Source organism: Micromonospora sp. L32 (assembly GCF_052068055.1).
Taxonomy (GTDB): Bacteria; Actinomycetota; Actinomycetes; order Mycobacteriales; family Micromonosporaceae; genus Micromonospora; species Micromonospora purpureochromogenes.
The window spans coordinates 1-57,127 of the sequence record NZ_JBQHDD010000006.1; the positions used below are offsets into that span (position 1 = coordinate 1).

Annotated in this window: 51 protein-coding genes and 1 pseudogene (1 of these 52 cut by a window edge); 20 read left to right on the forward strand and 32 right to left on the reverse strand. The window is 72.1% G+C overall.

Annotated elements, in window-relative coordinates:
• Positions 1 to 152 precede the first annotated feature (152 nt).
• Positions 153 to 1,112, forward strand: a complete 960-nt coding sequence (locus ACTMTB_RS17370; RefSeq protein WP_441146848.1) for a hypothetical protein — start codon at positions 153 to 155, stop codon at positions 1,110 to 1,112.
• A gap of 320 nt (positions 1,113 to 1,432) precedes the next feature.
• On the opposite strand, the gene ACTMTB_RS17375 is transcribed toward ACTMTB_RS17370, so the two are convergent.
• The 3 genes and pseudogenes from ACTMTB_RS17375 to ACTMTB_RS17385 form a co-directional block, all read right to left on the reverse strand.
• A complete protein-coding gene (locus tag ACTMTB_RS17375; RefSeq protein WP_441146850.1) occupies positions 1,433 to 3,169 on the reverse strand; it encodes an ATP-dependent nuclease in 1,737 nt (578 codons plus the stop codon).
• Positions 3,166 to 3,426: pseudogene (locus ACTMTB_RS17380) on the reverse strand (helicase); the annotation flags it as partial. The pseudogene ACTMTB_RS17380 and the gene ACTMTB_RS17375, both read right to left, overlap by 4 nt.
• A gap of 578 nt (positions 3,427 to 4,004) precedes the next feature.
• Positions 4,005 to 5,207 (reverse strand): DNA sulfur modification protein DndB, encoded by a 1,203-nt coding sequence (locus ACTMTB_RS17385; protein WP_441146852.1) that lies wholly within the window; start codon positions 5,205 to 5,207, stop codon positions 4,005 to 4,007.
• Positions 5,208 to 5,497: 290 nt separating this feature from the next.
• Here ACTMTB_RS17385 and ACTMTB_RS17390 point away from each other — a divergent pair, with 290 nt between their 5' ends.
• From ACTMTB_RS17390 to ACTMTB_RS17405, 4 genes are all read left to right on the forward strand, one after another.
• A complete protein-coding gene (locus ACTMTB_RS17390) occupies positions 5,498 to 8,572 on the forward strand; it encodes a DUF3427 domain-containing protein (RefSeq protein WP_441146854.1) in 3,075 nt (1,024 codons plus the stop codon).
• Complete coding sequence (locus tag ACTMTB_RS17395; protein WP_441146856.1) at positions 8,569 to 9,468, forward strand: phosphorothioated DNA-binding restriction endonuclease; 900 nt, start codon at positions 8,569 to 8,571, stop codon at positions 9,466 to 9,468. Before ACTMTB_RS17390 ends, ACTMTB_RS17395 begins: the two co-directional genes overlap by 4 nt.
• A 59-nt stretch (positions 9,469 to 9,527) precedes the next feature.
• Positions 9,528 to 10,028 (forward strand): YDG/SRA domain-containing protein, encoded by a 501-nt coding sequence (locus tag ACTMTB_RS17400; protein WP_441146858.1) that lies wholly within the window; start codon positions 9,528 to 9,530, stop codon positions 10,026 to 10,028.
• A 410-nt stretch (positions 10,029 to 10,438) separates the two neighbouring features.
• Positions 10,439 to 10,975, forward strand: coding sequence for a GIY-YIG nuclease family protein (locus ACTMTB_RS17405; RefSeq protein WP_441147611.1), 537 nt, complete (start codon positions 10,439 to 10,441; stop codon positions 10,973 to 10,975).
• Positions 10,976 to 11,038: 63 nt separating this feature from the next.
• Here ACTMTB_RS17405 and ACTMTB_RS17410 read toward each other — a convergent pair whose 3' ends face one another.
• The gene (locus ACTMTB_RS17410; protein ID WP_441146860.1) at positions 11,039 to 11,416 is read right to left on the reverse strand and encodes a hypothetical protein; all 378 of its coding nucleotides are present in this window, start codon (positions 11,414 to 11,416) and stop codon (positions 11,039 to 11,041) included.
• Positions 11,417 to 11,642: 226 nt separating this feature from the next.
• Between ACTMTB_RS17410 and ACTMTB_RS17415 the strand changes: the two genes are divergently transcribed.
• Positions 11,643 to 13,082, forward strand: a complete 1,440-nt coding sequence (locus ACTMTB_RS17415; RefSeq protein WP_441146862.1) for a hypothetical protein — start codon at positions 11,643 to 11,645, stop codon at positions 13,080 to 13,082.
• Positions 13,083 to 13,149: 67 nt separating this feature from the next.
• A complete protein-coding gene (locus ACTMTB_RS17420) occupies positions 13,150 to 14,685 on the forward strand; it encodes a SagB family peptide dehydrogenase (RefSeq protein WP_441146864.1) in 1,536 nt (511 codons plus the stop codon).
• Between the two features lie 122 nt (positions 14,686 to 14,807).
• On the opposite strand, the gene ACTMTB_RS17425 is transcribed toward ACTMTB_RS17420, so the two are convergent.
• Together ACTMTB_RS17425 and ACTMTB_RS17430 are read right to left on the reverse strand one after the other, a co-directional pair.
• Positions 14,808 to 16,967: an MMPL family transporter gene (locus ACTMTB_RS17425; RefSeq protein WP_441146866.1), complete on the reverse strand. Its 2,160-nt coding sequence runs from the start codon at positions 16,965 to 16,967 to the stop codon at positions 14,808 to 14,810.
• A gap of 207 nt (positions 16,968 to 17,174) precedes the next feature.
• Positions 17,175 to 17,942: a sterol desaturase family protein gene (locus tag ACTMTB_RS17430; protein WP_441146868.1), complete on the reverse strand. Its 768-nt coding sequence runs from the start codon at positions 17,940 to 17,942 to the stop codon at positions 17,175 to 17,177.
• Between the two features lie 125 nt (positions 17,943 to 18,067).
• On the opposite strand from ACTMTB_RS17430, the gene ACTMTB_RS17435 reads away from it, so the two are divergent.
• Entirely contained in the window at positions 18,068 to 18,421 is a 354-nt protein-coding gene (locus ACTMTB_RS17435; RefSeq protein WP_210776675.1) for a nitroreductase/quinone reductase family protein, read from the forward strand.
• 9 nt (positions 18,422 to 18,430) lie between these two features.
• Here the strand turns inward: ACTMTB_RS17435 and ACTMTB_RS17440 are convergent, their stop codons facing one another.
• Complete coding sequence (locus ACTMTB_RS17440) at positions 18,431 to 19,297, reverse strand: hypothetical protein (protein ID WP_441146871.1); 867 nt, start codon at positions 19,295 to 19,297, stop codon at positions 18,431 to 18,433.
• 105 nt (positions 19,298 to 19,402) lie between these two features.
• Positions 19,403 to 19,573, reverse strand: coding sequence for a hypothetical protein (locus ACTMTB_RS17445; RefSeq protein ID WP_441146873.1), 171 nt, complete (start codon positions 19,571 to 19,573; stop codon positions 19,403 to 19,405).
• Between the two features lie 75 nt (positions 19,574 to 19,648).
• On the opposite strand from ACTMTB_RS17445, the gene ACTMTB_RS17450 reads away from it, so the two are divergent.
• Together ACTMTB_RS17450 and ACTMTB_RS17455 are read left to right on the forward strand one after the other, a co-directional pair.
• A complete protein-coding gene (locus ACTMTB_RS17450; protein WP_441146875.1) occupies positions 19,649 to 20,332 on the forward strand; it encodes a hypothetical protein in 684 nt (227 codons plus the stop codon).
• Positions 20,333 to 20,755: 423 nt separating this feature from the next.
• A complete protein-coding gene (locus ACTMTB_RS17455) occupies positions 20,756 to 21,715 on the forward strand; it encodes an endonuclease/exonuclease/phosphatase family protein (RefSeq protein ID WP_441146877.1) in 960 nt (319 codons plus the stop codon).
• An 85-nt stretch (positions 21,716 to 21,800) separates the two neighbouring features.
• Here the strand turns inward: ACTMTB_RS17455 and ACTMTB_RS17460 are convergent, their stop codons facing one another.
• The 3 genes from ACTMTB_RS17460 to folE form a co-directional block, all read right to left on the reverse strand.
• Positions 21,801 to 23,141, reverse strand: coding sequence for a nicotinate phosphoribosyltransferase (locus ACTMTB_RS17460; protein WP_441146878.1), 1,341 nt, complete (start codon positions 23,139 to 23,141; stop codon positions 21,801 to 21,803).
• 153 nt (positions 23,142 to 23,294) lie between these two features.
• Positions 23,295 to 24,530, reverse strand: a complete 1,236-nt coding sequence (locus ACTMTB_RS17465; protein WP_441146880.1) for an NAD(P)/FAD-dependent oxidoreductase — start codon at positions 24,528 to 24,530, stop codon at positions 23,295 to 23,297.
• A gap of 21 nt (positions 24,531 to 24,551) precedes the next feature.
• Positions 24,552 to 25,151, reverse strand: coding sequence for a GTP cyclohydrolase I FolE (gene folE / locus ACTMTB_RS17470; protein WP_350797192.1), 600 nt, complete (start codon positions 25,149 to 25,151; stop codon positions 24,552 to 24,554).
• Positions 25,152 to 25,288: 137 nt separating this feature from the next.
• On the opposite strand from folE, the gene ACTMTB_RS17475 reads away from it, so the two are divergent.
• Complete coding sequence (locus ACTMTB_RS17475; RefSeq protein WP_441146883.1) at positions 25,289 to 25,939, forward strand: helix-turn-helix transcriptional regulator; 651 nt, start codon at positions 25,289 to 25,291, stop codon at positions 25,937 to 25,939.
• A 30-nt stretch (positions 25,940 to 25,969) separates the two neighbouring features.
• Here the strand turns inward: ACTMTB_RS17475 and ACTMTB_RS17480 are convergent, their stop codons facing one another.
• The 4 genes from ACTMTB_RS17480 to ACTMTB_RS17495 form a co-directional block, all read right to left on the reverse strand.
• Positions 25,970 to 26,854: an SCO6745 family protein gene (locus ACTMTB_RS17480; RefSeq protein ID WP_441146885.1), complete on the reverse strand. Its 885-nt coding sequence runs from the start codon at positions 26,852 to 26,854 to the stop codon at positions 25,970 to 25,972.
• A 54-nt stretch (positions 26,855 to 26,908) separates the two neighbouring features.
• The gene (locus tag ACTMTB_RS17485; protein ID WP_441146887.1) at positions 26,909 to 28,435 is read right to left on the reverse strand and encodes a long-chain-fatty-acid--CoA ligase; all 1,527 of its coding nucleotides are present in this window, start codon (positions 28,433 to 28,435) and stop codon (positions 26,909 to 26,911) included.
• A 173-nt stretch (positions 28,436 to 28,608) separates the two neighbouring features.
• Complete coding sequence (locus ACTMTB_RS17490) at positions 28,609 to 29,487, reverse strand: LysR family transcriptional regulator (protein WP_441146889.1); 879 nt, start codon at positions 29,485 to 29,487, stop codon at positions 28,609 to 28,611.
• Entirely contained in the window at positions 29,484 to 30,368 is an 885-nt protein-coding gene (locus ACTMTB_RS17495) for a LysR family transcriptional regulator (protein WP_441146891.1), read from the reverse strand. The genes ACTMTB_RS17490 and ACTMTB_RS17495 overlap by 4 nt, the downstream gene beginning before the upstream one ends.
• Positions 30,369 to 30,506: 138 nt before the next feature.
• Between ACTMTB_RS17495 and ACTMTB_RS17500 the strand changes: the two genes are divergently transcribed.
• On the forward strand, positions 30,507 to 30,875 hold the full coding sequence (locus tag ACTMTB_RS17500; protein ID WP_441146893.1) for a VOC family protein: 369 nt from the start codon (positions 30,507 to 30,509) through the stop codon (positions 30,873 to 30,875).
• A 41-nt stretch (positions 30,876 to 30,916) separates the two neighbouring features.
• On the opposite strand, the gene ACTMTB_RS17505 is transcribed toward ACTMTB_RS17500, so the two are convergent.
• The 3 genes from ACTMTB_RS17505 to ACTMTB_RS17515 are packed head-to-tail and all read right to left on the reverse strand — an operon-like array spanning position 30,917 to position 33,334.
• On the reverse strand, positions 30,917 to 32,077 hold the full coding sequence (locus ACTMTB_RS17505; RefSeq protein ID WP_441146895.1) for a phosphotransferase family protein: 1,161 nt from the start codon (positions 32,075 to 32,077) through the stop codon (positions 30,917 to 30,919).
• Positions 32,078 to 32,119: 42 nt separating this feature from the next.
• Positions 32,120 to 32,506 carry a membrane protein insertion efficiency factor YidD gene (gene yidD, locus ACTMTB_RS17510; protein WP_357604936.1) on the reverse strand — a complete coding sequence of 129 codons (387 nt, stop codon included), beginning with the start codon at positions 32,504 to 32,506 and terminating at the stop codon, positions 32,120 to 32,122.
• A gap of 39 nt (positions 32,507 to 32,545) precedes the next feature.
• Positions 32,546 to 33,334, reverse strand: coding sequence for a PPOX class F420-dependent oxidoreductase (locus ACTMTB_RS17515; RefSeq protein WP_441146898.1), 789 nt, complete (start codon positions 33,332 to 33,334; stop codon positions 32,546 to 32,548).
• A 59-nt stretch (positions 33,335 to 33,393) separates the two neighbouring features.
• On the opposite strand from ACTMTB_RS17515, the gene ACTMTB_RS17520 reads away from it, so the two are divergent.
• Positions 33,394 to 33,813, forward strand: a complete 420-nt coding sequence (locus ACTMTB_RS17520) for a VOC family protein (RefSeq protein ID WP_441146900.1) — start codon at positions 33,394 to 33,396, stop codon at positions 33,811 to 33,813.
• On the opposite strand, the gene ACTMTB_RS17525 is transcribed toward ACTMTB_RS17520, so the two are convergent.
• On the reverse strand, positions 33,806 to 34,933 hold the full coding sequence (locus ACTMTB_RS17525) for a hypothetical protein (protein WP_441146902.1): 1,128 nt from the start codon (positions 34,931 to 34,933) through the stop codon (positions 33,806 to 33,808). The two genes, ACTMTB_RS17520 and ACTMTB_RS17525, sit on opposite strands and share 8 nt — an antisense overlap.
• A gap of 288 nt (positions 34,934 to 35,221) precedes the next feature.
• Here ACTMTB_RS17525 and ACTMTB_RS17530 point away from each other — a divergent pair, with 288 nt between their 5' ends.
• Both ACTMTB_RS17530 and ACTMTB_RS17535 read left to right on the forward strand, forming a co-directional pair.
• Entirely contained in the window at positions 35,222 to 36,769 is a 1,548-nt protein-coding gene (locus tag ACTMTB_RS17530) for a gluconokinase (RefSeq protein WP_441146904.1), read from the forward strand.
• 48 nt (positions 36,770 to 36,817) lie between these two features.
• Positions 36,818 to 38,338: a GntP family permease gene (locus ACTMTB_RS17535; RefSeq protein WP_441146906.1), complete on the forward strand. Its 1,521-nt coding sequence runs from the start codon at positions 36,818 to 36,820 to the stop codon at positions 38,336 to 38,338.
• 129 nt (positions 38,339 to 38,467) lie between these two features.
• On the opposite strand, the gene ACTMTB_RS17540 is transcribed toward ACTMTB_RS17535, so the two are convergent.
• The 8 genes from ACTMTB_RS17540 to ACTMTB_RS17575 all read right to left on the reverse strand — a co-directional run bounded on the left by ACTMTB_RS17540 (position 38,468) and on the right by ACTMTB_RS17575 (position 47,259).
• On the reverse strand, positions 38,468 to 38,752 hold the full coding sequence (locus tag ACTMTB_RS17540) for a putative quinol monooxygenase (protein WP_441146908.1): 285 nt from the start codon (positions 38,750 to 38,752) through the stop codon (positions 38,468 to 38,470).
• Positions 38,753 to 38,837: 85 nt separating this feature from the next.
• Complete coding sequence (locus ACTMTB_RS17545) at positions 38,838 to 39,596, reverse strand: MerR family transcriptional regulator (protein ID WP_441146910.1); 759 nt, start codon at positions 39,594 to 39,596, stop codon at positions 38,838 to 38,840.
• A gap of 162 nt (positions 39,597 to 39,758) precedes the next feature.
• Positions 39,759 to 42,038, reverse strand: a complete 2,280-nt coding sequence (locus tag ACTMTB_RS17550; RefSeq protein ID WP_441146912.1) for a putative bifunctional diguanylate cyclase/phosphodiesterase — start codon at positions 42,036 to 42,038, stop codon at positions 39,759 to 39,761.
• 328 nt (positions 42,039 to 42,366) lie between these two features.
• Positions 42,367 to 43,884 (reverse strand): hypothetical protein, encoded by a 1,518-nt coding sequence (locus ACTMTB_RS17555; RefSeq protein WP_441146914.1) that lies wholly within the window; start codon positions 43,882 to 43,884, stop codon positions 42,367 to 42,369.
• 49 nt (positions 43,885 to 43,933) lie between these two features.
• Positions 43,934 to 45,022, reverse strand: coding sequence for a hypothetical protein (locus ACTMTB_RS17560; protein ID WP_441146916.1), 1,089 nt, complete (start codon positions 45,020 to 45,022; stop codon positions 43,934 to 43,936).
• A complete protein-coding gene (locus ACTMTB_RS17565; protein ID WP_441146918.1) occupies positions 45,019 to 46,422 on the reverse strand; it encodes an MFS transporter in 1,404 nt (467 codons plus the stop codon). The genes ACTMTB_RS17560 and ACTMTB_RS17565 overlap by 4 nt, the downstream gene beginning before the upstream one ends.
• A 268-nt stretch (positions 46,423 to 46,690) precedes the next feature.
• Positions 46,691 to 46,924 carry a zinc-ribbon domain-containing protein gene (locus tag ACTMTB_RS17570; RefSeq protein ID WP_280841139.1) on the reverse strand — a complete coding sequence of 78 codons (234 nt, stop codon included), beginning with the start codon at positions 46,922 to 46,924 and terminating at the stop codon, positions 46,691 to 46,693.
• 41 nt (positions 46,925 to 46,965) lie between these two features.
• Entirely contained in the window at positions 46,966 to 47,259 is a 294-nt protein-coding gene (locus tag ACTMTB_RS17575; RefSeq protein ID WP_441146920.1) for a hypothetical protein, read from the reverse strand.
• Between the two features lie 179 nt (positions 47,260 to 47,438).
• Here ACTMTB_RS17575 and ACTMTB_RS17580 point away from each other — a divergent pair, with 179 nt between their 5' ends.
• Complete coding sequence (locus ACTMTB_RS17580; protein ID WP_441146922.1) at positions 47,439 to 48,413, forward strand: RNA polymerase sigma factor; 975 nt, start codon at positions 47,439 to 47,441, stop codon at positions 48,411 to 48,413.
• Between the two features lie 487 nt (positions 48,414 to 48,900).
• On the opposite strand, the gene ACTMTB_RS17585 is transcribed toward ACTMTB_RS17580, so the two are convergent.
• The 4 genes from ACTMTB_RS17585 to ACTMTB_RS17600 all read right to left on the reverse strand — a co-directional run bounded on the left by ACTMTB_RS17585 (position 48,901) and on the right by ACTMTB_RS17600 (position 53,126).
• A complete protein-coding gene (locus tag ACTMTB_RS17585) occupies positions 48,901 to 49,755 on the reverse strand; it encodes an SRPBCC family protein (protein ID WP_280841449.1) in 855 nt (284 codons plus the stop codon).
• Complete coding sequence (locus ACTMTB_RS17590) at positions 49,748 to 50,308, reverse strand: helix-turn-helix domain-containing protein (RefSeq protein ID WP_441146925.1); 561 nt, start codon at positions 50,306 to 50,308, stop codon at positions 49,748 to 49,750. Before ACTMTB_RS17590 ends, ACTMTB_RS17585 begins: the two co-directional genes overlap by 8 nt.
• A 95-nt stretch (positions 50,309 to 50,403) precedes the next feature.
• Entirely contained in the window at positions 50,404 to 51,747 is a 1,344-nt protein-coding gene (locus tag ACTMTB_RS17595; RefSeq protein ID WP_441146927.1) for a class I SAM-dependent methyltransferase, read from the reverse strand.
• The gene (locus tag ACTMTB_RS17600; protein ID WP_441146929.1) at positions 51,744 to 53,126 is read right to left on the reverse strand and encodes an FAD-binding oxidoreductase; all 1,383 of its coding nucleotides are present in this window, start codon (positions 53,124 to 53,126) and stop codon (positions 51,744 to 51,746) included. Before ACTMTB_RS17600 ends, ACTMTB_RS17595 begins: the two co-directional genes overlap by 4 nt.
• Before the next feature lie 36 nt (positions 53,127 to 53,162).
• Between ACTMTB_RS17600 and ACTMTB_RS17605 the strand changes: the two genes are divergently transcribed.
• From ACTMTB_RS17605 to ACTMTB_RS17615, 3 genes are read left to right on the forward strand one after another with little or no spacing between them, the layout of a single operon-like run.
• Positions 53,163 to 53,690, forward strand: coding sequence for an aminoacyl-tRNA deacylase (locus ACTMTB_RS17605; protein ID WP_441146931.1), 528 nt, complete (start codon positions 53,163 to 53,165; stop codon positions 53,688 to 53,690).
• 50 nt (positions 53,691 to 53,740) lie between these two features.
• Entirely contained in the window at positions 53,741 to 54,025 is a 285-nt protein-coding gene (locus ACTMTB_RS17610) for a DUF427 domain-containing protein (RefSeq protein WP_441146933.1), read from the forward strand.
• Between the two features lie 57 nt (positions 54,026 to 54,082).
• Positions 54,083 to 54,799: an RICIN domain-containing protein gene (locus tag ACTMTB_RS17615; protein WP_441146935.1), complete on the forward strand. Its 717-nt coding sequence runs from the start codon at positions 54,083 to 54,085 to the stop codon at positions 54,797 to 54,799.
• Positions 54,800 to 54,803: 4 nt separating this feature from the next.
• Here ACTMTB_RS17615 and ACTMTB_RS17620 read toward each other — a convergent pair whose 3' ends face one another.
• Positions 54,804 to 56,147 carry an MFS transporter gene (locus tag ACTMTB_RS17620; protein ID WP_441146937.1) on the reverse strand — a complete coding sequence of 448 codons (1,344 nt, stop codon included), beginning with the start codon at positions 56,145 to 56,147 and terminating at the stop codon, positions 54,804 to 54,806.
• A gap of 1 nt (position 56,148) precedes the next feature.
• Between ACTMTB_RS17620 and ACTMTB_RS17625 the strand changes: the two genes are divergently transcribed.
• Positions 56,149 to 57,127, forward strand: the 5' portion of a protein-coding gene (locus ACTMTB_RS17625; RefSeq protein WP_441146939.1) for a GlxA family transcriptional regulator. It continues 14 nt past the right edge of the window; only the first 979 of its 993 coding nucleotides appear in the window; the start codon lies at positions 56,149 to 56,151; its stop codon lies off the right edge, out of view.

A 57,127-nucleotide genomic window follows, 5' to 3' on the forward strand; every position in this document is an offset into this window, starting at 1 on the left:
TTTCGGCATGGCAGACATCCTTCCAGCGAGGAACGCATCCTCACAGGTCAGGAGTCAACCGAACTGGGGGCAGTCCCGGTCGGGCAGCTCATGCCATGGGGGCGGGGATGAGGCGACAGAGGCCTTCCCGGGAGACCGGCTGGCGGGTTAACGTGTTCGAGGACCATGTCGAGCTGCATGGTTCGGGCATCATCATCAGCGAAGGCCTGCGCCTGACACTTCCCGTTACGGTTGCGGATCATGTCCTCGCTCTGCTGCAACAGGCGGAGCAGCACCAGCTGGTGAAGAATTGGCAAGCGTGGGGCGGCCGCTTCCTCATCAAGCACCGTGGCTCGGCGATACGCGAGACCAGAGAACGCCTGGCGATCGATCCGTCCGGACGTCTCTGCGTGAGCACCGGAACCGCCGTAAACAGCGTGGTCATACCCCATCAGTACCTGAGGTTCTTCATCAGCGCCCTTGACAGATGGATCGATCTGGCCAACACGGAGGAGGCTGCTCCCACCCGGCCGGTCCTGTTCCCCCACCGCACCAAAAAGGTCCGGCAGCGGTCCGACCGACCGACCTTCGCCTTCCCGGTGAATTCCGCCCACGAAGACTGGCACGTCGACCTCTTCGAGGATCACCTGATTCTCAGGGGAGCTGGCATGATGACGGTGCCGCCGCGGGGAATGGTGTGCCGGGCTGACCAGGCTGCGGCTCTTTGCATCATGCTGGAGCAGGCGTCTCGACACCCTGTAGCGCAGGTATGGTACAAGTTCGACACGTCGATCGAGAGCCGGGGAATCTGGGGCCGCATGCTCGATCGCCAGCGGCTGCACCTGCACCTCGTCAGGCCCACAGAGGACAGGAGCTGCCAGGATCGGGAGTCCTTCCGGGTCCACTATTCGATGCTGAGGTCACTGATCCGATGTGTCCGGGCGGGCAACCGGGAACGAGAGTTGAGCCGTACCGAGGCAGCGCCCCGTGAACTCACCTGCCGCCGTCGCAACTGTCAGGAGACGGAGCTCGACCCCGTCACCTACCTGTGCCGGTCACACCATTCTTCGAGCGGCAACTGGGTGAACGTCGTGAGCGGTGGCGGCGTGGAGCAGAACCGGCGTCGGCATTAACCGGATGAGCGGCTCCACGTGTTCGTGAGGCTGTCGCGGCGGTTCGTGCAGCCCAGTGGTCGGAGACGACTCTCATCGAGATGGCCTCCAGCCAGTTCACATCGTCCGAAGGGCTGATCACTCCGGGCGTTCGGGTCGACCGTGGACACACGGTACTGGGCACGAGTCACGTAGCTGGCAGCTTGAATCTCGACATCCTTTAATTTCAATAAGAAGTAGTTGAAGCCGCTGATTCCAGTCAGCCTCCCCTCACTACGCAAGCGCTGCAAGCGCGTGCATATTTGCCTTTGCCTGTCAGCATCGCCGGCTGAAGCGCCCCGCTAGACTATCTCATCCTCTACCTTCATGAGAAAGTCGGTGACCTCGGACGCGACCTCACGCGCGCGAAGGTTAGAGGACAATCCCCGCACCGACACGGACTTTCCTCCTTCTGCAATTATCGCAGCGTTTAGGTAATGCAGGAGTTCCTTCGGAGGAGCCATTGCCATGCGGGTCGCAGGCTGGGCCCACGACTTCTCGAACTCAGGCAGAGCGGCCTTCGTGACACTCATCGCATGATTGTTGGCGCTCGCCAGCAGTATCTGTCGGTGATACAGAAAGTTCGCCTGCACCTGATACCGCTGCGCTTCAGCACCTTCATCCAGGAGTTCTTCAATCCGCGCGACGGGAACACCAGACAAGCGGGAGATTGCCGAAGGAGAGAGGAGGTAGCTCTCTAATTCTTTGCGCTGCCATACATGCGCTAATATCCCCAGCTTTCTCAGGTCCTCAAGGACATCGAATACCTCTTCGTCTGTCCTGTAATCGCGGTCAAGCAAAACGGCAATCTTTACTGCATCCCCCAGAAGCCCCTTGGCCATCCAAGCAAATGGCTGGACGCTCCTCCAGTTGCTGAAACCCCCCAGAGGGATAACCGTTACCCCTCGCTCACGGCCAACCTTGGACGCGCCAACGGTTCGAGCAATATTTCGAAGGACCTTCATGTCAGTTCCCTCGACAAAGAGTGCCAACTTGCTTCGAAGAGCCTTGGCCATACCGAGATTGAAGCCGCTACCCAACTCGACGTTGAGTTTGGCTAGGGACTTGTCGTCTCGAACTCGCCTTGCCCGCTTTTGCACCCTATCAACCCAAATCAAGGAATCACGAGATGCCTCTGTCACCATTTCCGGGGCATGCGTAGCAAGGATGACTTGGGGCTCGAGATCGTCCAACAAGTTCATCAAACGTCGCTGAAGGTCGGGATGGAGAAATGTGTCGGGCTCATCAAGGACCAGAGTGGATACATGACGTTGCCTGAAGATATGGAACATCAGTTGTAGCCAGATTTGCATCCCGTCGCCAGCCCAGTACAGCTCCTTTTCGGTACCTGTGCGCGCCTCTGTGAAGTAAAGATCATGCTCTGCGGGGCTGCTAGCATAGTCCGTATCAAGGCGTAGGGCCGATATTTCCGGAGTGTGCTCTAGGATAAAGTCCCGGAAGTCATCGAACTCTCCGTACTGAGAGTAATAGAACATTTGATTACGAAAATGCCGGCTCGAGAGTCGGAAACCTAGATTCTCCTGCACATACTTTTCAGACAGCAATTCTTCATGCTGCTCAACTGGCGTTAAGCCGGGGATGACCCCGATTCGCCGAGCTGCATTCTTGACTTGATCGGCGCGCAGAGCCAGCATGCCATCTAAGCGATCAACGAAGAAGAACCCGGATTCGCGAACGGGCCACACCATTCGGATGACCTCACCTGCAGTGAACCGCAACTCGACGCTGGCCCGCTCCTCGCGGAACTCGTGGAAGACGTTCTCTTCCACAAAGAATTCAAGATCCTTAGCCGCGATAGACGAAACAGGAAAGCCCTGAACCGACCGCTCATCGTATGATTGAAAGTGACTGGGAGCACGTCGCCCAGCGACACGCAACGCTGCCGCGCAAAGCCTGAGCGCAGATACTATTGTACTCTTGCCTGCATTGTTCGGTCCCACAATTACATTCTTTGAACCGAATCGGATAGTAAACTCGTGAAACCCCTTAAAGCGGTTCAATCGCATCGATTCGATCACTTCTGCGTCTCCAAATAAGCCGCCATCGACTGGTTCGCTTCCCAGCCGTCGGGGAACCTGGCCGGCACGCTGAGCTGGACCGGCTCGGACGATGGGTGCGCGTCGAGCAGCTCCCCGATCCCCGCCCGCGCCACCACGATGCAGGCGTGCCGGTGCCGGGACGTCAGCACGCAGAGCCGCCCCGACTCCACATGGAAGACGGTCGCGTCCCGCCGGCCGGAGAGCGGGTGCAGCACGATCGTCACCTCGTACTCGCGCGCGATGATGATCAGCGGCTCGCCGGCGGCGAGCTCGACGGCGGCGCGGACGACGAGGGTCGATTTGCCGGCTCCAGGCGGTGAGTCGACCACGACGCCGCGGTGATCAGCAGAGTGCAGGTCGGCCAGCACGGCTGTGATCACCCGCTCTGCGTCGACCGCGGGCGGTACCTCCAACCCAGCAAGCATCGACCCCACCTCCCCACAAGGCGTCCCCGGACACTACCGGCAAGAGTCCTGCCAGCGGGACCCCCAAATTCATCCGCGCTGCCTGTCCAGCGATGGCCTTCGGGATCGGCCGGCCGCCCTGGGAGCTTGACGTCGCAATGGCCGCCCGCCCACTGCACGTAAAGTGTTTCCGCAGGTACCACGTGTTGTTGCACCGCAAAGTGCCGCGTTGGCCTCTCGTGTTAAGACCGCCGGCGCGTTCTCGAGTTTTGCATCGATGTAGAACCCGACTGTCAGGGATACGACAGCAGATGCGCTCGATGCGGTCGCCGCTCGTCCCCCTCAAACTGAAGACGACGGAGGGCATCCTCCGACTCGGGAGGACGCCCTCCGTGGCTCGTGCGCCCGTACTACAGGGAGGCGGGGGCCTTCTTGTACCAGCCGGTGATGACGCCCACCAGGTGGACGATGTTCTGCTGACGCATGATCGGCGCGGCTGCCTTCGGCTCGAAATCGACCGCAGCGTCACTCACACGCCAGATACTGGTCTCCGTCACCGGAGCTGCCATATGCCGGTCGAGGCGCTTGAAGAACTCAGTGATGTCGCCGAGCTCGGCTGGGTTGTCACTCTTGCGCAGCTCATGGAACACACCGCCGAGGACACGCAGCATGCCGACCGAACCAAGCAGCGAGGCACGTCGCAGTTCCTGGGCCTTAGTCAGTTCTCCAGGCCGGCGGTCAGCCTCGGGGTCGTCCTCGGTCACAGCGGCGAGACCGATGAAGGCGTTAGAGATGACGTCGAGGAAGTCCTTGACCTGCTCGATCACCTCGCCGTCAGTCAGCGTCTGCTCCGCCTTCTTGCTGATACGTCCGCCGGCCCCGGCGATGACGGCACGGGTGATGTCGGCGACGTGCTTCGCACCCATGAGGTTCGGGTTCTTCTGAGTCATGCGGTCCTGCTCGGCGTCAACCCGCCCCTTGAGAAGGGGGTGATCGATGACGTCAGAGAGCGTGCGGTTGGCGACCTTGTAGCTGTCGAAGCGTGCACGGACAGCGCTGCTGATGCCCTTGGCGTTGTCGGCGACGTCGACAAACATCTGCTGGGCCTTGATGGGGTCCGGCTCCACGTAGATGTCCAAGCCGACGTACTCGTCCTTCAGCCGCTTCATTTGGCTGATGAGCTTCTCGCGTTCCGCATGGAGCCTGGCCTGCTTCTCCGGGCTGACCTTGCGCGCAGTCTCGCGGTCGATCGCGGCGATAGCATCCGTGATGCGCTGCTTCTCGATAGAGACGCCGAGCACCCTGTGCTGTCCATCGATGGTGCGCATGGCGGAGATGCCACCGATCGCCCAGGGGACGGTGAGGTAGCCGACGGCACCGTGCTCGTCAACCTTCTCGAAGACACAGCCCCCGCTGTCGCGGGCCAGCAGGGCGGGAGCGACCCAGTCCTGCTTGCTATCGAGGTACTGGCCGAACTGCTTGGCGTGGAGGCGGTCGACCTTGCGGTTGTCCTTATCCACGTTGTTCGGGTCCGGGACGGGCAGGATCGTCGAGAGGTCAGCCAGGGGTACACGCGTGCTGTAGACGATGCGTCCGCCCTGGATCGTCCTCATGGCGAGGTAGGTGCTGGAGTCCTGAGGCTTGGACAGGCGCAGGGTGTCGACTTGGATGCTGATGATAGTCCCCTATCTGAGCGGGCTACGTCCTGAGGGGCCGCGGCAAGAGCTAGACCGTATCTCGTAGCGTCCAACAAGGACAAGTAAGATTTTAAATCATTCGGCATGATGCTGAGCGCTCCTTCCCACGCCTTCGACGGGCCGTCCCCAATGGTTAGTCTCGTGCGTCGACTCCACATGGTTCCTCGGGGCAGCGCGGGACGCCGCGTGGTGGTTAGCCTCGCCGGGTGACGGATCTTGAGCGGGGAATCTACGAGCACCTGATCACCCAGCAGCTCGCCGACCAGCTCCAGCACCTCGACCCCGCCCTGGTCCAGCACGACAAGCTCGACCCGGCCGACGCGCACGACGTGCTAGCCCGGCACATCGCGACCCTGGCCCGCAGGGCGCTGCTCGCCGTCACCGGCGGCGATGACAAGCTCGTCCGCCAGGTAGAGGTGGCCAACCAGATCGCCGAGATCATCGCGGCGGTCGAGCCGCGCGCGGTCGGCGCCGACGACCAGGTCGTCGACGCCAAACACCTGCTCCATGCCATCGCGACCCCGCCGGCGCCGCCCGCCACCGCCGCCTTTCCGGTGCGCCCGACCACCCCGCTCTCCACCGGCGCGCTGCTGGTCAACGGACGCCACCAGCCGCGGATCGGGCACGAGGTCACCCACGAGATGGCCTCCGCCGACCAGGTAGACCTGCTCTGCGCGTTCATCAAGTGGCACGGTCTACGCATCGTCGAGCCGGCCATCCGCGAGCTGATCGGGCGCGGCGGTCGGCTCCGCGTCATCACCACCACCTACATGGGCGCGACCGACCAGCGCGCCCTTGACCGGCTCGTCGAGTTGGGCGCCGAAATCAAGGTCTCGTACGAGACCAGGACCACCCGGCTGCACGCCAAGGCATGGCTGTTCCACCGCACCAACGGCACCACCACTGCATACGTCGGCTCGTCGAACCTTTCGAAGACCGCGCTGGTCGACGGCGTTGAGTGGAACGTGCGGATCTCGAACCTGGAGCAGCCGCACGTCATCGACACCTTCGAGGCGACGTTCACCGACTACTGGAACGACTCGGCCTTCGAGGCATACGACCCGGCGAAGGACGCCGATCGGCTGAGCATTGCGCTGCGCGGCGAGCGCCCCGAGGAGGCGCCCACCGAAATCGCGAACCTGGATGTCCGCCCGTTCCCGTACCAGCAGGAGATCCTCGACGACCTGGATGCCGAGCGGCTGGTGCACGGCCGCTGGCGGAACCTGGTGGTGATGGCAACCGGCACCGGCAAGACCGTGGTGGCGGCGTTGGACTACCGGCGGCTCCGCAAGGCCGGCCACGTCGACTCGCTGCTCTTCGTCGCCCATCAGGAGCAGATCCTGCGGCAGAGCCGCTCGGTGTTCCGGCAGGTGATGGGGGACGGCAGCTTCGGCGAGACCCTGGTCGGCGGCGAAAGGCCGAAGGACTGGAAGTACGTCTTCGCCTCGATTCAGTCGCTGCAACGGCAGGAGATCGACCCCGAGGCGTACGACATGGTGATCGTCGACGAGTTCCACCACGCCGAGGCGCCGACGTACGCCCGACTGCTGGAACGGCTGCGGCCGCGCGTACTGCTGGGGCTGACCGCGACTCCCGACCGGAGCGATGGCGGCGACGTGCGGCGGTGGTTCGATGGCCGCGCCTCCGTGGAGCTGCATCTGTGGGAGGCGTTGGAGCGGCAACTGCTGGCGCCGTTCCAGTATTTCGGGCTGCACGACGACGTCGACCTGTCGCAGCTGCGCTGGAAGCGCGGGCAGGGGTACGACCCGGCCGAGCTGGACGGCGTCTACACCGGCAACCAGGCCCGGGCCCGGATGATCCTGCGGGCGGTAAGCGACACCGCCGACGTGGGGCGGATGCGGGCGCTCGGCTTCTGCGTGAGCATCGGGCACGCCGAGTTCATGGCAGACTGGTTCACCAAGGCGGGGGTACCGTCGGCGGCGGTGACCTCGCGGGTTGACGCCGCCGGCCGACAGGCGCTGCTGACGGCGTTCCGGAACCGTGAGCTGCGGGTCCTGTTCACCGTCGACCTGTTCAACGAGGGCGTCGACCTGCCGATGGTCGACACGATCCTGATGCTGCGGCCCACCGAGAGCGCCACGATCTTCCTGCAGCAGCTCGGCCGCGGCCTGCGCCTGGACGACGACAAGCCCTGCCTGACCGTGCTCGACTTCATCGGCGGCCAGAACGCCAACTTCCGCTTCGACCTGCGCTGGCGGGCGCTGACTGGGGTCAGCCGTCGGGCCGTCGAGGCGGCCGTCCGGGACGACTTCCCGTCGCTGCCGAGCGGCTGCCACGTCGAGCTGGACCGGGTGGCGAAGGAGGTCGTGCTCGCCAACCTGAAGTCGGCCCTGCCGACATCGAAGAACGGCCTGGTGGCGGAGCTGCGGCAGCTCGGGGAGGTGAGCCTGGCCGAGTTCCTGCGGGAGACCGGTCTGGAGATCGAGGACGTCTACCGGTCGGCGAGCATCGGCGGGTGGGCCGGGCTGCGGCGCCTGGCGGGCATCGACAACTCGACCGCCGGGCCGGACGACCGCGAGCTGGGCCGGGCCATCGGGCGGATGCTGCACATCGACGACGTGGACCGGCTGGACCTGCTGGCCCGGGTCACGAGCGGCGAACACCTGGGCGGCGGACGGCTGCTGGACATGCTGCACTTCAGTCTCTGGGGGCCGTCGGTGCCGCTGACCGAACGTGATGCCCGGCTGAAGCGACTCTGGGCGGAGCCGGCGCGCTGCGCGGAGCTACGCCAGGTCACCGAGGTACTGCGGGACCGCATTCACCGGGTCACGGTGGCGCCGGGGTCGGGGCGGGCGCCGCTGCGGGTGCACGCCCGCTACAGCCGCAACGAGGCGTGCGCGGCCTTCGGGATGACGAACCCGGGGTCGCTGCGCGAGGGAGTGAAGTGGCTTGAGTCGGAGCAGGCGGACCTCTTCTTCGTCACGCTGGTCAAGTCCGAGGAGCACTACTCCCCCACGACGATGTACGCCGACCGAGCCATCACCCACAGCCTGTTCCAATGGGAGTCGCAGAGCACCACGTCGTCGGCGTCGGGGACCGGGCAGCGCTACATCCAGCACGCCGAAAGCGGGTCGACGGTGCACCTGTTCGTCCGGGAGACCAAGCTCGCCGACCGCGACCTGGGCGCGCCGCCGTACCTGTACGCCGGGCCAATGACGTACCAGGAGCACACTGGCGACCGGCCGATGCGGATCCTTTGGCGGCTGCACCACCCGCTCCCGGCCGACATGTACGCCGCCGCTCGGGCGATCGCCGCATGACGTCAATCCGTCAACAGGTGCTGGATCGACTTGCCTCGCTCCGCCTCCATCAACGCCACGGGCGGCGCGCGCCGCACAAGCCACTCCTGGTGCTGCTGGCTCTCGGGCGACTCTCGGACACAGGGTCAAGCGAGCTTCCCTGGTCCGAGGCGGAGGCACGGCTGAGCAAGTTGATTGCCGAGTTCGCCCCCGCCTCGAGGACGGCTCACGTGCAGCGTGCGGCCTATCCGTTTACGCGGCTGCGCAGCGACGGCGTCTGGACGCTCGACCATGACGTGCCGATGGATTCGGTCGGCCCCTTGACAGCACACGACGTGGTGGGCCGGCTTGCTGGTCCCATCGAGGTGGCTTTGCGGCAGGATCCCGACCTGCTGAGGGCGGCCGCTCGCGCCCTGGTGGAGAGCCACTTTCCGCCGACGATCGCTCCGGATGTCCTCACTGCTGCAGGACTGGATCCCAACGAGATCCTGCATGTCCCTGGTGCGGCACCGGCCGCCGGCCGCCGACGGGACGCCACGTGGCGGCTTGCGGTCCTGCAGGCATGGGACCGGCAGTGCGCCTTTTGTGGGTACGACGGCCAGCTCCTTAGCGCCTCGGTGGGAGTGGAGGCAGCGCACGTGCGGTGGTGGGCCTTCGACGGCCCGGACACCCTCGACAACGGTCTTGCGCTGTGCGTACTGCACCACAAGCTGTTCGACTTTGGTGCCCTGGGTCTTGATTCAGATCTGCGGATTCACGTGTCGACCGCCTTCACCGCTCGGACGAACGTCGGGCGCACGGTGTACGACCTGCATGGTCGAATGCTGCGGCCGCGTCCGGGCACGCCTGTCCCGGCAGCCGACCACGTCTCCTGGCACCGGCGAGAGGTGTTCAAGGGCGAGCCGCTGAATGCATAGGAGCGATGCCGCCCTGCCGCCCTATCGATCTTGTTGGCCGTATGGTTTACGGTGCCGGCATGAGTGGGCGAACGTACGGAGAGATCTCGAGCTATCCCGTTGGGTCGACGTTTCCCAACCGAGCACAACTGGCCGCCTCAAAGGTCCACCGACCGCTTCAGGGTGGGATCTGCGGCGGCAAGGATGGCGCCGAGTCCATCGTCGTGTCAGGGGGCTACTTCGACGATGAAGACTACGGCGACGAGATCGTGTACACCGGGCAAGGAGGCAACGATCCCTCCACCAAGCGGCAAGTCGCTCACCAGGAACTCACCCTCGGCAACGCCGGCCTAGCCCGCAACCAGCTTGAGGGCAACCCCGTACGCGTCATCCGCGGCGCCGGCGGGGACCCAGCCTTCTCGCCATCGACAGGCTTCCGCTATGACGGACTCTTCCGGGTAGTCGATCACTGGCACACGGACGGCAAAGACGGCTTCCGCATCTGGAGATTCCGACTCGTCAGCCTCGACGACGTCGACCGGCCACCGGCCAGGGAAAAGCACCCCAGGTCCGGGCGGTGATCCAGCGTCTCGTGCGCAGCACCGTCCTCGCGCTCAAGGTCAAGAAGCTCTGCGACTACCGCTGCCAGCTCTGCGACACAGACTAGAAACCCCAGCCGGCCCCTACGCGGAGGCCGCGCACGTCCGCCCCCACAAACGGTCCCGATTCGTTCGACAACATCCTCCGCCTCTGCCCTGACCACTACGTCCTCTTCGACGCAGGGGGCATCTGGATGGGCGAGCATCTTGAAGTGTTCGATACAGCCACAGGACGGCAGGTAGGCACGGTGCGAATGGCCGCGGAACACGGAATCGCCTGGGACCACCTCGCCTACCGTGCGTCGCTGCACTCCTAGCAGCCCAGACGAGGAGTGCTAGTGGTGCCAGTGGACGCCTTGCTTCGCCCCTCCCGGCTCTACCGGGCTGCGGAAGTGCGCGGACGGGAGTGCCCGATACCTGCGGCTCCCGGTGTCTACGCCTGGTACTTCCCGTCACCGCCACCCCTGGTGCCGGTTGCCGGGTGCCATACGCAGGATGGGGCGGTGCTGCTCTACGTGGGCATCTCACCGAAGGCGCCACCGAACAACGGACGCCCTCCGAGCCGGCAGACGATCCGCAGCCGGATCCGCTATCACTACCGGGGCAACGCGGCCGGGTCGACGCTGCGCCTGACGCTTGGCTCGCTCCTTGCCGGCGAGCTTGGGATTGGCCTACGGCGGGTCGGTAGCGGCAATCGGCTGACATTTGGCCGAGATGGCGAGGAACGACTCACCGCCTGGATGGCCGAACACGCCCAGGTCGTGTGGACCGCAACGGATCAGCCGTGGAAGCTTGAGGAGGAGCTGATCCGTTCGTGCGTGTTGCCGCTCAACCTCGACCAGAACCGCCATAGCTCGTTCCACGGCCAGCTCTCCGCACTCCGCGCCGCGCAACGGGCACACGCCCGATTGCTACCCGTGGAACGATGACCGCAGCTTTATCGGCGACCCAAGATCCCTTCGCCCCGAACGCAGGCACAGAATCTCAGCCATTCAGGTACGCGAGCACCCGCCGGTTGTCGCCATCGGACGGGCATGCCCAGCTTGCTGAAGATGCTGTTGATGTGCCCGCCGGTTGCCGACGAAGAGCTGCGTGCCGTATGGACGCACGGCCGTCATCAGATCACCGAACGTGCCGGCGGTGCGCTGCGCGTACCACTGCTCGTCGACCGCGGCCACATCCGAGTCGGCGGCGTCGAAGGACAGCACGTTCGGCACCTTGTGGTCGCTGGTCAGCACCAGGTTGTAGACGTACGGGCTGTTCGCGATGCCGGTCCACGACAGTGTCACCGGGCCGGCGGCGAGCCGTGGCCCGCAGCGCGTCGCCGGTCTCCGGTCGGGGACGTACTGGCTGTTGCGGCCCTTGATCACGTGACGCCCGAGAGCGCGTGCGCCGCTCGGCTTCGGCTTCCCCGAGCAGATCACGGGGTTACGGACTGATCAAGGTCCGACCGATGGCCGATTCACGGAGAAGACCCAAGATTCGCGGAGAAGACCCAGTAGGTCCCGTTTCCCACTAAAGTGAGGACTGCTCGGACAATCCCACCCGCCTCGCTGGGCGCGGCCTGGCATGACTCGTCGAGCGAGGTGCGCATCCGTGACATCCCGGTCCGGCGCGCGGCCCCTGGTCGCGGTGTGCGTGATCTTCGCCGCCGCATCGCTGGTCGCCGTGCCGGCCAGTCTCGACCTCGGCTGGGACGAGGTCGTCTATGTGAGCCAGCACGGCAACCATGCGCCGCCGGCGTTCATGAGCGCACCGCGCGCCCGGGGCGTGACCCTGCTGGTGTGGCCCGTAGCGTCCTGGCTCGATTCCACCATCGCACTCCGGCTGTTCCTCACCGTCACCGCGGCGACGTCGCTCGGGCTGGCGTTCTGGGTGTGGTCGCGGGTGTCCCGGCGGCCCGGCACCGCCGTGATCGCCGCCGGGCTGTACGCGAGCCTCTGGACCGCCCTGTTCTACGCGAACGCCGCAATGCCCAACCACTACACGGCGATGGCGGCGGTGGCAGCGGTCGGGTGTTTCCTGCTGGCCGTGGCCGAGCCGGCCCGGCCCGGGGCGTACCTCGGGCTCGTCGCCGCGCTCGCCGTGGCCGCCCTGATGCGTCCGGCCGACGCCTTCTGGCTCGGGCTCCCGCTGCTCGCCGCCACCGTCGCGGTGCCCGCGTTCCGGCGGTGGCGGCTGACCGCGACAGTGGTCGCAGGCCTGGTGCTCGGCGGCGCACCGTGGGCGGTCGAGGCCGAGCTGCGCTACGGCGGGCTCCTGGAGCGCATCCGTCAGGCCGGTCACGTGCAGGGCGGCACGACGCTGCAGTTCTCCCTCGGGCACGTGATCAGCACCCTGGACGGGCCGATCCTGTGCCGCCCGTGCGGCAGCCCCGTGCGGTGGCCGGCAGTGCTGTGGTGGCTGGCCCTGGCCCTGCTGATGCCACTGGCTGTCCGGGCGGCCCACCGGGCGAGCGTGGCACGGACGGCATGGCTGCCACTCGTGGTCGCCGGCGCCATGGCCTTCCCCTACCTGTTCCTGATCGGATACTCCGCACCCCGGTTCTTGATGCCGACCTACGCCGTCGCTCTGGTCTGCACCATCCCGGGGCTCGCCGCCTTGTTCTCCACGGCCGTCGGTCAGCGGCGGCGGGTCGTCGCCGCCGTGGTGGCGTTGGGCTTCGCCGGCCACCTCGCCATCCAGGCCGGCATCCTGCACCACGTCGTGGCGGAGCAGGTCCGCAGCCGCGGCGACTGGACCCGCCTCGTCCAGACCCTGCGATCGCACGGGGTGCGACCGCCGTGCGTGATCTCCGGCCACGAGGCCATCCCGATCGCCTACTACGCCGGGTGCCGGGCGCTGGAAGACCGGGGATACAACCGCAACGCGAGCACCGCGCAGCTGCGGCAGGCCGCGGCGACCGGACGCTTCGCCCTGCTGGTCAAGAACTCCGCCCCGCCCGACTGGGCCAGGGGCTGGCACCGGATTCCGGTGCCGAACCTCACCACCTCCGGCTGGGAGGTGTACCTGCCGCCGGCGGCAGCACCGAACTGAGACGGCGCCGCGCCCGGCACCGCGCTCGTTCGGGCATACGGCGGGTGCCGGCGGGTATGTCCGGCGGATGCGCACCGGTGAGGTGACCCGGCTCTACCACCAGCAGACGAACCAGTGCCGCGGCGACCGGCCGCCGGGTGTCCCGGGGTTCGTTCCGATGGACCCGAGCAACCGTCCCCAGCCCTTCAAACGCCACCTCGGGGCGCCGGTGCACCCCCTCCCCCGCGACCTGCCGCCGACCGGGGCGCCGGCCGCGGTGACCCTGTCCGGACGGGTACCGCCGAGCGACCCGACCATCGACGGCGAACTCCTCGCCCGGCTGCTGTTCTTCTCGGCCGGCGTCACCCGAACCGCCGGGGACGACCTCTGGTTCCGGGCCGCCGCCTCCGCCGGCAATCTCCACCCCCTGGAGATGTACGCGGTGGCCGGCGAGGTGGCCGGGCTCGACGCCGGGCTGTACCACTTCGCGCCGGAGGTGTTCGGCCTGGAGGCACTCGCGGCCGGGGACCACCGCCGGGCGCTGGCCGACGCCACCGCCGACCCGGACGTCGCGGCCAGCCCGCTCGCCCTCGTCGTCACCGGCCTCCCGTGGCGCACCGCGTGGAAGTACGCCGAACGGGGCTGGCGGCACGTCTACTGGGACGCCGGGACGATGATGGCGAATCTGCTCGCCGTCGCCGAAGGCCACGGGCTACCCGTGCGGGTACGGCTGGGCTTCGTCGACGCCGCCGTGTCTCGCCTGCTCGGCGTCGACGGCGTGACGGAGTTCCCGGTGGCGGTGATCACCTGCGGCCGGCCCACCGCGACCGCCGCCGCCGAACCGGTCGAGCTACCTGCGCCGCAGTTCCCGCCGACGCCGCTCTCTCCCGCGCCGGTCGACTTCCCGCTGGTCATCCGGGTGCAGCAGGCCGGTGACCTCACCACGGGCGACGACGTGACCGGCTGGCGGACGGCCGCCGTCGCGGGCCTGCCCCGCGCCACCGACACCGTCGATGCACCGGTTGCGGCCGGCAGCGAGCCGATCGAGTCGGTCATCCTGCGCCGCAGCTCCACCCGGCGCATGCGCCGCCAGGTCGCCCCCGTCGAGCTGCTGCACTGGGCGATGGCTGCGGCGACCCGAGCGGTCCCCGCCGACGCGATCCCGACCGGGACCACCCTGCTCTCCCACGAGGTCGCGGTCCACGCGGTGCAGGGCACGGAGCCGGGCCTGTACCAGCAGGTCGGCGGCCCGCCGCAGCTGCGCCGGCCGGCGCCGGAGCCCGAGGTACGAACGTTGAGCCAGGCGCTCTGCCTCGACCAGCCGCTCGGCGGCGACTCGGCGTACACCGACTTCGCCTGCGCCGATCTCGACCAGGTGCTCGACGGGTACGGCGAGCGCGGGTACCGGGTCGCCCAGTTCGAGGCGGGGGTGGCCGCCGGCCGCCTGCAACTGGCCGCCTTCACCCTCGGTCACGGCGGCACCGGCCTGACGTTCTGCGACCAGGACGTCTCGGACGCCTTCGACACCCGTGCGGCCTGCATGCTCGCCATCGCCATCGGGCTACCCGCCTACCGGCCGAAGCCCGGCGGCCCGCCCGGCCGGCCCCGGCGGCTCACCCGCTGACGAGTCCCGCCGGGTGCCGGGTGAGCGGCGGCAGCACGGACGGCCCCGTCGGCGACCACCTCGAATCCGTACGCGCGTCAGGCCGCGGAGGAGGGCGAGATCCTCCGCGATGACAACTCGCGCTACGCCTTCGCCGCGCTCGCCGGCTCCGGCTCCGGCGGCGCGTGCCGCCCCCTGGCCGGCCGCTCGTCGCCGTGCCCCGGCCACCACGCCTTGTGCCCGATCAGCGCGGTCAGCGCCGGAACGAAGAACATCGACATCACGAACGCCGACAGCACGATGCCGATCGCCACCGCGAAGCCCATCTGCTGCAGGAACGAGATCGGCGCGAGCATCAGCACCCCGAACGTGCCGGCGAGGATCAGGCCGGCCGCCGCGACCGTCGGCCCGGCGTGTTCGACGCCGATGGCGGCGGCCTCGTGCGGCTCGTTGCCCTCCCGTGCCTCCTCACGCAGTCGGGCGATCATCAGGATGTTGTAGTCGGTCCCGATCGCCACCACGAAGAGATAGAGGATGATCGGCAGCTGGAAGGTGATCGCGGGCTTGTCCTGCAGCCCTTGGAAGAGGTAGACCGTCGCGCCCAGCGTGGCGGCGAAGTTGAGCAGCACCGCTATCACCAGGTAGATCGGCGCGACCAGGCTGCGCAGCAGCAGCGCGAGGATGAGCGCGATCAGGCCGGCCGCCACCGGCAGGATCACCGACAGGTCTCGGTTGTTCGCCGAGTTGATGTCCGCGAAGATCGCGGTGGGTCCGCCGACCAGCGCCCGGGTGCCCGGCGGGGCCGCCGCGTGCAGGGCGTCGCGCAGGTCGTCGCGGACGAGCGTGATCGCCTCGTTGGAGACCGGGTTCTCGTCGAGCAACAGGTTGACCCGGGCCACACTCGGATCGTTGCTGCGCTCCGGCGGCTGCGCCCGGCCCACTCCCGGGGCGCCGGCCGCGGCCGCCGCGAATTCGCTGACCTGTTGCTCGGTCAGCGGCGACCCGTTGTCGGTGGTCAGGTAGACCTCCGTCGGGGCGAGGGCGCCGGCGGCGAACCCGCGCTGCAGGTCTGCGGCGGCCTTCGCCGACTCGGTGTCCTGCGGGAAGCCGGAGCTGAAGTCGTAGTCGGCCTTATAGGCCAAGGAGCCGGCGGCGAGCGCGACCAGCAGGGCGCCGGATGCCGCAGCGACGAGCGCCGGCCGGCGACCTATGGCGGCCCCGAGGCGACGCGCCATCGTGGCCTTGGGGGTACGCTGCCACGCCTTGGACGGCCAGAAGACGTACCGGCCGAGCAGCGAGACGATCGCCGGGATGAGCGTGAGCGAGGTGACCAGCATGACGCCGACGGCGATCGCGAGCGCCGGGCCGAGGGAGCCGAAGAAGCCCAGGGATGCGAGGAGCAGCACGAGGAACGCGACGATGACCGCTCCCGCGGCCGACGTGATGACCTCGCCGACCCGCTCGACGGAGACCATCATCGCGGTGCGCTTGTCGTCCCCGGCACGCAGCCGCTCGCGATAGCGGAAGAGCAGGAACAGGATGTAGTCGGTGCCGATGCCGAACAGCACGATCAGCAGCACCGTCTGCAGATCCTGACTCACGTTGAGGTCGAACGCCTTACCCGCCGCGGCGACCAGTCCGCTCGTGACGGCCATGACCACGCCGATGACCAGCACGGGCAGCAGCGCGGCGATGGGGCTGCGGAAGATGATCAGGATCAGTCCGATGATCAGGATGATCGTCGCGATGCCGACCACGGCGAAGGCCTGGTTGAAGGTGTCCTCGTTGTCGACGAAGCTCGCCACGTCGCCGGCCACGCCCGCGGTCAGCCCGCTGCCCGCCAACTCCGGACCGATGGCCGCCCGCAGATCGCGTACGGCGTCGAGCAGCGCCGGGTCGTCCGGGGCGACCGCGTCGAGCCCGACGTTCACCACCTGCACCGACTTGTCCGGCGCGACGGCCTGCGGGCCGGTCAGGTAGCCGGACGTGTGCGCGATGTTCTTCGCCTTCAGCGACTGGGCGAGCTGGCCCACCTTCGCCTCGTCGGCCGGAGTCAGCGGCTGCCCGTCGGCGCGCTTGACCACGATGGTCGCCGTCGCGGTCGCCTGCTGCGGAAACGCCTTCTTGGCGAGTTCGATGGCCTGCACAGACTCGTACGAGCGGGGCAGGAAGCTGCCCTGATCGGCGGAGGTGATGTCGCTCAACGACGGGGTGGTGACGACGATGGCGACTGCCGCGAGCACCCAGCCGGCGATCACCCACCAGGCCCTGCGTACCACGAATCTGCCCAGCCGCTCGAACATGGTTTCCCCCGTTTGTTCGGCACCACCGACACCTGAGGCGTGGGGCGCCTCTGGGCGCCCGCCCGTCACTCTGCCGGGCAGCCTCCGCTACCCCGTGTGCATCCTACCTACGGCGGGCAATCCTTTTCGGACGCGTGGGAGCGTGGGGCGTGTTCTACGAGCAGCTCAGCTGGCAGGGCCAGGAGGTCGAGGAGCCGGGAGCCGAGATCAGGCCACCAGCGCGTACGGCTCGGGCTCGGGTGACCGGCGGCGCTGGTCGTAGTCGGGGGCGAGCGTGCCGAAGAGCCGGTCCCAGATCGACGTGTAGAAGCCGAGGTTGACCGACGGCTCGACGTGGTGCCCGGCGTGCAGGGTCGGGGTGGCGACCCAGCGGAACACCGGGCTGCGCCGGGCCGCCGACGGGAGCACCTCGACGCCGAGGTGGCCGAAGATGCCGAAGACGAGGTTCACCGCGGTGTAGGCGACGATCGCCCAGACCGAGAACGTGTGTGCGGCGAGCGCCGCCAGCCAGAGCCCACCGAATCCGAGGATCTCCAGCGGATGCAGCGCGTACAGCGTCGCGGGCCGGGCGTCGACGAAGCGGTGGTGCAGCGCGTGGGCCAGCGGGAAGAGCCGCGGCCGGTGCGCGACCGCGTGACCGGCGTACATCAGCAAATCCATCAGCAGGAGCAGCAGGACGAAATCGGCCAGGACGCGGAGGCCCAGGTCCGCGTTCAGATGGATGATCCCGGCCTTCCACAGCGCCCAGCCGCCGACGGTGACGAGGGAGTTCATCAGGATCGCCCCGCCGGCGAGCCAGAGCTGCAGCCGGCTGATCCGGCCGGGGTCCGGCAGTAGCCGGACAACCGTCGGCAGCCGGAGCATGGCGTTGCCGGCGCCGACGGCGAACAGGAAGAGAACCATGTTCTCGAGCAGGGCGAGCCCGACCACCTGGCCGACATCGAGTCGCCACGCCCAGTCGAGCACACCATCCACGTCCTTCAGTATGCGCCCGTCGGAGATGCTCGGGACCGACCTGATTCGCGGATCCCGCAACGGGCCGGCGCGAACGTCCATAGCCTGGCAGGCGGGAGCACTTCGAGACGTTGACGGAGGACACCGTGACCAAGGCCGTCAGGGAAGCGCTTGAGGGCGTCAGCGAGATCGAGCTGACCGTGACCGGCCGAAAGACCGGACGGCAGATCACCCACCCCGTCTGGTTCGTCCAGGAGGAGGAGAGCGCCTTCCTGGTCCCGATAACCGGCTCGGACAGCGACTGGTACAAGAACGTACGGCAGACACCGTTCGTGCAGCTGGCCGTCAATGGGACGGCGGTGAGCTCGACCGCGACCCCGATCACCGAACCGGACCGGGTCGATCACGTGGTGGAGATGTTCCGCGAGAAGTACGGCTCGGATCAGGTGGACCAGCACTACCCGAAGCGTGACGTCGCCGTCCAGGTCTCACTCACGTAGCCGGTCGGGTCAGCCGGTGATCGTCAGCGCAACCGGCAGGCCCTGCTGCACCTCGAGCACCGCCCGCTCCCCCAACGGTCGTGCCAGCTCGGCGGTGGCGGTGCGACGTGCTCCGATGTCCCCGCACGACTCGCCGTCGGCGTGGCGGTGCTCGATGACGATCACGACGACGGCGTTGGCCGACTCGGCGGCCTCCGCGCGGTAGTCGGCGCCGCACGGCTGATTTCCGGGGGCCGGGGAGCCGGTGAAGGCGACGATCAGCCGCCGGCTCGTCGTGCTCCCGGTCGCCGACTCGATCGCCAGCCCGCCGCGCGGGTACTCGGGACCCCAGGCCGGTGGCGTCACCACGACGGCACCCGCGCTGGCGACCGCGACCCGGGTCAGCCGCACCGCCGTGCCCCTGAGGGTGTATTCCCAGGCCGGGACCGCCGCCGGGCCGCGCGTGGTGGGAATCCGCACCGTGGTCAGGCGGGCGGCGGTGACCTCCAGGGGTACGCACCCGGAGCAGTCCCCGGCGCCCGCCGCTCTCAGCTGGGCGAGTGCCTCCTCGGCCGACGTCAGGGGAACGGCTTGCGTCCTGCCGTTCTCCCAGACCACCTTCCCCGTCGGTTGCTCGAGGGCGGGCAGCGCCGTAGCGGGGACGATCCGGCCGGTCAGCAACGCCTGCTTGTTGTTGTCGCCGTTCGCCTGTTCCCAGTCGCCGAGCTGGCCGGTCAGCTCCCCGACCGGCACGAAGGCTTGCGCCCCACCGGCGGCGAGGACCGCCTGGTCGTACCGGGTCAGGGCGTCGCGTGCCTGCAGGCGCAACCGGTCCAGGTCATCCCCGCCGGGTCCGCTGCCGGTCGCACAGCCACCGAGGACGGCCACCGCAGTCATCCATACCAGCCAGCGCCGTCCGGCCACCCCCGCTCACCTCCGCGCCCCTTCGACGTCCGCCGGCCCGTTGAGGTTCCCCCAGCATGTCTCCCGGCACCGAGGTGTTCAGGGGCGGGCCGCGCGCCGGCGGAGCACCATGCGACCGGCGCGCTCCCGCAACTCCCGCGCCGTCTGGCCCAGCTCGAACGCGATCCGGGCGGCCTCGTACGCCTCGGCGGCGCCCGGCTCCGCCATCCGGCGCCCGCGCGGGTCGTCCGACTCGGCCCGATCATCCATCAGTGGGTCCCCCGCCCATGGTCGCGCTCTGCGTGCTGTCATCGCTCCAGAACCCAACGACGGTCAACGCACCGGGTGGCGGCGCTGTTCGTCACGTCCGGTTCCTCCGGCGATCGATCGACTTCTACGATGCACGTCGTGCGCGATGACGGTGAGCTCCCCGCAGGCCAGGACGGTTCGGGTCGGCGGTCGCTGGGTCGTACCCGGCTGGTCCTGGTCCTGTGTGGCGCGGTCGTCGCCGTCGTGGCCGCCACCGCGGGTGTCAGGTGGTTCGTCGGCGAACCCGATCCGGTCGCAGGTGGGAAGCGGTCGATCGGCTACGGCTGCCCCGTGTTCGGCGTGGACCCGGGCCCTCCGAAGGAGTGCGGTCCGCCCGCGGCCCTGGACCCGCGCCGCGCACCGGTGACCGAGGGGCAGCGGACGGCGGTCAGGGACAGGGCCAGGGCCATTCGCCTCGCCGCGTCGCACGCCGGCTGGTGCATGACCGGCACCCAGCCGGAATGTGCCCGTCGGCCGGCGTCACACGATCCGACGCAGGACGATGTCGACGCGGCCCGGCTGTGGCTGGACCGGACGGAGGCCTCTGCGAGCACGGCACGGCTGGCTCGTCCGGGCGACCCAGGTCATGTGGGCGCGCTGCTCTACGCGGCTCGCCTCGATGACGTCTGCGTCGTCGGCTACCTCGAGCAGGTGCCGGGCGGTGCGGGCGGCGAGGAGATCGTCGGCCTCCTGCCCGACGGGACCTGCCTGCCCGACTGACGAGCCGAGCGTCCCCACCGGCGCAGGGAGGCACCCAACCGGACCCGGCTCCGCTCCGACAGCCGCCGCCCTGATCGGCGTCCGCCGGCCCGACGCGATGCCGGCGTCATCGCCGAGTACCCGTACCGGTTGGCGGGTGGGGCCGAACCGCCGATATCCACGCCTATCCCCGACCGTCCGCGCGGCGATAGCGTGCACGCACCGCGACGCCCCCTTGCGCGTCCCCACCTCGCACCACCGGATCGATCTCACGTCCGACGCCGGCGTAGTCGCCGGGAGAGAGGATCGAAGAGGATGCTCCCGACACCCACCACCTCCCGCTGGCGAGCAGCGAGAGTCACCCTTGCCGCCGCCATCGCACTGGTCAGCCTCGGCATTTTCGGCGCGCCCGTTCATGCCCAGGGACAGTCCAAAGTCACCGTGATGACCCGGAACCTGTATCTGGGCGGCGATCTGACGCCGTCCATCGGCGCGCCGACACCCGGGGCGTTCCTGGCCGCGAACTCCGCGCTGTTCAGCCACGTCGGCCTGGTCGATTTTCCGGCCCGGGCGAAGCTGCTCGCTCGGGAGATCACCGAGAACAAGCCGGACCTGGTCGGACTGCAGGAGGTCGCCCTGTGGCGCACCGGCACGTTCGCTGACCCCGCACCCGCCACCGAGATCCGGTACGACTACCTGGCGCTGCTCATGGGCGAGCTGAGCCGGTCCGGTCACGCGTACGACGTCGCGGTCGTACAGGCCGAGGCCGATCTGGAGGCGCCCGCGGGCGGGCCGCACTTCCTCGACGTACGACTCACGATGCGCGACGTGATCCTGGTGCGCCACGGCGGCCGGGTGAAGGTGACCGACTCCTCGTCCGGCACCTTCGCCAACAACCTCACCTTCACGCTCGCGGCAACGGGCGGGACCGTGACCAGCACCCGCGGTTGGACCGCGGTGGACGTGGTGCACGGGCAACGGCCGTTCCGGTTCGTGAACACCCACCTGGAGGCCTTCCACCCCGGTGTCCGGGTGCTGCAGGCGCGCGAACTGCTGGCCGGGCCGCTGGCCACCGCGCCGGGTGACGTCATCCTCGCCGGTGACCTCAACACGGGTCCCGACCTGCCCGTCGCCGAGAACCGGCTCGCCTATGCGGCGCTGGTGGCCGGCGGGATGCGGGACACGTGGGAGATCCTGCATCCGGATGACCCCGGCTACACCGCGGGTCTGGGCGACGACCTGAACCAGCCCGCCGACGCCGTCGAGCACCGCATCGACATGGTCCTGTTCCGGGGGGCGGTCGTACCCGTGTCGAGCCTCATCTTCGGCAACGAGCGGCAGACCCCCGACGGCCGGTGGGCCTCGGACCACCTCGGCTACCTGGCCGTGCTGGCCCTGCAGTAAGGCCATCGTTGCTCCGGGCTGGCGCCGACGCGCCAGCCCGGAGTTGCCACTGGCGCAGAGCGCCACAGCGTGAGCGGCCCGGCTGTCAGTAGGTCGCGCCCCGCGCCACCTGCGCGGCCACCCGCTCGTGCAGCGCGGCGAGGGCCGGGCTGACGGTGGCGGTGAGCGGCGCCGGGTCCGCCAGCCGGCGCGCCGGGTCGGGTAGCCAGGCGAGGTCGGCGTCGAACCGGCCGCGCGCGGCGCGTACCTCCCCGGCCGGGTCGGCGGCGGCCAGGCGACGGCCGCCGCGCATGACCGGCACGAGCAGCGGCTCGCGGTCGCCCGGTGGGGGTTCGTCGCGCAGGCCCACCACGTCGCCGCCGGCACCGGTGGGATCACGGAAGACCTGCTTGGGACCGGGCAGGGTGGCCTTGCCGGGCGACAGCTTGAGCACCGGCCGGTCGCCGACGGCCACCAGCTTGTAGGCGCTGTCCAGGGACGGCGCGTCGAAGGAGACGCCCATGCGGGTGCCGACGCCGTACGCGTCGATCGGTGCGCCCGCGGCGACGAGCGCCGCGATGGCGTCCTCGTCGAGGCTGCCGCTGGCCACGATCTGGACCTGGGTCAGCCCGGCGTCGTCGAGGATCGCGCGGGTCTGCACGGCCAGCGCGGCGAGATCCCCGGAGTCGAGCCGCACGCCCATCGGACCAGTCAGCCCCAGCTCTGCGATGACCTCGACGGCGGCCCGCGCTCCGGCGGGCGTGTCGTAGGTGTCGACGAGGAACACCGGGTTCGTGGGGAAGTCGGTCGCGAACGCGCGGAACGCGGCACGCTCGTCGGGGAACGCCTCGACGTACGAGTGCGCCATCGTCCCGGACGGCAGCAGTCCGTAGCGTCGAGCGGCCTCGACGTCGCTGGTCGCGGCGAAGCCGGCGATCGCGGACGCCCGCGCCACGGCCGCCCCGGCCTCGATCCCGTGCGTGCGACGGAACGCGAAGTCGACCAACTGCGCGTCGCCGGCGGCGAGGCGGCATCGGGCGGCCTTGCTGGCCACCGTGGTGTGGAAGGTGATCAGGTTCAGCACGCCGGTCTCCACCAGCTGCGCCTCGGCGATCGGCGCGGTGACCTCCAGCAGCGGTTCGTCGGCGAACACCACGCGGCCCTCCGGTACGGCCCACACGTCACCGGTGAACCGCAGCCCCGCGAGCGCTGCCAGCGTCGCTTCGTCGAGCCCGACGGTGTCGCGCAGATAGCCGAGTTCGCCCTCGTCGAAGGCGAAGCTCTCCAGGAACGCCAGCGCCTCGGCCAGCCCGGCGGCCACCAGGAAGCCACGCTGCGGCGGTAGGCGGCGGACGAACAGGCTGAACGTGGCGCGCTCCACCATGTCCCGGCGCAGGTAGCTGGCCGCCATCCGCAGCTCGTACAGGTCAGTACGCAACCCGGTCACAGTTCCTCCATCGGCACGGGCACCGCGACCACCCTGTCTGGCGGGATGTGTCGGGCGCGGGTACCCCTTCGGGTCGCTGATACACCTACCGGCGGTGAACCCGCCGTGGCTCCCGCCCGCCAGCCCGTCGCCGACCGCTTCGCCGGGGTCCGCTCACCCCTGACGAATCAGACTGTCGAGGGCGACGGTGGGATCGGCCAGGCGGTCGAGGTCGACGGGCTGCCGGGAGCGGATCAGCTGCCCGATCGGGCCGGTCACCTCCCAGACGTTGACGTTCATGCCCGCCAGCACCCGCCCCCGCGCGGTCCAGAACGCGATGAACTCGCCGCTGCTGAGCTCGCCGCGGACGACGATGCGGTCGTAGGAGCCGGGCGGGGCGTGGCCGGTGTACTCCATGCCCAGCTCGTACTGGTCGGTGTAGAAGTAGGGCAGCCGGTCGTAGCTGACGGCCTGACCGAGCATGCCCCGGGCGGCGGCGGGCCCGGAGTGCAGGGCGTGTGCCCAGTGCTCGACCCGTACCCGGGTGCCCAGCAGCGGGTGGTGGGCGTTGGCCAGGTCACCGGCGGCCCAGATGTCCGGGTCGCTGGTACGCAGCGTGTCGTCGACGAGGACGCCGTTGTCGACGGCGAGGCCGGCCTGTTCGGCGAGTTCGGTGTTGGGCTGGACGCCGACGCCGAGGACCACGAGGTCGGCGGCCAGGACGGTGCCGTCGGCGAGCAGTACCGCGCGGACCCGGTTCGACCCCTGGAACTCGTGGACCTGGGTACCGAAGTGGAAGGTGACCCCCTGGGCGCGGTGCAGGTCGGCGAAGACGGTGGCGAGCTGGTCGCCGAGGACGCGCTGCAGGGGCAGGTCGGCGGTCTCGACGACGGTGACGGTGGCGCCGCGGGTGCGCGCGGCGGCGGCCACTTCCAGGCCGATCCAGCCGGCGCCGACGATGACGACGTTCGCCCCGTCGACGAGGGCGTCGGAGATGCGGTCGCTGTCGGCGAGGGTACGCAGCCGCAGCACGCCGTCGAGGTGCGCGCCGGGAATCGGCAGGGTCCGGGCCCGTGACCCGGTGGCCAGCAGCAGCCTGTCGTACGGGAAGCGCTGCCCGTCGGCGACCGTGACCTGTCGGGACCGGCGGTCGAGGGCGGTGACGCGGGTGTCGGTACGCAGGTCGACGTCGTGGTCGGCGTACCAGCCGGCGTCGTGCACGAAGACGCTGTCGCGCTCGCTGGTGCGCAGCAGCAGGCCCTTGGACAGTGCCGGCCGTTCGTACGGGCGCTCGGTCTCCTCGCCGAACAGGACGATCCTGCCGTCGAACCCCTCCTCGCGGAGCGTCTGTGCGGCTCTGGCTCCGGCCAGCCCGGCCCCGACGATCACGAACGGACGCTGCTGGGTCACGGGTTCTCCTAGCGGGACGTGTCAGGCGCGGGCGCCGACTCCGGTGAGGGTGAAGAACTCGGCGCGGGAGCGCGAGTCGTCGCGTAGCGCGCCGAGCAGGGTCGAGGTGATGGTGGTGGCGCCGACCGCCTGGACTCCACGCAGGGTCATGCACAGGTGTTGCGCCTCGACGACCACCCCGACGCCTCGCGGGCGTAGGTGGGCGGTGAGCCAGTCGGCGATCTGCTTGGTCAGCCGTTCCTGGACCTGCGGGCCGTGGGCGAAGAGTTCCGCCACCCGGGCGAGTTTGGACAGCCCGAGGATCCGCTCGCCGGGCAGGTACCCGACGTGGGCGACGCCGATGAACGGCAGCAGGTGGTGCTCGCACACCGAGCGGATCGGGATGGCCCGGGCGACGACGAGTTCGTCGTAGCCCTCGTCGTTGGCGAAGGTGGTGAGCCGGAACTCGCGCGGGGTGAGCAGTTCGGCGTAGGCGCGGGCCATCCGGCCCGGCGTTTCGGCCAGCCCGTCGGCGTCGAGGTTCACGCCGAGTGCCGCCAGGAACGCCGCCGCGGCCTGTTCGGCGGCGACCAGGTCCCTTGTGGCGGGCCGCCGGTCGACCTGTAGCGGACTGAGGGCCACCTCTACTCCCATCGACGGGCGGTGGGTGGCTTCATGTCGACCACCCACCCGTTTTCGCCAACCAACGTTGTCGTTATTCATGCTGCACGCGGGCCGGAAGAATTTCAATAGCCGGCGCTGGTGATAATCTCGGTGGGATGCCGGACCGATGGACAGCCGTGGCCGCGCTCGCCGATCCGTCCCGGCGGGCGCTGTACGACCACGTGCGCCATCAGGACCACCCGGTCACTCGCGAGGAGGCCGCCGACGCCACCGGGGTCACCCGCGGACTGGCCGCCTTCCACCTGGACAAGCTCGTCGACGTCGGCCTGCTGCGGGCCCGCTACCAGGCCCCACCCGACCAGCCGAGAGGCCGGGGCCGCAGCCCCAAGGTGTACGAGCCGGCGGGGGACGGTCTCGCCGTCACGGTCCCGGAACGCCGCTACGAACTGATCGCCGAGATCCTCGCCGACGCGGTCGTCGACGATCCGGCCCACGCGGACGACGCCGCGCGTCGGCTCGCCGGGCAGCGCGGCCGCAGCCTGGGCGCCGGGCTGGCCGAGGACGGGTGCGACGTCCTGTCGGCGCTGGACGGCATCGGATTCGAGCCGCGCCCCGACGCGCAGCGGCGGGTGCTGCTGCACAACTGCCCGTTCCACGCCCTGGCCACCCGGCACACCGCACTGGTCTGCGGGCTGAACCACGCCTTCGTCACCGGCCTGCTCGAAGGGCTGGGCGCCGCCGATGTCGCGGCCCGCCTGGCTCCCCGCCCCGGTGCCTGCTGTGTGGAGTTGAACCTGCCGTCGTGAGTACTCGCTCCCCCGCACCGGCGGCCGCGGTCATCCCACGGTGGGCGTGGCCTTCAGGTTCAGCAGCCCGGCGTCGACGACGGCGCGGCTGAGCGGCCGCGCCGCTTCCGCGAGCCGCGCACACCCGTCCTCGCCGAGCACCCGGTAGGCCGGTTCGGCGAGAGCGTCGGTCCGGTCCTCGACCGACTGACGCAACTCGCGGCCGGCGTCGGTGAGCGCGAGGTCGTCGGCGCCACCGTCGGCCAGCAGGCCGCGGGACCGCAGCCCGTCCACCGCCGCCGCCCACTCGTCGCCGGTCCAGCCGCGACTGCGGAGCAGGAACCGCACGGGTACGTCACCGGTCGCCGCGTGCAGCACGAGCGCGTCGAGGCCGGTGATGCCGGCGACGACGAGGGCGTTCACGTGCCCGTCGCCACGGAACTCGCGCAGCAGCGTCTGCGCGTGCCAGAGCACCAGCTGCGGCTCCTCCGGCCACGGCAGCGCCGCGTGCGCGGCGAACAGCGGACGCCCGGGCAGCTGCTCGCACGCTGACTCGGCGGCCCGGCGGGCCAGCCCGGCCGCCTCGGCGACGGTCACCGCTGCGTCCTCCAGAGCCGAGAAGGCCCGGCTCAGGGCCGCGTCCGCGGCGTCCAGGCGGGCCCGCAGCACGGCCGGCGGGTCTGCCCGCTCCCACGCGGCGGGCAGCGCCGCGCGTACCAGGGCGGGCTTGAAGTTGAAGAACGTCGCGACGACCGGCTCGGCCGGCACCGCACCGAACGCGGCCGACCGGGACGCGAAGTAGCCCGTCAGGCCGTCCAGCCCCAGCGCCTCGTACCGTTGCCGCGCCTCGGGGGCGAAATAGATCATGGCGTGGATCGGTTCGGCGCGGCGCCACGCGGCGCGGGCGACCGCGGGGTCGAGGGGGGATCGGGCCACGGGAACTCCTTCCATCACTGGTCGACGACGGTCACGTGCGGGGTCTTCAGCAGGTCAGGGCGTCCGGTCCTGCGCGAAGCGCCACCGTAGCTCCCGCTTGAGGACCTTCATGCTCGGACCCAACGGGAACTCGTCGACGAACTCGACCCGCCTCGGATACATGTGGCGGCCCACGTGCTCGCGCGCCCAATCGATGATCTCGTCGGCGGTCACCTCCGTTGTCGGGATGACGACCGCGCAGACCTCTTCGCCGTGCGTCGGATGGGGTACGCCGACCACCGCGACCTGCCCGATCGCCGGGTGGCGCAGCAGCGCCTCCTCGACCTCCCGCGGGTAGACGTTGAATCCGCCCCGGATGATGAGGTCCTTCTTCCGGTCGACGATCGTGACGAACCCGGCCTCGTCCCGCATACCGAGGTCGCCGGTGCGGAACCAGCCGTCCCGGAGGACCTCCGCGGTCGCCCGCGGCTGGCCGAGGTAGCCGGCGAAGATGTTGTGCCCACGGATGACGATCTCGCCGATCTCGCCGGGCGGGAGCAGCTCGACGTGGTCCTCCCGGTCGGCCCGCGCCACCTCGACGTCGACACCCCAGATGGGGCAGCCGACGGTGCCCGGCCGGGTGCCGAAGGTCGGCTGGTTGGTGGTGGCCACCGGGGAGGTCTCGGACAGCCCGTAGCCTTCGTAGACGGTCGTCGTGAACGTCGCCGCGACCTCGTCCAGCACGCTGAGCGGCAGCGACGCTCCGCCGGAGACGCACAGCCGCAGGGACGGGCGCGGTGCGCCCCTGCGGGCCGCGTCGAGCAGCGCGATGTACATGGTGGGCACGCCGAGGAACGCCGTCACGCCGTGCGCGACCATCAGCTCCAACGCCTGGACCGGATCGAAGCGCGGCTGCAGCACGAGCGTGGCGGCGGCGCGGAACGCGGTGTTCATCGCGGCGGTCTGCCCGAAGCTGTGGAACAGCGGCAGGCAGCCGAGGAGCACGTCGTCGCGGCGTACCCCGAGGTCGTCGAAGGCGTTGACGGTGGCGTTCATCGTCAGGTTGAAATGGGTCAGCACCGCGCCCTTCGGCCGACCCGTGGTGCCGCTGGTGTAGAGCACCACGGCGGGGTCGTCCGGCGCGGTCGGCACCAGCCCGGGCCGCGGCGCCAGCCGGGCGGCCGCCGCGACCAGCGAGTCCGGATCGGCCGGGTCCAGCGGCACCGCCGGTATTCCGGCCAGCTCCGCCGCCTTCACGGCCGTCGCCGGGTCACCGCCGCCGTGCACCAGGGCACGGGCGTGGCTGTCGCGCAGGACGAACGCCACCTCCTCCGCGGTCAACAGCAGGTGGATCGGCACCACGACCGCGCCGAGCGAGAGGATCGCGTAGTAGGCGCGCGGAAAGTCCGGCACGTTCGCGGCCATGAGCGCGACATGGTCACCGGGGCGTACCCCCCGCTCGGCCAGCGCCGCGGCGTAACCCCGGGTCTGCGCCCACAGCTCCGCGTACGTGACGCGTTCGTCGCCGCAGACGATCGCGGGATGCGCGGGTCGGCGTCGGGCGGACTCGGCCAGGACGGTAGCCAGCGACAGTTGGGCCATGGTTCCTCGCTGTCGAAGCAGATGGGCGGCCTCGCGGACCGGACGCGGGTGGGGTCCACTGATCGAAGACCGGCGGGCCGGCGAAATCAAAGACGAGCCGTCACCCGCCCCATAGGCGGCGGCTATGGCTGGCGCGCACACCGCCGCGACCACGGCCTCACGGCCTGGCCGGTCTACTCCGGCCCGGGCAGCAGTTCCAGCAGGGCCTGGGCGGCCGGCGACAGCCGCCCGGGCCGGTGGACCAGGGCGAACCGGCAGACCACCGGTGGGTCCAGCGCCCGCACGACGGCCCCGCCGCGGGCCGCCTCGTCGGCGTACCACCGGGTCAGGAACGCGGCGCCGGCCTGGGCCAGGACCATGGGTACGACCGCCTCGCGGTGCCGGGTCACCGCCGCGCGACGCATCCGCACACCGGCCGTGGCGAGCGCGGCCAGGACCGTCGCGCGCAGCGCGCTGTGCCCCTGGATGTCGATCACCGGGGTGTCCTGGAGCGCCCGCAGCGGCAGCGGCCCGTCGGGAGCGGGCGTGCCGGGCGGCAGCACCGCCCACACCTGCTGTGCGCCCAGCTCCCGCACGGGCAGCCGGAGGTCGGGGATGGGCAGGTACGTCAGGGCCAGCTCGCAGCTTCCGTCGCGGACGAGCCGGGCCAGGTCCTCGTCGTCGCGGGGCTCCAGCACGCGCACCGCGATGCCGGGGAAGCGTCGCCGCAGGGTGGCGATCGCCGGGGTGAGGGGGTCGACGGTCAGTGCGGCGTGCGCGGCGATGTCGAGCCGTCCGGTGCGCAGGTTCACCACGTCGGCGACCGCGGCCCGGGCGGCGGTGGCGTCCTGAAGGACCTGCCGGGCCGGGGCGACCAGCGCCTCGCCGCCGACGGTGAGGACCAGGCCGCGCCCGGTGCGGTGGAACAGCTCGATGCCGAGTTCGCGTTCCAGCCCCCGGATCGCCTGTGACAGGGACGGCTGGGCGATGCGGATGGCCGCGGCCGCGCGGGTGACTCCGCCGTGGTCGACCACGGCGAGGAAGTACTCCAGCTGGCGCAGGTCGACCGTCATCGCCCCGCCCCGCACACGGCGCGGGCGTGTGCCACGAACGCGCGGGCGGCCGGCGACAGTGGACCGGGCCGGTGCACCAGCCCGTACGCCTGCCGCAGCGGCGGGTCGACCGGGCGCACGACGGCGCCGAGCGAGGCGGCCGAGTGCGCGGTCTCCCGCACCAGGAAGGCGGCGCCGGCACCGCCGAGGACGAGCGGCGCGAGCGCCTCCGGGTGCGCCACCTCGACCACCAGCCGGGTGCGGACGCCCTGATCGCGCAGCGCCCGCTCGACGTCGTCCCGTTCCCAGCTCCCGCGCGGCACCCCGAGGACGTCGGCGCCGTGCAACCGGGCCAGCGGCACGGCGTCACCCGGGCCGACGTCGGTGCCGGGCGGGAACGCCAGCCACAGCTCCTGTACGCCGAGTTCGACGACGTGGAGCCCGAGGTGCGGCAGGGGCAGGTGCGTCAGGCCCAGCTCGCTGTGCCCGTCCCGGACGAGGATGTGCAGGCCGTCGTCGGTCTCCGGCTCGTCGATGTGGACGACGATGTGCGGTTTCTCGCGCCGGAAGGAGCCGACCAGGGACGCTCCCGGGTAGGCCGCCAGCACGGGCACGGCGACCAGGTCGAGGGCGGGCGTGGCTCGGGCGTGCGATCCCACCGCCTCGCGGGCGGCGGTGATGCCGCGCAGCATCTGCCGCGCCGGGCCGACGAAGGCCCGGCCCGCGTAGGAGAGCACCAACCCGTGCGGGACCCGGTGGAACAGCTCGGCGCCGAGTTCGCGCTCGAGCGCGCGCACCGACTGCGACAGCGTCGGCTGGGCGACGTCGAGCGCCGAGGCCGCCCGACTGAAGCCACCGTGCTCGGCTACCGCGAGGAAGTAGGAGACCTGCCTGACGTCCAATGCGTTCCCGATGACTCAGCTGGTGCCCGGTCAGCACGGATGTTACCGGTAGGTTCTGCCCGGGCCGCCGGGCGTGGCGGGCAAAGTGTCGGAGCGGAGTTCTAGCCTGACCCGGACCCGACGCCCGCAGGAGGCAGCATGCTCGACCACCTGTCCATCCAGGCCCGTGACGTGGCGGCCAGCGCCGCCTTCTACGACGCCGTCCTGGCCCCGCTCGGCGGTCGCCGGGTGATGGAGTTCGGCCCGGTCATCGGGTACGGCACCGACAGCCCCGACTTCTGGCTCGGCCCGGTGAACACCGGCGGTGAGGCGCGCGAGGCGCACATCGCGTTCACCGCGCCGGACCGGGCCGCCGTGCAGGCGTTCCACGACGCCGCGGTCGCCGCCGGCGCCGAGGTGCTGCACGCACCCCGGCTCTGGCCGGAGTACCACCCCACCTACTTCGGCGCGTTCGTCCGCGACCCGGACGGCAACAACGTCGAGGCCGTCTGCCACGCCCCCGAGTGACCAAGCTGGCCTAGCCGGATTCCCGCCCGGATCTCCACGGCTCAGCCCCGCCCGAGCAGGGTGGCGGCCTGCGCCGGCCAGTGCGGCACGTCGGCCTCGTGGTACACCCGCTCGCTCGGCTCGATCGCGGCGAGGAAGGCCGCGTACACGGCCGCCGACCGCAGTGCCGCGACCGGCCGCAGCAGCTCCACGGCCCGTTCCGGCTCGCAGCCGGGCACGTCGGCCCGCCACCGGGCGCACCACGCGGCCACCAGGGCGCCCGACGCGTCGGGCGGAAGCCCGATGGTCAGTACCAGGATGTCGAAGGCGGGGTGCCCGACGAACGAGTCGCCCCAGTCGATGATGACCCGCCGGTCACCGTCGCTGCGGACGTTGCCGGGGTGCAGGTCGCCGTGCACCAGGGTGTCCGGCACGCCGCACCGCCGGGCCCGCGCCAGCCGCTCCTCCAGCCCGTCCAGCACGGCGTCGGCGTGGTGCAGGGCGAGCGCGGCGCGGATCCAGCGGGCCAGGGCGGCGCCGCGCAGGTCGGGCACCCCGGCCGCCACCAGGTCGTCGACGAGGGGCAGCGCGCGTACCTGGAGGGTGTGCTGGTCGGCGGCGATGGCGTGGCGTTCGGCGGGGTCCGCCCCGTAGCGGTCCTCCCCCGGCACGTGGTCGAGCAGCATCCGGCCGTCGTCGTCCGCGGCGAGCAGCGGCGGCACCAGGCCGGGCGTGATCGCGCCGAGCCGGCGCAGCACCGCCGCCTCGTGCCGGAAGAAGCCGGGCACCTGCTTGAGCCAGACCGGGCCGTGCGGACCGTCGAGTCGCCAGATCGCCGACAGGTTCCAGGTGCGCCGCTGCGCTGCCTCCTTCGCCGGCCGGCCGAGGCGGTCGAGGGCGGCGGTTGCCCACCCGACGGTGGCGGCCGGTCCGCCGGGCTCGGCGTAGGGCGCGCGCAACGGGTGCGACGGGAGTTCCAGGTCCACCGGTCGCAGCGGTACGGCGGGTGGGGCGGCCACCTCGGCCAGGTACGTCACCGCGCCGCCGATCCCTGGCCGGTCGCTGACGCCGGACAGCAGCCGCAGCACCGCGACCTCGACGGGAGCGCCGCAGACGACCGCGTCGACCTCCTGCCACCAGGGGGTCGGCACCTCGTACGGAGGCAGTGCCCCGAGCAGCCGGCCGGCGGGGTCGACCAGGACGAGGGTCACGGTGCGGGTCACGGTCGCCGACCGTAGCGCCGGGGCGGGACGCGGGGCGAGCGGTTATCGCACCGGGTCGTGGGTGCCGCGCGGCACGCCGGGTCGGCAGCGGCGCAGCCGGTCCGCCGCCATCCGCCCGCCGACCGCCAGGCCGTACCGCTCGACGGCGGTGAGGCCGTACGCGCTGCACGTCGGGGTGAACCGGCACTGGCCGGGCCAGCGGTGCGACAGCCAGCGGCGGTAGCCGAGGATCGCGGCCCGGCCGGCCCGGTCGACGACCGGTGCCCGGCTGACCTGGGCGGTAGTGGCGCCGAGGGTGAGCAGGAAGGAGAAGAGCCCGAGGTCGCAGCAGTTCGGACCGTCGCACTCGCAGGCGTCACAGCCGGCGTAGGCCCAGTCGCGCTTCTTCTTGTTCTTGGCGGTGCGCCGACCCCACAGTCTGTTGATCACGCCGTCCATGGTGCGGCAGCCCCGCCACCCGGGCGCTGGTCAGGCCGGTCGGTCCGGCGGCGTGGTGAGGGCGAAGTGGACGGTACGGCCGGTGCGCCGCCGCCCGAGGCGGTGAGCCAGCGGCACGAGCACGCCGTGCAGCACGGGGTACTTGCGGACCAGCAGCCGGGCGGCGTGCCGCTCCTCGTCGCCGGTGAGCCGACGCGCGGTGGTCTCGACGGCCGGGCCGGTCGGTCGGCCGCGGGCGGTGGACGGGGCGACGGTGACCCTGGGGTCGTTACGGATGCGCCGGGTCTTGCCGGCCCGCTCGAAGCTGCGCACGTACGCCCGGTCGCCGTCGACAACGATGCTCACCGCCGTGCCGACCGGGGTGCCGTCGCGGCGGAAGCTGGTCAGCAGCACGGTCTTCTGCCGGGTGAACGGCGCCCACGCCGGTGCCGCGCCGACCTCGACCGCGCCGAGCACGCCGCCGAGTTCGCGCCACCGGGCCACCAGCGCCGCCGCCGCCAGCGCGGCGGTGAGCCCGACCAGCCAGGTCTGGCCGGCGCTGCCGCCGAGGTGCCGGTCGGCGAGGTGGGTGCCGGTGTGCGCGAGCGCCCCGGCGAGGTATCCGGCCAGGGCGACCGCCGGCGCGTCGGCCCAGATCGCGGCGAGGAGCAGGGTCACCCCGATGCCCAACTGGAACGCGCCGACGTCGTGGACGAAGTGGTGGCTGCCGGGAAAGTTGACCGCCTCGGCGAAACCGTCCGGTCGGCGCAGCGCCCACCCTCCGACCAGCAGTGCGGTCAACCCGAGCAGGGCGCAGGCGGCCCGGACGAAGATCCTCATGCATACCTGACGGAACGCCGTAGGAGAACGTGACGGTCCCCGGCGGTACGGTCCGGGGCATGGAACAGCGGATCAGCCTGATCACCCTCGGCGTCGCCGACCTCCCGCGCGCCCGGGCGTTCTACGAGCGCCTCGGCTGGCGGGGCCAGGAGGTCGAGGAGACCGTCTTCTTCCAGGCCGGTGGTCTCGCCCTGGTGCTGTGGGGCCGGGAGAAACTGGCCGCCGACGCGGGCGTGCCGGACACCGGCCCGGGCGGCCTGACGCTGGCGCAGAACGTCCGTAGCCGCGCCGAGGTCGACGCCGTGCTGGCCGCGGCGGAGCAGGCCGGCGCGCGGATCACCCGCCCGGCGGCGGAGACCTTCTACGGCGGCTACGCCGGCTTCTTCACCGACCCCGACGGTCACGTCTGGGAGATCGCCTGGAACCCGGGGTTTCCGCTCGCCGACGACGGCACGCTCACCCTGTCCGACCTCAGCTGAACACGGTGCGCCGCACCCCCCGGTGACCGGCGCAGGCGTCGCGCCGACCGCCGGTGAGGCTGACCGCGCCGTCCTTGCACTGGACCAGGTAGCCGCGCCCCGCCCAGAAGTTCTGTGCGCAGTCGAAGAAGTCGCAGAGCCGGTGGTCGGGCCGGCGGACGCGCTCGCCGCCGCAGAAGTCGTACCGCATGGGGTTGGTCGGGGCGCCGCAGCGCCGCTCGGCCGACGGCGAGGGCGCGGCCGGCGAGCGGCGGGGCTTCGCCACGGCGGACGGCGAGGGCGCGGCGGCGCGGGGCGCGGCCACCCGCGCGGGCACCGGCGTGGCGGCGACGGCGACGTCGGAGCCGGGGCTGACCGGCGGGTCGGCCTCGAAGAGGACCGCGGGCACGACCAGGGCGAGCGCGACGGCGACGGCGACGGTGCGCCGGCCGCCGGGGATGCGCCCGGCGAGCCGGGCCTGCCCGGGGGTGGCGATCGCCGGCCGGAACGGCCGGGTCTGCTCGTGTTCGGCGATCAGCTCGTCGAGCTGCGCGATCACCGCCGCGCGCTGTTCGATGGCGTCGGCGAAGGCCAGGGTGAGGGTGAACCGGAACTCGGCCGCCGCCGTGGGCGGCACCAGCAGGCCGCAGGTGCGCCGCCGGTCGAGGACCTGGATCAGCGACACCGGGGCCGCCGCGTCGTGGGACAGGCCGGTCATCTTCCCGTACGCCCAGTCGCGCCGGCCGCGTCCGCCGAGCAGGACCAGTCGGCGGTTGGTGATGACGGCCACGCCGGCGTCGGTGGCCCGGACGCCGTCGGGGAGCCGGTGGCGCAGCGGCGCTGGCAGCGGCTCGACGGTCAGGTCGGGTGCGGGCAGCACCGTGGTGTGCCGGACCTCGACCAGTTGCGCGGCGGGCAGCGCCCAGAAGACCACCTCGCCGGGGGCGAGTTCCAGGGGCAGGCCGTGGCCGGCCGCGACCGAGCCGTGCAGGTCGACGGCGAGGGTACGCAGTCGCCGCAGCTCATCGTCGCGCTGTCGCCACGCGCGCTCGGCTTCGCGGTATGCCCGCTGCCGGCGCTCGTTCTGCTTGCGCGCCCAGGTGTAACGCCAGGTGGAACCCGTCGAATCAGTATCTGCCACGCCGACTCCTTCGCCGCGCGAGCCACCAACCGGGGTGTCATCCGGATCAACGGTGGCGGCGAGTCCGGCGGACACGCCGAAGCGCGCGAACCACCCGATCGGGTGACCAATCCGGACGATTGGTGGATGCGCTGCGTCGATTCACGTTCGCCTCGGCAGGAGGCCGGCGGCGGCGCCGGCCGAGGCGGGATCATCCGGTGCGCCATGCGGGGTGCCCTCACCCTCGGTAACGTCAGCCGCAGCCGGACGGCGACGGGGCTACCCGGCACGTCAGGCGGAGGTGGGCTGGTGGGCGCGAGGAGCGACAGGGTCGTGCTCGGCGTCGACATCGGCACCACAAGCACCAAGGTGGTCGCCTACGACACCGAAGGCGAGCAGCTCGCCCACCATTCCGTGGGCTATCCGCTGGACGAGCCGCACCCGGGTTGGGCGGAACAGGACCCGTCGACCATCTTCGACGCGGTCGTCGAGTGCGTCCGTACGGTGGCCGGCGAGCTGCCCGGGCCGGTGGCGGGCCTGTCGTTCAGCACCGCCATGCACAGCCTGATCGGCCTGGACGCCGAGGGCGTCCCGTTGACCCCGTCGGTGACCTGGGCGGATTCCCGGGCCAGCGCGCAGGCCGAGCGGTTGCGGGCCGCCCCGCCGGGGCTGGCGCTGCACCGGCGTACCGGCACGCCGGTGCACCCGATGGCGCCGCTGCCGAAGCTGGTCTGGTTCGCCGAGCAGGAGCCGATGGTCTTCGAGCGGGTCGCGCACTGGGTCGGCATCAAGGACTACGTGCTGCTGCGCCTGACCGACGCGCTGGTGACCGACCACTCGGTGGCCTCGGCCACCGGGCTGATGGACATCCACCACCTGGTCTGGGACGCGCAGGCGCTGGGCATCGCCGGCATCGTCGAGGAGCAGCTGCCGCAGCTCGTCGCGACCACCACGGTGCTGCCCGGCCTCACCGCCGCGGCGGCCGTGGCGACCGGGCTGCCCGCCGACACCCCGGTGGTGGTCGGCGCGGGCGACGGCCCGCTGGCCAACCTCGGCCTGGGGGCGGTCCGGCCAGGCGTGGTGGCCTGTTCGATCGGCACGTCCGGGGCGATGCGGGTGGCCGTGGAGCGGCCGGCCGTCGATCCGCTCGGCGGGGTGTTCTGCTACGCGCTGACCGAGGAGCGCTGGGTGGTCGGCGGCGCGATCAACAACGGCGGCATCGTGCTCCAGTGGGCCGGCGACGCGCTGGCTCCGGAACTGGGCGAGGACTCCGAGGAGGAGCTGCTGGCGCTGGCCGAGCGGGCGCCGGTCGGGTCCGGTGGGCTGATCATGCTGCCGTACCTGCTCAGCGAGCGGGCGCCGCACTGGAGCGCGCTGCCGCGCGGGGCGTACGTGGGGCTCACCCACGGCCACCGCCGCGAGCATCTGATCCGGGCGGCGCTGGAGGGGGTGTGCCAGCAGCTCGCCCTGGTGCTGGCCTCGGTACGGGCGGCCGGCAACGAGGTACGCGAGATCCGGGCCAGCGGCGGCTTCGCGCGCAGCCCGCTGTGGCGGCAGATCCTCGCCGACGCGCTCGGCATGCCGGTGCGGTTTCCCGCCGGGCACGAGGGTTCCAGCTTCGGCGCGGCGCTGCTCGGCATGCAGGCGCTCGGGCTGATCCCGTCCATCGACGTCGCCGCCGACCTGGTGGACATCGACGAGACGGTACGCCCCGACCCGGCCGCCGCCGCCACCTACGCCGCGCTGCTCCCGCTCTTCTCCGAGCTGTACGACGCACTCGTCCCGACCTTCGCGTCGCTGCGACGGCTGGCCCCGAGCCTGCCGCCGGAACCGTCACCCGCCCCCGCACCCATGTGATCGCCCGTCCCGCACGGGACCGGACGCCGTCCGAAGGTCGTGATTACCGTGACCACTGTCCTCGCCGCACCGGCCGAGCTCACCGACGCCGGTGACGCCCAACTGATCGTCGCGGCACTGCTGGGCATCGCCGCGGTGGTGCTCCTGATCGCCTGGGGCAAGGTCCACCCGTTCCTGTCGCTGATCCTCGGCGCGGCGGTGCTCGGCGTGGTCGCCGGCGTCTCCCCCGAGAAGATCGTCACCTCGTTCAGCGGCGGCGTCGGCTCCACGGTGGGCGGAGTCGGCCTGCTGATCGCGCTCGGGGCCATGATCGGTGGCCTGCTCGCCGAATCCGGCGGCGCGGACGGCATCGTCGAACGGGTGGTCGGCCGGGTCTCCGGCACGGCGCTGCCCTGGGCGATGGCCGGGGTCGCCGCCCTCATCGGGCTGCCGCTCTTCTTCGAGGTCGGCGTCGTGCTGCTGGTGCCGATCGTGCTGCTGGTCTCGTTGCGCACCGACGTACCCCTGATGAAGATCGGCATCCCGGCGCTGGCCGGCCTGTCGGTGCTGCACGGCCTGGTGCCGCCGCACCCGGGCCCGCTGGTCGCGATCGACGCCCTGGGCGCCAACCTCGGCCAGACCCTCGCGCTGGGACTGCTGGTCGCCATCCCGACGGTGATCGTCGCCGGTCCGATCTTCGGCAACTTCATCGCCCGCTACGTGCCCGCCACCGCCCCGGAGGCGTTGCTACCCACCCGGCGACCGGCCGCGCTCGCCGGCGGGCGGGGTCCGGCGGCCACCGGTCGCGGCCCGCTCGACGCCGACGGCGACCTGGTCACCGAGGACGACCTGGCCAACCCCGGCGCCGGGCGCCCGGGTGAGCCGATCGACGAGGCCGCCACCGCGCGGGTACGGGCGCGCCGCGCGCCGGCCCTGTGGGCCGCGGTCATCACCGTCCTGCTGCCGGTGGTGCTGATGCTGCTGCGGGCGATCGGCGAGCTGACCCTCGACGAGGGCACCGCCGGCCGCAAGGCGCTGGACATCGTCGGCACCCCGATCGTCGCCCTGCTCGCCGGCGTCATCTTCGCGATGATCTTCCTCGGCTACCGGACCGGTTTCAGCCGCACGCAGGTCTCCGCCTTCCTCGGCGGGTCGCTGCCGCCGATCGCCGGCATCCTGCTGATCGTCGCCGCCGGCGGCGGTTTCAAGCAGGTGCTGGTCGACGCCGGGGTGGGGAACCTGGTCGCGGACGCGGCCGAGGGCGCGAACCTCTCGCCGCTGCTGCTGGGCTGGCTGGTGGCCGTCGGCATCCGGGTGGCGACCGGCTCGGCCACGGTCGCCACCATCACCGCCGCCGGTATCGTCGCGCCGCTGGCGGAGACCCTCCAGGGACCGGAGGTGGCGCTGCTGGCGCTGGCCATCGGCTGCGGGTCGCTGTTCTTCTCGCACGTCAACGACGCGGGCTTCTGGCTGGTCAAGGAGTACTTCGGATTGACGGTCGGACAGACCATCAAGAGCTGGTCGGTGATGGAGACGATCATCTCGGTGGTCGGCTTCCTCGGCGTCCTCCTCCTCGACCTCCTGCTGTAACCCCCCCCCCGCCCCCACCTCGCCCCCGCCCGTCGCCAGTCGGGCCGGCACTTTCTGAGAAAGAGGGCCCATCCAGCGCGGAACAGCCACTCTTTCCGAGAAAGTGCGCGGATCTTTACGCGGGGGTGGTCAGGGGGCTTCGACGGCGGAGATGCGGTAGCGGTGCACCTCGGCGCCGAGGATCGCCGCCACCTGCTCCTCCGCTGGGCCGGAACCGCGGAAGGCGAGCAGTTGGTCGTCGCTGTCCCAGCGCTCGTAGACGTTGATCCGGCCCGGCTCGACCAGGTCGGCGCTGATCGCGAAGTCCACGCAGCCGGGCGCCGAGCGCGCCTGCCGCACGGTCTCGGCGCAGGACGCCAGGTAGGCGTCCCGCCCGGCCGGGTCGACGTAGAGACTTCCGGCGACGATGAGCACGGTGACCTCCGGTGGTGTGGTGGGGCGGTCCGCCTGACAGGCACCAATATGCCTGCCAGGCGGGAGCCGCACCCCCCACACCGACTCAGGCGCGCGTGATCGCGTTGGCGTGGATCGCCTCGTTCAGGTACGCGGCCATCCCCGGCGCGATCGCCTCGTAGTGCGCGGTGAACCGCGGATCCGCCACGTACATCTCGGCCAACCCGGTGTGGATCTCGTAGGAGCAGTCGTAGAACCAGCGGCTGATCAGCTGCCGGTGCTCCTCGGCCAGCGCCATCGCCGCCGGCGAGTCCGCCGCCGCCCCGGACGCCATCACCTCGACGAACCGCCGTCCCCAGTCCTCGTTCTCCGCCTTGTTGCGCAGCCAGTCCTCCTTCGAGTAACTGGCCACCCGCCGGTTCGACTCCCGGTACGCGTCGGTGCCGCCCCAGCGCTGCTGCGCCTCCTCGGCGTGCACGTCCGGGTCGAAGTCCCCGAAGACCTCGAACCGCTCCTCCGGGGTCAGATTGATGTTCATTCTTCTCGCCTCCATCGCGAGCTCGATCGCGGTCACCATCTCCTGGAGCTTCCCGATCCGCCCGCTCAGCAGCTCGTGCTGCCGCCGCAGGTGCGCCGCCGGGTCGGCGGTCGGGTCGGCGAGGATCGCCGCGATCTCCTCCAGCGGGAACCCCAGCTCCCGGTAGAACCGGATGTGCTGCAGGCGCTCCAGGTCCGCGTCGTCGTAGCGGCGATAACCCGCCGCGGTGCGTCCGCTGGGCGACAGCAGCCCGATCTCGTCGTAGTGGTGCAGCGTCCGGACCGTCACCCGGGCCGCCTTGGCCACCTGCCCCACCGTGTACGCCATGGTTTCCCTCCCTTCCGCGACCAAGGCTCCCGCCTGCCGTTGCGTGAGGGTCAAGCCCGATTCTGCGCCCCTCGTCACACCCTCGGCGAAGCACTCCGCCTGCTTGCCGGTGGTCAGCCGCTGGCCGGCGTACTCGGCGGGCCGTCCGGCCGGGCCGACCGGTCAGACCGGGGCGGAGACCGGGCGCAGGTCGGCCAGGCGGCCGGGGCGGCCGTAGCGGTAGCCCTGCCCGTGCACGCAGCCGATCGCGGTGACCGCCGCGTGCTGCTCCTCGGTCTCCACCCCCTCGGCCACCACCGTCAGGTCGAACGCGCCGGCCAGCCGGGTCACCATCTCCACGGTCGCGTACGCCCGGGCGTCGGTGTCGAGCCGGGAGACGAACGACCGGTCGATCTTCAGCTCGGTGGCCGGGATGCGGTGCAGGTAGCTCAGCGACGAGTAGCCGGTGCCGAAGTCGTCGATGGCGATCCGGATGCCCAGCTCGCGCAGCTGGCCCAGCCGCTCCAGCACCGCCTCGCTGCCGTCGATCAGCGCCGACTCGGTCAGCTCCAGGGTCAGCGCGCGGGGGGCCAGCCCGGCGCTGGCGGTGGCCGCGGTGACGGTGGCGATCAGGTCCGGCCGGCGCAGGTGGGCGGCGGCGATGTTCACCGCGACGGTGGCCTCCGGCGCCCGTTCCCGCCAGGTCGCGGCGGCCCGGCAGGCCTCGTGGATCACCCAGCGGTCGATCGGCACGATCAGGCCGGTCTCCTCGGCCAGCGGCAGGAACGCGGCCGGCCCGAGCAGCCCCAGCCGGGGATGCCGCCAGCGGACCAGCGCCTCCGCGCTGCGGACCGCGCCGGTGGCCAGGTCGACGATCGGCTGGTAGTCGAGGTGCAGCTGCTGCTCGTCGACCGCCCGGCGCAGGTCGGCGATCAGCTCCGCCCGGGTCACCGCCGACTCGCGCAGCCCCGGCGTGCAGGTCCGGTACGCGGACTTCCCGGCGGCCTTGGCCGCGTACATCGCGATGTCGGCGTCGCGCAGCAGGTCGGTGTGGGAGGCGTGCTGCGGGCCGTACTCGGCGATGCCGATGCTGGCCGACGGGTGGATGCCGACGTCCTCCTCGCCCGCGGAGGGTTGCAGGGCGGCGAGCAGCCGCTCGGCGAGCCGTTCCGGCGCGACCGGGCCGTCCCCGTCGACCAGCACGGCGAACTCGTCCCCGCCGAGGCGGGCGATGGTGCCGTCGTCGCCGATTGCGTCCCGCATCCGGTCGGCGATGCTGGTCAGCAGGGTGTCCCCGGTGGCGTGCCCGAACCGGTCGTTGACCTGCTTGAACCCGTCCAGGTCCAGCAACAGGACGGCGACCGGCGGCCCGTCGCGCAGCGCCCGGCGCAGCCGCCGGTTGAACATCAGCCGGTTGGGCAGCCCGGTGAGCTGGTCGGCGTAGGCGAGCCGGCGCAGCCGCGCCACCAGGCGGAGGTTCTCGTTGGCGGCCAGTCCCTGCCGCAGCGCCAGAGCGCCGAGCAGCGCCATCATGCCGATGAAGACCAGGTGCGGGGTCTGCCCGGTGGGGTGCCGGGCGAGCACCACCGCGATGATCGCCCCACCCACCGGCAGGTACGGCAGGGCGACCCGCCACCAGGGCGGCAACGGCGACTCGACGCCCTCGTCGCCGCCCTCGCCGACCGGCGGCGGCGGGTACGTGGTGGCCACGCCGATCAGCAGGTAGCTCAGCGGCCAGCAGACGTCGATCACGTGCCCGGGGGCGTAGGTGTTGTGCGCGACGAGCGAGACGTAGACCGCGTCGGCGCCGGCCCGGGTGGCCAGGCTCGCGCCGATCAGGGTCAGCGGCCGCCAGATCGGGCGGGACGGGCCGGCCACCGCCACCAGGATGGTCAGCTGCATCAGGTCGAGCATCGGGTAGAGCAGGCCGAAGGTGCGCAGCGGGTCGGCCAGGTCGGCGTCGGCGATGTCCCGGAACACCACCACCCAGCCGATCGGGATCAGGGCCAGCGCGACGATCACCCCGTCGAGCAGCGTGCGGGCCCGGCCCACCGCGCTGCGCGGGGCGGCGAGCGAGCAGAGCAGGGCCGCGGTGCCGGTGAGGATGCCGGCGGTGAAGATGGCCCCGATCAGCGGGGTGTGCGGCAGTGTCTCGCCGCCGAGGCGCTGAACCGTCCACAACGTGCGGCCGGCGGTGGCGAGGGCCATGGTGACCGCCAGCAGCGTCCAGAACCGGCGCAGCGTCGCGGGGTGCCGGCGGGCCGCGCCGACGCAGGCCACCGTCGACCACCCGGCCACCGTGATCGCGCCGACATCGTCGGCCAGGGCGGCGCCGGGCAGCGCGGCCGTCAGCCAGACCGCCTCGACGAGGACGACCAGCGCCGCGGCAACCGCGCCGACCCGTCGAGCACGGGTCGGGCGGGACGGCGCGACGGCCTCTCGGCGGGCGTCATCGGGCAGCACGATGGTCGCTCCGGCTCTCTCTCCTGTGCGCACCTCGACGGTGAGGACCGGTCACGGGCGGCGAACCATCGCAGCCTAGCCAGCACGGAGGCACCTCGCCAGGGCCGATGGACCCGGGCAGGACCGTCCGTCCAGGACGGTCGGACCGGCGCGACGGCGGACGCGACGGCGGGCGCGACGGCGGGCGCGACGAGCTGTCCGGCCAGAAAGGACGCGGGGCGGCGCGGCGGTCAGCCGCCGCCGTCGGCGTCGGCCGGCCCAGGCCCGTGGGCGGTGGCGGTGTCCGGGCCGGGCCCGTAAACGGTGGCGGTGCCGGGCCCGCCGCTGCTCAGGCCCAGTCCTCGGCGGGGTCGGCGTCGCTCGCGGCGGGCGCGTCGTCGGAGCGGGTGGGCGGGGGGCCGCCGTGCGTCCACGGCGTCTCCTCCGGCGTCGGGAAGGCCCCGGCGGGCAGGAACGCCTCGGACAGGGTGGTGTAGCAGAGCCGCTCCCCCACCTCCGGCACGCTGCCCGGCGCCGCGGTCAGCCCCCGGCCCATCGCGCCGGAGAGCTCCAGCACCACCTCGGTCTTGCCGTCCGCCGCCGGGGTCAGGAAGACCACCCTGGCCTTCTGCGTCGGCCGGGCCGGCGAGTAGAGCGTCGTGCCGACCGGCATCAGCACCGGCTCGGTGGTGACGAGCTGGATCCGGGGGCGCAGCACCGGCCGCTTCCCCGTGTCGTCGACCCGCCTCGGGTCGGCCAGCGTCACGTCCCCGACGAACGCCTCCCCGGTCAGCCGGTGCTCGGCCATCACCAGCGGGTCGTCGTAGGCGCGCTGCACCGCGTACGTGGTCAGGGCGCGTTCCAGCCGGTGCAGCCGCTGGGCGGCCACCACCGCGCCGTCGCGCCGGGGCTGCGGGCCGCCGCCGGCGTCGACGTGCTCGGCGTGGCCGGTGAAGGCGTCCTTGTCGCCGTCCCAGCGGCCGGCCACCCGGGCGCCGGGCGGCAGGGTCCGCAGCAGCCCGACGCCGCGCCACATCAGCTCCCAGGTGGGCGCCAGCTGGTCGCGCAGCACCCGCTCCAGCTCCGCGTACGCCGCGCCGCGCGCCACCGGGTCGTCCCCCGCCTCGGCGTACGCGGCGACGGCCGGGGCGAGCACCCGGTTGTCGAACTCGGGGTCGGTGGCCGGGCCGGCGGGCGGACAGACCACCGGGTCCTCGGCCCGGGCGGCCGCCTGCGCCCCGGTCATGCCGGCCGGCGGATCGATCCAGCCGAGCAGCGCCGGCAGGTGCAGGTCCTCCACCACGCTCTGGCCGGTGGCCCAGTGCAGGCTCAGCGCGTCGGTCGTCGCCACCAGCGCCGACGAGCCGGGGTGCTCGGCCCGCTCGGCGAAGAAGGTCAGCCAGCGCCCGAGCAGCGGCACCGACGGGTGCACCGGATGATCGCCGTCCGGGCGGCGGAACCGGGTCGAGCGGCCCAGCAGCCGCAGGAAGGTGATCCCGGCCGGGTTCGGCACCAGCAGCTGCGGCGCGTCGACGTACCGGTGCCGGACGTCGCGGCCCCGGTCGACCGGCACCGCCTCGGTGCCGTCGCGGAACTCGTCGAGGTAGGGCAGCACGGTGGCGGCCAGCTCGGCGGCGAAGCGGAAGCGCTGGTCCCGATTGCGGGGCTGCGGCACGATCAGCAGCCGCGCCTCGTCGGGGGCCGCGCCGACCAGCGCCGCCAGTGGCGCGTTCGCCTCGCCGGCCATGGCCAGCGGCACCACCACCAGCGGACGCGCGGACAGGTGCAGGTGCCGGACGGTGGCCACCGGCTGGGCCACCCCGGCGGCCAGCGCCTGCGCCCTGGCGAGAGCCCGGAGCGTACTCATGCGTACCGCCGGATCGGGGCGGCCGGCGCGCGGCGGGCGCGGGGCGTACTCATGCGGGGTTTCCGGCGAGGGCGTCGGCGCGCAACCGGGCGGCGGCCCGCAGCAGCGTGGCGGCCTCATCCTGCTCGGGCTCGGGGGCGCGCTCGCCGGTCGCCAGCGCCAGCACCTCGGCGACGGTGGCGACGCCGCCCAGCGCCTCGCGGACCGGCCGGCCCAGCGCCCCGGTGTGCCCGCCCGCCTCGTTGCGGCAGAAGTACGCCAGCTCGCAACTGGCCAGGCACTCCGGCGCGTAGCGGGCCGGCACCCCGCGCAGGCCGGCGGCCAGGGTCGCCGGGTCGGCGGTCGGGTCGGCGGTGAAGTCCGCCGGCACGGTGTCGAGCAGCGCGTCCAGCTTCGCCATCCGGTCGAGCTGCCGGCGCAGCACCAGCAGCTGCTTGCGGACGTCGAGCAGGCTGGCCACCGGCCGGTTGCCGAAGTCGCGCGGGCAGATGAGCACCACGTCGTGCGAGACCAGCTCCTCGGGGTGCCCCTCGGCGGCGAGCAGTTCGCGCAGCGCCAGCACGTAGACGGCGGACTGGATGGCCGCGGCGGCCACCTTCGCCGGGTCGGCCTGCCCGTCGACCACCGGGAAGGACTTGATCTCCACCACGTGGAACCGGCCGCCGAGCCGGGCGGCGACCAGGTCGGGCTCCAGGTGCACCCGCTGGCCGGCGACGTCCAGACCGAGCAGCGGGTGGTCGAAGAGCGCCGCCTCGGGCCCCTGGGCGGTCAGCGCCCGGCGGGACCGCTCGTGCCGGTCCGGCAGGTCGTCCGCGCCGCCGAGGTCTGTCCAGCCGGCCCGCTCCGGCACCGGTACGCCGAGCCGCTCGGCGACCAGCCGCAGCAGCTCCGCCCCGCCGTCGGCCTTCACCTGTGACTCGAAGGCGTTGCCCCGGGTGATGGCGAACCGCGACTGTCCGAAGCGGGCCGGGAAGCCGATCGCCTCCGCCAGCCTCGGCTTGTCCACCCCGGCGCCGTCCAGCACCGCCCGGCGGGCGCAGCCCGGGTTGCCGGTGAGCGCGGCGATGGTCCGGGCGTTGTGCCGCTTCGGGGGCAGGTCGCCGCGGATCGCGGCCAGGCGCTGCGCGGTGCTCGTCACGATCCGCCAGGATAGGCGCTCAGCGCCGGTTCGGCCGGGACGCGGGCCCGGCGGACCAGCACGGCGGTCGCCACCGCGGCGAGCAGGGCCACGCCGGTCATCGCCCAGAGCACGGTACGCAGGCCGCCGGTGAAGCCGGGGTCGGCGAGCCGGCCGGCGGTGGTGCTGGCCAGCACCGCGCCGACCACCGCGATGGCGACCGTCTCGCTGGCCAGCCGAGCCGTGTTGATCATCCCGGCGCCGGTGGCCGCCCGGTGCGCGGCGACGCTGCCGATCGCCATGGCGTCGAGCAGGCCGATCGACAACCCCACCCCGACGCCGATGGTCAGCAGCGGGCCGGCCAGGGCGGCGGTGCCGCTGTCCGGGGCGAGCACGGTGGCCCAGGCGGCGCCCACCGCGACCACCGCCACCGAGGTGACGATCACCGCCGGGGCCGGCACCAGCCGGGTCAGGGCACCGCTGAGCAACGGCAGCACCAGGGTGGGCGCGGTCAGCAGGATGAGCGTGGCGCCGGCCGCGCCGGGGCTCATCCCGACGACCGTGGTCAGGTACGACGGCAGGTAGACCAGCAGCGGCACCAGCACCGCGACGATGGTGGCCGCCGCCAGGCAGATGCCGAGGAAGCGGGGGCTCGCCAGCAGGGCCAGGTCGAACATCGGCTCGGGCCGTCGGCGTTCCACCCGGACGAAGGCCACCAGCAGGGCCACCGCCGCGGCGAAGGCCGCCACGATCACCGGGGCGGACCAGCCCAGCTCGGGGCCCTGCACGAAACCGAAGATGAGCAGCAGCAGCGCGGCGGTGAAGGTGACCGTCCCGGGCCAGTCGATCCGCCCGGCGTGCGGCTGGCGGGACTCGGGCAGCAGCGGGGTGAGCGCCAGCACCGCCACGGCGGCCAGCGCCGGCGCGGCGAAGACCGCCCGCCAGCCGAACGCGGAGATCAGCAGGCCGGCGATCGAGGGCCCGAAGGCGAGGCCGACGCCGATGGTCGTCCCGAAGATGCTGAACACCCGGGCCCGAGCCCGGCCCGGGAAGGCGTGGGCCAGCAGGGCGGAGGCACTGGTCGCGGCGGCGGCCGCGCCGACGCCGGACAGCGCGCGCAGCAGGTCGAGCAGCACGATGTTCCCGGCGACCGAGGCGAGCAGCCCGGAGCCGGCGAAGATCGCGACGCCGGTGACGAAGACCCGGCGCCGGCCGAGCAGGTCCGCCAGCGCCCCGGTGGCCAGCATGAAGCTGGCGAAGGTGGCGTTGTAGCCGTTCACCACCCACTGCACGCCGGCCAGTCCGGCGTCGAGGTCCCGCCCGATGTCCGGCAGGGCGACCGACGCGCCGGTCAGCGAGACCGGCAGCGAGAGGGTGGACAGCAGGACGGCGACCAGCACGACGGCCGGGTGGTTACGCAAAGATTCTCCCCGTTCGGACGGCGGCCCCAGCCTAGAACGCGGAGGTCAGCAGGCATCCGGTACGGGCGGAAGATCACATGGTCAGCGCTCGGCGGACCGGTTCCAGGGTGAGCGGGGCGAGCGGGCCCCGGCCAGTGGCCGGCTGCGACGGCGGTGCCGGCGACGGCCCGGGGTGCAGGGCGGCCGGGAGACGGTGTGCACCGGCGCGAGGGCCGGCACGACCGGTTGCCGGCCGATCAGCCAGCAGAGGAAGCGGGCCATCGCCGGGTCAACCCACCGGGAGGCTACGGGCCTCGTCCTTGGCGATGCCGTACTCGGCCCCGCAGAACGAGCACTGCTGCACGTAGCGGGTGCGGACCGGGATCAGCGGAATGAAGAAGAGGGTGAACTTCGTCGACCGGCGGGTGATCACCTGCGCGGCCCGGTTGCCGCAGTTGCGGCAGACCGCGGTGACCACGCCGGACCGGTTGACGGACGTGCGCAGTCCGAAGATGAAGAACATCGCCGGCCTGTACCCACGGGAGGGGGCTCACACACCCGTTTTCAGGAAGTGGTTCGCCGCCACGGCCGACGGGCGTCGAGCTGGACGGCGAGCAGCTCCAGGAATTCCCGGAACCGCTCCTCGTCGTGCGGGGTGGGCAGCTCGTCGGTCAGCGGGCCGCGGTGCCGCCGGGCCCGGGCGATCGCCGCGGCGTAGAGGCGCGGACCGGCGCCGAACGACCGGCGTTCGACCATCGCCTCGGCCATCCGGGCGGCGGCCGCCTCGTCCAGCTCGGCGGTGAAGATCAACCCGTAGAGGATCTGGTTGACGACACCCTTCCAGTCGTCGCGGGGCATCGCGGTCCTCCTCGGTCACTCCGTCGCCGGTGAGCGGTGCCGATGACATGATCCACCCGGGTCCGGCCCCGACCCGGTGGACCCGCCGTACCGGTGCGTCGGCGAAGATTTCCCGCCGGTCGGTGTCCGGATCCGGGTCGGCCGTTCGTCACCCTGGTGAGAGACTGCGCCGCGCCGCGGTGGAGCGGCGCAGGCTGCGGGACCTGGCCCTGCTGACCGATCCGGAGCCGCCGACCGGGACGGAGGAGGACGTGGTGGACGACCGGCTGCGACTCGTCTTCACCTGCTGCCACCCGGCGCTGGCCCTGGAGGCACGGGTCGCCCTGACCCTGCGCACGGTGGCCGGGGTGCCCACCGCCGACATCGCCCGCGCCTTCCTGGTCAGCGAGTCCACCATGACCCGGCGGATCACCCGGGCGAAGACCAGGATCGCCACGGCCGGCATCCCCTACCGGGTGCCGACCGGGCCCGCGCTGGTCGAGCGGCTGCCGGGCGTGCTAGCCGTGCTCTACCTGCTCTTCACCCGGGGGTACGACGCCGACGGCGAGCCCGCCTTCGCCGACGAGGCGATCCGGCTGGCCCGGCTGCTCGACCGGCTGATGCCCGACCAGCCGGAGGTCGCCGGGCTGCTGGCCCTGTTCCTGTTCCAGAACTCGCGCCGCGCCGCCCGCCGCGACCCGGCCGGTGACCTGCTCACCCTCGATGAGCAGGACCGCTCCCGCTGGGACCGCGCCGCCATCTCGGAGGGACTCGCCGCCCTGGACCGCGCCGGCCACGGCCCGTACGCGCTCCAGGCCCGGACCGCCGCCGCGCACGCCACCGCCCCGACCGCCGCCGACACCGACTGGGCCGCCATCGCCGGCTGCTACGACGAGCTGGCCCGGATCCGGCCCACCCCGGTGATCCGGCTCAACCGGGCGGTGGCGCACGGCTACGCCCACGGGCCGGCGGCGGGGCTGGCCCTGGTCGCCGAGGCCCGCGCGGGCGGCGCGCTCGACGGCTACCCGCCGGCGCTCGCCGCGCAGGCCGAGCTGACCGCCCGCCACGGCGACCCGGTACGCGCCGCCGCGCTGTTCCGCGCCGCCGCCGACCTGGTCGGCTCCGGTCCGGAACGCCGGGCGCTGCTGCGCCGGGCCGGCGAGCTGGACCGCTGACGGCGCGGGACCGTCCCGCCGCCACCCACCGGGTTCGGGGCCGGCGGGCACCGGCGGGACGGCCGGCGGTCCGACCAGCGCGGAGGTGCCTGCCGGCCGCGAGGCCGCCGGTGATCGACCAGCATCCGCCCAGGCACACCTGTCGAGCGACCTCAGGGGCAGACGTCACCAGGCCGCCGCCACCATGACATGGGTGTGCGAGCCCTCTCGAGCTGATGACGTGAACGAATCGGGGCTAGCGAGGCGACCACACCGCGGCCGCCGGGCGCGCGTGCCGGTGCCGGATGAATCGTTTGCGTCATCAGCTCGAAAGGGCACCGACAGCGCCATTGCCGCCCGGCCACACCCGATCAGCCCATCCCGCCGGACCACCGCCGGTCGACGCGCCAGGGGTCACGCCGGAACCGGCTCAGGCTGCACGGACGGCGCGGGCCGCACCAAGCCCACGAGGGGGTGCGGCCCGCGCCGGCGCAAGAGGGCGGGACGGTCAGGCGCCGGTGGGAAGCTCCTCCAGCACCCAGATCGGCTGCCAGTCGGCCATCTCGTGGTAGCGGCGCAGCTCGGACAGGCCGGCCACCGACCCGCTCCAGGCCGCGTACGGCGGGTTGCCCTCGTCGAAGCCGCTCTGCACGAACGTCAGCTTGGTCTTGCCATCGGACTCGGCCAGCTCCCAGGTGCTGATGCCGGTCGGTCCCCAGTCGACGGACATCCGGTGGCCGGGCTCCAGGTCGACCACCTTGGCCGCGTACCCGGCCTCGAAGCCGCCCATGGCGTACCGGCCGCCGACCCAGGGCTCGATGCCGATCGGGTAGCCGAACCAGGCGCTGGCCTGGGCGGAGTCGGTCAGCGACTGCCAGACCCGCTCGACCGGCGCGCCGATCAGCAGCTCGCCGCGCAGGTCGGCGGAGGTGAAGTCGGTCTTCGGCAGCAGCGGTCGCCCCTCCAGGTGCGCGGCGAGGTTGGCGATCGACAGGCTCCACCAGGTCTGGAGCACCCCCCGGATGGTGCTGCCGTCCATTGCCTCGGCGAAGTTGAAGTGGCTCTGGGTGAGGGTCAGCAGGGTGCTGCCCGGCCCCTCGGGCGTCAGGGCTATCTCGCTGGTGGTCTCCACCCCGTCGAGCAGCCAGGCGAAGCGCAGCGTGTCCTCGTCGGCGTGCAGCAGGCGCTGGTGCGGCGCGTCGCCCTCGGGCGTGAAGCGGCCCCAGAACTCGTACCGTCGGGGCAGCTCCACCTCGGCGTGCTCGGCGAACCAGACGCGCAGCTCGGCCGGGTCGGTCAGGGCGCGCCGGACGGCCTCGACCGGCGCGGCGAGACGGGCACCCAGCTTCAACGAATCACTCACGGTCGTCCCCCTTGGGGTAGCAGGCCACGGCCAGCTTGAAGGCGTCCCCCTCGGCGCCGCCGTAGCGTGTGAACAGGTCCCGCAGCGTGGACTGCAGGTCGTGCAGAAACTCCTGCCGGCGCTCGGCCGGCACCCGGATCTCGCCGGACACCCCGATGGAGGGCAGCTCCGGCGCGGACCGGTCGAGGGCGGCGACGTCCGCCTGGACCTCCTCCATCAGGTCGAGCAGGTAGCCCAGGCTGAGCTCGTCCCGGGCCCGGCGCACCCCGCCGACCCGCCCCACCAGGCGGGGCGAGAGCCAGTACGACCGGGCGGCGGCCTGGTAGATGCCCTCGCTGATGCCGCGCACCTTCCGGCTCGCCACCTGCTCGACCAGGCCGGCCGCCACCAACTGCTTGACGTGGTAGTAGACGCGCTGCGGCGTCTGCCCCAGCCGGGTGGCGACCTCGGTGCAGGTGCGGGGCTCGGCCAACTGCCGCAGCACCTCGACGCGCTGCGGCTTGAGCAGGACCTCGGCCTGCTCGATCTGCTCCAGGTACATGACGTCTCTCATCGCACAAATGAGCTTGTACGTAAAAACTCTCTTTGTAAATAGGATCGAGGAAAGCCGCGCCGACCCGGCGCGGCTTTCCTCGGGCGGTTCCGCGGTCAGGGCGTCCAGTCTGGGCGCAGCGGGTACGACGTCTGCCCGGCCGGCCCGTTGCGGGTGGCCAGCACCTGGTGCAGCTGGATGCCGTTGGTCTCGAAGGCCAGCCGGGACCCGGCCATGTAGAGGCCCCACACCCGCGCGGTGCCCTGCCCCACCTCCGAGACGCAGAAGTCCCAGTTCTCGACGAGGTTGCGGCACCAGGCGGCCAGGGTCAGCGCGTAGTGCTGCCGCAGGTTCTCCTCGTGGTGCACCTCCAGCCCCACGTCGTGGATCTCACTGATCAGCCGGCCCGGCCCGGCCAGCTCGCCGTCGGGGAAGACGTACCGGTCGATGAAGGCGCCGGAGCGGTGCGGGGCCCGGTTGTCGGCCCGGGTGATGCAGTGGTTGAGCAGCCGGCCGTCCGGCCGCAGCCGGTCCCGCAGCGCCCCGAAGTACGCCGGGTAGTTGCGCACCCCGATGTGCTCGGTCAGCCCGATCGAGGAGACCACGTCGAACTGCTGCCGCGGGGCGTCCCGGTAGTCCAGGTGGCGCACCTCGGCCAGCTCGGTCAGCCCCTCCCGCTCGATCGCCGCCTGCGCCCACCGCGCCTGCTCCCGGGACAGCGTGACGCCGAGCGCCTTCACGCCGTACTCCCGGGCGGCGTGCCGGACCATGCCGCCCCAGCCGCAGCCCACGTCGAGCAGCCGCATCCCCGGCTTGAGCGCCAGCTTGCCGGCGACCAGGTCGTACTTGGCCGCCTGGGCCTGCTCCAGCGTGTCGCCCGGGCTGTGGAACACCGCGCAGGTGTACGTCATGGACGGGCCGAGCACCTTCTCGTAGAAGGCGTTCGAGACGTCGTAGTGGTGCGAGATGGCGGTGCTGTCCCGCAGGCGGGAGTGACGCAGCCCGTTCATCACCCGCCGCCAGCGCGGCTGCGCCTCCTGCGGCGGGGGCGGCGGGGGCAGCAGCCGCTCCCAGCCCAGCCCGCGCACCAGCGCCAGCCCCTCGGCCAGCGACGGGGTACGCACCCGCAGCTCGTCCTTGAGCACCCGCAACGCCTCGTACGGGTCGCCGGGGTGCACGCCCTGCAACCGCAGGTCCCCGCTGACGTACGCCCGCGCCATGCCCAGGTCACCGGGGGCGGTGAGCAGGTACGTCAGACCACGCTCGGAGCAGATGGACAGGGTGATCCCGCTGTCGGCCGGGCCGATCGCGCTGCCGTCGTACCCGGTGATCCGCACCGGCAGCTCGCCGGTGGTCAGCGCCCGGACGACGTCGGCGACGGTGGGGCCGCCTCGGCCCCCGGCCGGCGGCGGTGTGGCGGGGGAACTGCTCGCCCCCTGTTCTCGGTCGGTCAGGCTCATTTTCGTGCAACCGCCTTCTCGTAGAGTCCGGTGAGCCGGTGATCCGGGTCGTAGCGGTCCTTCACGGCACGCCAGGTCTCCCCGCCGTAGAGCCGGTCGAAGGCCGCTCGGTCGTAGTACGCGTCCGAGTAGAGGGACTTGTGACCACCCATGTCGGACACCGCCCGCTCGATCGAGCGGTTCACGTCGCCGTCGGCCGCTCCCTCGGCGATCGGCACACTTCCCCAGAAACCGATGTTGACGTAGGTCTGCCCCGGCCGGAGCGGATACAGCGGCCAGGTCCGCGCCGAGCCCGGCCCGGCCGGCTCGCGCAACCGCAGCGGGCAGAGCCAGACCGGGTTCATGCCCACGTTGGCGGCGAACCAGCGGAGGAAGTCGGCGGTGGCCTCCAGCGGAATCTCGACGTCCTGCACCACCCGCTCGCGGGCCGGATGCCCGCGCCAGCGGTCGACCCGCGCGGCGACCTGGTGCCGGTGTTCCAGCCGGACCAGCCGGTGGTAGAAGTCGCTGCGCCGCCACCGGGCCGGCCAGAGCCGGCGGACGACCGGGTGCTGCACCCCGAACGCCGCCGAGCACCAGAACCAGTCAGTGTCCCAGCGCCAGAGGTAGTCGTGGGCGGTCAGCGCGTCGCGGGTGCGCCGGCGCAGCGACCGGTAGTAGATCTCCTGGCCGGTGTAGTCGCTGAGCTGCGGCGCGTCGTCGGTGAAGGTGCCCAGGGTCAGGTACGCCTCGCCGGGGCTGAACATCACCCCGTCCATCGCGTCGACGGGCTGCCCCTCCCACTCGCCCTTGACGACCACGTCGGCGATCGCCTCGGTCAGCTCCTCCAGCCGGCTGAAGCGCACGTTGCGCAGCGCCACGGCGTGGCGTACGGGCTGGAGCTCGATGCGCAGCCGGGTGGCGTAGCCGAGGCTGCCCAGCGAGTTGGGGAAGGCGGCGAAGAGGTCGGCGTGCTCGCCCTCCGGGCGGGCGGTGAGGATCTCGCCCGCGCCGGTGAGCACGTCCATCTCGGTCACCGACTCGTGCGGCAGGCCGTTGCGGAACGAGGTGGACTCGATGCCCAGCCCGGTGACCGCGCCGCCCAGGGTGATCGTGCGCAACTGCGGCACGACCAGCGGCATCAGTCCGTGCGGGAGGGTGGCGTCGACCAGGTCCTCGTACGTGCACATGCCCTGCACGTCGGCGGTGCGGGCCCGGGGGTCGACCGACAGCACACCGTCCAGCCCGGAGACGTCCAGGCCCGGTGAGCTGGTGGCCGCCCGGGGGCGGAACAGATTCGAGGTGCGTTTGGCGAGGCGGACGGGTTCCCCGAGGGGCACCGCGGCGTACGACCGCCGCAACGTGTCCACCGCCAGGTCATGATCACGCAGCGCGCGCATGAGATCACCTTACGCGCCGAACGGCCCGTCCGTGGGATGTCCACGGTGGCCTTTTCGCCACCACGATCGGACGATCCCGATACCGTGGCGGACGTGCTGTCGCCCGCCCTCACCGCCCTGGACGCCGCCGGTCTGCCGTACCGGGTGATCCGGCACGGGCCGGTGCGCAGCCTCGCCGAGGCCGCCGCCGCCCGCGGCGTCGCGGTGCCGGACGTGGTGAAGACGATCGTGGTCCGCCGCGGCCCGGACGACCATCTCTTCGTGCTCACCCCGGGCGACCGGGTGATCTCCTGGCCCAAGCTGCGCGCGCTGCTCGGCGTCAACCGGCTCTCCATGCCCGACGCGGCGGCAGCCCGCGACGCCACCGGCTACGAACGGGGGACCATCACCCCGTTCGGCGCGACCACCGCCTGGCCGGTCGTCGCCGACGAGCGGTTGCGCGGCCGGGAGATCACCCTCGGCGCGGGCGAGCACGGCGCCGCCGTCGCGCTGGACGCCGACGCGGCGATCACCACGCTCGGGGCGACGGTCGCCGACGTGACCGACCCGGAGCCCGCGCGCTGACCCGCCGCCGATCGGTGGTCGGTCCGGGGCGGACGGCATAGCGTGGACCCATGCCGAAAGCCGTCTGGAACGATCTGGTGATCGCCGAGAGCGACGACACCGTCCTGGTGGAGGGCAACCACTACTTCCCCCGCGCCGCCCTGCGCGACGACCTGATCCGGGAGTCGGCGACCCACACGTTCTGCCCGTGGAAGGGCACCGCCGCCTACTACAGCCTCGAGCACGACGGCCGGACCAGCGCCGACGCCGTCTGGTACTACCCGGACCCGAAGCCCGACGCCGAGATGGTGCGCGACCGGGTGGCGTTCTGGAAGGACGTCACGGTCGTCGACTGAGTCACCGCCGGCCGGGCCGGGTGGCCATCGAGCGGTCCGGTGGGTCAGGATTCCCCCATGTCCGCCCCCGACGAACACCACGACCCGGCCGGCACCGTCTACGGCGCCCGCCGGTCCGCCCGACCCGGGCTGCCCCGGGACCCGCTGATCCGGTTCGCGCTGGCCGCCGGGCTGGTCGGCGTACTGGTGGGGGTCTTCTTCGCCACCGGTGTGCTCGGCGGCGGCGACCAGCCGGTGGTGCCGGCGTCGGCCGCCTCCGCGCCCCCGGCGGAGCCGCCGTCGCCGGAGGTCACCGAACCGGCCCCGACCACCCCCGCCGCGCCCTCGCCGACCGCCGCGCCCACCACCCCGCCCGCCCCGGTGGCCGGGCCGAAGGTGTTCCGGGCGGTGGCCTCCGGCCTCTGCGTCGGCACCGACGACGAGGACGAGAAGGCCAAGGCCGAGTTGGCCGGCTGCTCAGGCGGGCCGGAGCAGCAGTGGGTGGCCAACCCGGTCGCCCCGGACCTGGTCACCCTCACCAACGCGGCGCACGCGCAGTGCCTGGACGTCGAGGGCGGCAGCACCGACGACGGCGCGAAGCTCCAGCAGTTCCCCTGCCACGGGCAGGCCAACCAGCAGTGGCGGCTGACCCCGGTCGGCACCGGCCCGGTGCTGCTGGTCGCGGTCCACTCCGGCAAGTGCGCCGAGGTGAAGGACGGCGGCACCGAGTCCGGCGACGAACTCGTCCAGGTCCCGTGCACCGGCGCCGCCCCGCAGCAGTGGACGGTGGGCTGACGCCTCAGCCGCGGTAGCTCCAGGCCCGGGCCGGCGGCGCCACCACGGGCACCGGCACCGGTTCCCGGCGGCGCAGCAGCAGCGAGAGCCCGGCCGCGCCGATCGACAGCGCCCCGGCGACGTACCAGGCCACCGCGTAGTCGCCGAGGCGGTCGCGGACCAGGCCTGCCCCGGTCGCGGCGATCGCCGCGCCGAACTGGTGGGCGGCGAAGACCCAGCCGAAGACCACCGCGCCCGCCGCGCCGAAGTACTCCCGGCACAGCGCGACGGTCGGCGGCACGGTGGCCACCCAGTCCAGGCCGTAGAAGATGATGAAGACCAGCATGCTCGGCTCGGCCGTGCCGGCGAAGAGGCCGGGCAGCACCAGCAGCGACCCGCCGCGCAGCGCGTAGTAGGCGCCGAGCAGCAGCCGGCTGTCCACCCGGTCGGTGAGCCAGCCGGAGGCGATGGTGCCGACGATGTCGAAGAGCCCGACCAGGGCGAGCAGCCCCGCGGCGGTGGTCTCCGGCATCCCGTGGTCGTGCGCGGCCGGCACGAAGTGCGTGCCGACCAGCCCGTTGGTGGTCGCGCCGCAGATCGCGAACCCGCCGGCGAGCAGCCAGAACGGCCGGGTCCGCGCGGCCGAGGCCAGCGCGCCGACGGCCCGGGAGGCGGCGCCGCCCGTCGTCGGCGCGGGCGGCACGACCTCCGCCGCGCCGTAGGCCGGCAGGCCGAGATCCGCCGGGTGCTCCCGCAGCAGCCAGGCAACCAGCGGTACGACCGCCAGCGCCGCCCCGGCGACGACGAGCGCCGCCGTGCGCCACCCGTGGTCGCGGACCAGCACGGCGAGCAGCGGCAGGAAGACCAGTTGCCCGGCCGCCCCGCCGGCGGTCAGCACCCCGGTGACCAACCCGCGACGGCGGACGAACCAGCGCCCGGTGACCGTGGCCACGAAGGCGAGCGCCATCGACCCGGTGCCCAGCCCGACGAGCACCCCCCAGCAGAGGATCAGCTGCCAGCTGGCCGTCATGAACACCGTCAGGCCGCTGCCGGCCGCCACCAGCGCCAGCGCGCCGGCCACCACCCGTCGGACGCCGAACCGGTCCATCAGCGCGGCGGCGAACGGCGCGGTCAGCCCGTAGAGCAGCAGGTTGACCGAGACGGCGGCGGAGACGGTGGCCAGCGGCCAACCGAACTCGGCGTGCAGCGGGTGCAGCAGGACCGAGGGGGTGGCCCGGAAGCCGGCGGCGCCGACCAGCGCGACGAACGCGACGGCGGCGACCAGCCAGGCGGGGTGGAGACGGCGGGTTCGGTTCACGACACGAGTGTCGACGGCGGGCCCGCGGACGACGAGTGGCCGGAAAGCCATCATGCGCAATAATCGGGCCATGACGATCGTCCCGCACCGGGTCGCGGTGCTCGCCATCGACCAGGTGGTCGGCCTCGACCTCGGCACCCCCTCCCAGGTCTTCGGCACCGCCCGCACCAAGGACCTGCGGCCGCTCTACACGGTCGACGCCTGCACGCCGGGGGGCCGCCCGGTGCGCAGCACCGCCGGGTACCAGGTGCTGCCCGACCACGGGCTCGAACTGGTCGAGGCCGCCGACACGGTGGTCGTACCGGGCATCCACGGCGGTCCGGCGCTGACCGACGGCGTCCTCGACCCCGAGGTCGCGGCGGCGCTGCGGGCGGCCCACGAGCGGGGCGCGCGGATCATGTCGATCTGCACCGGCGCGTTCGTGCTGGCCGCCGCCGGGCTGCTCGACGGCCGGCGGGCCACCACCCACTGGGCGTACACGGACCTGTTCCGCCGGCTGCACCCGGCGGTCGACCTGGACCCCGACGTGCTCTTCATCGACTCCGACGACGTGCTCACCTCGGCCGGGGTGGCCGCCGGCCTCGACCTGTGCCTGCACGTCATCCGCACCGACCACGGCAGCGAGGTGGCCAACCGCTCGGCCCGCCGCTGCGTGGTCCCGCCGTGGCGCGACGGCGGCCAGGCCCAGTACATCGAGCGGCCGGTGCCCCACCGGGCGGCAACGGGCACCGCCGGCACCCGGGAGTGGGCCCGGCAGCGGCTGCACGAGCCGGTCACCCTGCGCGACCTGGCCGAGCACGCGCGGATGAGCGTACGTACCTTCACCCGGCACTTCCGCTCCGAGACCGGGCTGAGCCCCGCCCAGTGGCTGCTCCAGGAGCGCACCGACCACGCCCGGCTGCTGCTGGAGACCACCGACCTGGCCGTCGACCAGGTGGCCCACCGCTGCGGCTTCGGCACCGCCGCCGCCCTGCGCCAGCAGCTCCGCCAGCGCATCGGCGTCGCCCCGAGCGCGTACCGCCGGGCGTTCC

Bases quoted from the DNA above. Each gene is read 5' to 3' on its own strand.
- ACTMTB_RS17385 (WP_441146852.1), bottom strand. From the start codon at position 5,207: ATGAGGACGATCCAGGGCGGACGCATCGTCTACAGCACGCGTGTACCC.
- ACTMTB_RS17395 (WP_441146856.1), top strand. From the start codon at position 8,569: ATGACGTCAATCCGTCAACAGGTGCTGGATCGACTTGCCTCGCTCCGC.
- ACTMTB_RS17400 (WP_441146858.1), top strand. From the start codon at position 9,528: ATGAGTGGGCGAACGTACGGAGAGATCTCGAGCTATCCCGTTGGGTCG.
- ACTMTB_RS17420 (WP_441146864.1), top strand. From the start codon at position 13,150: ATGCGCACCGGTGAGGTGACCCGGCTCTACCACCAGCAGACGAACCAG.
- ACTMTB_RS17425 (WP_441146866.1), bottom strand. From the start codon at position 16,967: ATGTTCGAGCGGCTGGGCAGATTCGTGGTACGCAGGGCCTGGTGGGTG.
- ACTMTB_RS17440 (WP_441146871.1), bottom strand. From the start codon at position 19,297: ATGACTGCGGTGGCCGTCCTCGGTGGCTGTGCGACCGGCAGCGGACCC.
- ACTMTB_RS17445 (WP_441146873.1), bottom strand. From the start codon at position 19,573: ATGGATGATCGGGCCGAGTCGGACGACCCGCGCGGGCGCCGGATGGCG.
- ACTMTB_RS17455 (WP_441146877.1), top strand. From the start codon at position 20,756: ATGACCCGGAACCTGTATCTGGGCGGCGATCTGACGCCGTCCATCGGC.
- ACTMTB_RS17475 (WP_441146883.1), top strand. From the start codon at position 25,289: ATGCCGGACCGATGGACAGCCGTGGCCGCGCTCGCCGATCCGTCCCGG.
- ACTMTB_RS17485 (WP_441146887.1), bottom strand. From the start codon at position 28,435: ATGGCCCAACTGTCGCTGGCTACCGTCCTGGCCGAGTCCGCCCGACGC.
- ACTMTB_RS17490 (WP_441146889.1), bottom strand. From the start codon at position 29,487: ATGACGGTCGACCTGCGCCAGCTGGAGTACTTCCTCGCCGTGGTCGAC.
- ACTMTB_RS17500 (WP_441146893.1), top strand. From the start codon at position 30,507: ATGCTCGACCACCTGTCCATCCAGGCCCGTGACGTGGCGGCCAGCGCC.
- ACTMTB_RS17515 (WP_441146898.1), bottom strand. From the start codon at position 33,334: ATGAGGATCTTCGTCCGGGCCGCCTGCGCCCTGCTCGGGTTGACCGCA.
- ACTMTB_RS17520 (WP_441146900.1), top strand. From the start codon at position 33,394: ATGGAACAGCGGATCAGCCTGATCACCCTCGGCGTCGCCGACCTCCCG.
- ACTMTB_RS17545 (WP_441146910.1), bottom strand. From the start codon at position 39,596: ATGGCGTACACGGTGGGGCAGGTGGCCAAGGCGGCCCGGGTGACGGTC.
- ACTMTB_RS17555 (WP_441146914.1), bottom strand. From the start codon at position 43,884: ATGAGTACGCTCCGGGCTCTCGCCAGGGCGCAGGCGCTGGCCGCCGGG.
- ACTMTB_RS17570 (WP_280841139.1), bottom strand. From the start codon at position 46,924: ATGTTCTTCATCTTCGGACTGCGCACGTCCGTCAACCGGTCCGGCGTG.
- ACTMTB_RS17575 (WP_441146920.1), bottom strand. From the start codon at position 47,259: ATGCCCCGCGACGACTGGAAGGGTGTCGTCAACCAGATCCTCTACGGG.
- ACTMTB_RS17590 (WP_441146925.1), bottom strand. From the start codon at position 50,308: ATGAGAGACGTCATGTACCTGGAGCAGATCGAGCAGGCCGAGGTCCTG.
- ACTMTB_RS17595 (WP_441146927.1), bottom strand. From the start codon at position 51,747: ATGAGCCTGACCGACCGAGAACAGGGGGCGAGCAGTTCCCCCGCCACA.
- ACTMTB_RS17600 (WP_441146929.1), bottom strand. From the start codon at position 53,126: ATGCGCGCGCTGCGTGATCATGACCTGGCGGTGGACACGTTGCGGCGG.
- ACTMTB_RS17605 (WP_441146931.1), top strand. From the start codon at position 53,163: ATGTCCACGGTGGCCTTTTCGCCACCACGATCGGACGATCCCGATACC.
- ACTMTB_RS17610 (WP_441146933.1), top strand. From the start codon at position 53,741: ATGCCGAAAGCCGTCTGGAACGATCTGGTGATCGCCGAGAGCGACGAC.
- ACTMTB_RS17615 (WP_441146935.1), top strand. From the start codon at position 54,083: ATGTCCGCCCCCGACGAACACCACGACCCGGCCGGCACCGTCTACGGC.
- ACTMTB_RS17620 (WP_441146937.1), bottom strand. From the start codon at position 56,147: ATGGCTTTCCGGCCACTCGTCGTCCGCGGGCCCGCCGTCGACACTCGT.